Consider the following 56,980-nt stretch of genomic DNA (forward strand, 5'->3'; position numbering starts at 1 on the left):
AACGCGGTCGCCGCCAGCATCTCCTCCGCCGTCGAGCAGCAGAGCGCCGCCGTCAACGAGATCTCCAGCAATACTGCCGCCACCGTCCAGGGCGTGTCGGCGCTGGAATCGGAGATCGGCCGGGTACGTTCGGCCTCGGAGCAGACCCTCGATGTCGCCGACCGCAACCGGAAGGCTACCAGCGCGATCGGCGATCAGGTGCGCAGTCTCGGAGCCCAGGTACAGAACTTCCTGAACCGGGTGCGGGCGGCCTGAGCCTGACGGGCCGCCCGTGCGTGCATCGGTCGGTCAGGCTGCCTTCGGCAGCACCGTCCTGACCAGCTCGGCCCAGAAGCCGACACCGTAGGGAATGGCGTCGTCGTTGAAGTCGTATTGCGGCGTGTGCACCATCGCGCCGCCCTTCTCGCCTGGCATGCCGTTGCCGAGCCAGACATAGGCGCCGGGGCGCTTCTCCAGCATGTAGGAGAAGTCCTCCGCGCCCATCTTCGGGTCGGCGGCGGTGTTGACATTGGCCGCGCCAACGACCTGGCGCGCGACCGCCGCGGCGATCTCGGTCTCCTCCAACGTGTTCACCGTCGGCGGATAGTTGCGCATGAAGGCGATCTCGGCGGACGCGTCGAAGGCGGCCGCCACACCCGTGGCGATGCGCTTCAATTCGCTCTCGATCAGGTCGCGCACCTCGGGCAGGAAGCTGCGACAGGTTCCGCACAGCACCGCCTCCTCGGGAATCACATTGAAGGCGTCACCCGCATGGAACTGGGTCACCGAGACGACCGCGTCCTTGATCGGATCGACCCGGCGGCTGACGATCGACTGCAGCGCGGTGACGATCTGCGCGCCGATCAGCACCGGATCGCGCGAGACATGTGGCATCGCTCCGTGGCCGCCCCTGCCGCGAATGGTGATTCGGAATTCGTCGGCCGCTGCCATGCAGGGCCCCGGCCGCATCGAAATGGAGCCGAGCGGCATGCCGGGCATGTTATGCATGCCGAAGACCTGCTCGCAGGGGAAGCGGTCAAACAGACCTTCCTCGACCATAACCCGTCCGCCGGCCTTGCCTTCCTCGGCCGGCTGGAAGAACAGGTAGACCGTGCCGTCGAACTCGTCACGATGGTCGGCGAGATACCGCGCCGCGCCGAGCAGCATGGTGGTATGGCCGTCGTGACCGCAGGCATGCATCTTGCCGGCCTGGGTCGAGCGATGGGCGAACTCGTTCTTCTCGGCGATCGGTAGGGCGTCCATGTCGGCGCGCAACCCGACCGCCCGGTTCGAGCCGCCACCGCGGCCGCCGCCACCGCGCACGACACCGACCACGCCGGTCCGGGCGATGCCGGTGTGCACCTCGTCGACACCGTATTCCCTCAGCTTCTTGGCCACGATTCCAGCGGTGCGTGTCTCCTCGAAGCCGAGTTCGGGATGGGCGTGAAGGTCGCGGCGGATTGCCGTCAGTTCGTCCATGTAAGGCTTCACCCGGTCGGTGATCGACATTCCTGATGCTCCGTGCGTCGTGTCGTGGATCGATGTGCCTTGATGCGCCGGCGCGGCCCGGCCTGCAACCCGCCGGCGCCGTCCTCACTCCTGTCCCGCCGGCGCCGATCCGGGCAACACCGTCTCGACGAGCCGGGTCCAGTAGCCCGCGCCGATCGCCAGCGCGGCATCGTTGAAGTCGTAGCCCGGCGAATGCAGCATCGCTCCGCCCGGCTCGCCAACCCGGCCATTGCCGAGCCAGACATAGCAGCCGGGCCGCTGTTCCAGCATGTAGGAGAAATCCTCGGCCGCCATCATCGGCTCGCCGTCACTGTCAACGGCATCGGCGCCCACGGCCAGCACCGCGGCCGCGGCGGCGAGTTGCGTCTCCTCCGGGCTGTTCACCGTGGCCGGACAGCGCCGCCCGTATTCGACCTCGGCCTCGGCGCCGAAGGCATGCGCGATCCGGGGCACAAGCCGCAGAAGCTCGGCCTCGACGAGATCGCGCACCTCCGGCAGAAAGGTGCGGCAGGTGCCGCCGATCTCCGCTTCCTCGGAAATGACATTGAAGGCATCGCCCACATGGACGCGGGTCGCGGAAACCACCGCGGTCTTGAGCGGATCGACGCGCCGGCTGGTGATCGCCTGCAGCGCCGTCACCACATGGGCAGCGATCAGAACCGGGTCGCGTGTCAGATGCGGCATCGCGCCATGACCGCCCTTGCCGCGGATCGCAATGCGGAAGACGTCGGAGGCCGCCATGCACGGCCCGCCACGCAGCGCGATCCGCCCGAGCGGCAGGCCCGGGCGGTTGTGCATCCCATAGACCTGCTCGCAGGCGAATCGCTCGAACAGCCCCTCAGCGACCATCACCCGGCCACCGGCGATCTCCTCGGCCGGCTGGAAGATCAGGTAGACGGTGCCGTCGAAGGCCGCGCGGTTCGCCGCCAGCCACCGCGCCGCCCCGAGCAGCATCGTGGTGTGGCCGTCGTGGCCGCAGGCGTGCATCTTTCCTTCGTTGCGCGAAGCCCATGCCAGCCCCGTCGCCTCGCGGATCGGCAGCGCGTCCATGTCCGCCCTGAGGCCGATTGCGCGGTTCGAGCCGCCGCCCGGATGCCGTCCCCCGGTTCCGCGCACCACGCCGACGACCCCGGTGCCGGCGATGCCAGTATGCACCTCGTCGACGCCGTAGGCCGCCAGCCGCTCGGCGACAAGCGCGGCGGTGCGGTGCTCCTCGGAACCGAGTTCGGGATGGGCGTGCAGATCACGGCGCAGCGCGACAAGTTCATAGAGCCAGGGCGCGAAGCGGTCGGCCGACATCAGATGCGTCCCTCCTCGACGGCGTGGCAGGCGGCCAGATGGTCCGGGCCGCGTGCCGTCCGCAGGGCAGGCTCCTCGAGCCGGCAGCGCTCGAAGGCATGCGGACAGCGCGGATGGAATGCGCAGCCGCTCGGGGGGTCGATCGGATTGGGCACCTCGCCCTTGACCGGGGTGCGGGCGCGTCCGGTCATGTCGATGTCGGGCACCGCATCGAGCAGCATCCGCGTGTAGGGATGGCGCGGGTCGGAGAACAGCTCGCGCGAGGGGGCGTCCTCGACCAGCTTGCCGAGATACATCACCCCGATGCGCGTCGCCATGTGACGGACGACGGCAAGATTGTGGGAGATGAACAGGTAGGTCAGCCCGAACTCGTCCTGCAGGTCGCGCATCAGGTTGAGGATCTGGGCCTGCACCGAAACGTCGAGCGCCGAGGTCGGCTCGTCGCAGATGATGAACTCCGGCCGGTTGGCCAGTGCGCGGGCAATCGCGATGCGCTGGCGCTGGCCGCCCGAAAATTCGTGCGGGAACTTGGCGCCATCGGCAGGATCGAGCTTGACGAGCCTCAGCAGTTCGCCGACCCGATGGGCGATCTCGCCTGGATCCTTCGCCAGGCCGAAGGCGCGGATCGGCTCGGCGATGATCCTGTCGACCCGCCAGCGCGGATTGAGGCTGGCGAAGGGATCCTGAAAGATCATCTGGAAGCGCCGCCTCAGCCGGCGCTCCTCGGCGCTCGAGCGCACCTGCGAGCGGTCGATGCCATCGAACACCACGGTACCGGCGCTGGGCGGGATCAGTCCGGCGACCATGCGGGCAACGGTGGACTTGCCGCAACCGGACTCGCCCACCAGCGCGAAGGTTTCGCCCGCCCCGATCGAGAAGGAAACATCGTGGACCGCGCGCAGAAACTGCTTGCGGCCGCCCTCGATGAGACGGTTGAGCAGCGGCCTGGAGACGTCGAAGTAGCGGGTCAGGCCCTTGACCTCGACCAGCCCCCCGGACGCGGAGGCGATCTGCGGACGGGGGGCGGCGCCACTCATGCCGGCACCCCGCCGCGACGGGCCGCGACATCGCGAGCATGCAGCCAGCAGGCCGCCTCGGTGGCGCCGGCCGGCATCAGCTCGGGCCGCTCGCGGCGGCAGCGCTCGAACACCTCCGGGCAGCGCGGATTGAAGGCGCAGCCGCGCGGGATCGCGGTCAGACGCGGCATCGAGCCCTCGATCTGCTGCAGCCGGTCGGCCTCGTGGGTCAGCGAGGGAATCGAGGCCATCAGTCCCACGGTATAGGGATGGCGCGGGTGCTTGATGACCTCGCGCACCGGTCCGATCTCGGCGATGCGGCCGGCATACATCACCGCCACCCGGTCGGCGGTTTCGGCGATGACGCCCATGTCATGGGTAATCAGCATGACGGCAGCGCCGTGCTCGGCGCAGAGCTTCTTCAGCAGGAAGATGATCTGCGCCTGCACCGAGACGTCGAGCGCGGTTGTCGGCTCGTCGGCGATGACCAGCACCGGATTGGCGGCGAGCGCCAGCGCGATCACGACGCGCTGGCGCATGCCCCCGGAGAACTGGTGCGGATAGGCGTCGATGCGCGTCTCGGGCGCTGGGATGCCGACCTCGGTCAGCAGCTCGATCGCCCGCTTGCGCGCCTGCGACTCGCCGAGCGGCAGATGCGTGCGGATCGTTTCGACGAGCTGCCTGCCGACGGTATAGAGCGGGTTGAGGCTGGTCAGCGGGTCCTGGAACACCATGCCGATGCGGCGCCCCCGGATCCTGCGCAGCGCATCGGCGGAGAGGTTGTCGATGCGGCGTCCCTCGAGGATCACCTCGCCGCCGGCGATGCGGCCGGGCGGCTCGAGCAGGCCGATGATGGCGCTGCCGGTCAGCGACTTGCCCGCCCCGGATTCCCCGACCACCCCCAGCACCTCGCCCGGCGCGATGTCGAAGGACACGCCGTCGACCGCGACAAGGGTTCCCTTGCGGGTCGGAAACTCGACGCGCAGGTTCTTCACCTGAAGGAGGGGCTGCCTCATCGGCAGATCCCCCACATCCGCCTCATCCCGGCCGGGCGCGCATGGCGTGCGCGCGCCCGGATCGGGTCGCAGCACCCTGGCGGCGCCTTCCGATCCTCGCTCGTCGCGCCGCCGGCGCGCGGGCCGGGACGATGCGTCAGACATCGGAGAATCTGCCCCTGCCTGCCCAGCATCCCCATCACCTCAGCTTCGGATTGAGCGCATCGCGCAGCCAGTCGCCGAGCAGGTTGACGGCCAGCACGAGAATGGCGAGCGCGGCGCCGGGGAAGATGGTGATCCACCATTCGCCGGAGAACAGGAAATCCTGGCCGATGCGGATCAATGTCCCGAGGGAGGGCTGGGTGATCGGAATGCCGACGCCGAGGAAGGAGAGCGTCGCCTCGGTGATGATGGCGAGCGCCAGATTGATGGTGGCGATCACCAGCACCGGTCCCATGACGTTGGGCAGCACGTGGCGCAGCATGATCAGCGCCGGCGGGATGCCGATCAGACGAGCGGCCTGGACATATTCCTTGTTGCGCTCGACCAGCGTCGAGCCGCGCACGGTGCGGGCGTACTGCACCCAGAAGCTCAGCCCAATCGACAATGTCAGCACCCAGAATGCCGTCTTCTCGCGCGGCACGTTGCCGATGACCGCGTGAACCGAGCCGTCGATCAGCAGCGCGATCAGGATCGCCGGGAAGGTCAGCTGCACGTCGGCGATGCGCATGATGATCGAGTCGGTGCGGCCACCGACATAGCCGGCGACGAGGCCGAGCGTGATCCCGAGCGCGGCGGCGAGTGCGACGCTGGCGAAGCCGACCGCCAGCGAGATGCGTGATCCGTACATGATGGTCGACAGCAGGTCGCGGCCCTGATCGTCGGTACCGAGCAGGTAGTTCGGATCGCCGCCCGCCTCCCAGGCCGGCGGCAGCAGCGAATCGAGCAGGCTGATCTGCGACAGGTCGAACGGGTTATGCGGCGCGATCCATGGCGCGAACAGCGCGGCGAGAAAGAAGATCGCGGTGACGATGGCGGCCAGCACCGTCACCCTGGATCGTCGGAACGAATACCAGATGTCGGAGTCGAAGGCCCGTCTCAGCGGGCCGAGGCGCGGCGCCATCCACCGTCCGTCTTCGCCTGTCAACCGGGGCATGGCGTGACTCACGCGGCTGCCCGGCCGTCGACCCGCACCCGTGGATCGACCAGGGTGTAGAGGATATCGACCGCAAGGTTGATGACGACGAACAGGAAGGCGATCAGCATCAGATAGGCCGCCATGATCGGGATGTCGACGTTCTGCACGGCCTGCAGGAACAGAAGGCCCATGCCCGGCCACTGGAACACCGTCTCGGTGATGATGGCGAAGGCGATGATCGAGCCAAGCTGCAGCCCCGTGATGGTGATCACCGGAATCAGCGTGTTCTTGAGCGCATGACCGAAATAGATGGCGCGTCTGGTCAGGCCGCGGGCGCGAGCGAACTTGATGTAGTCAGTCCGGAGAACCTCCAGCATCTCGGAGCGAACAAGGCGCATGATCAGCGTCATCTGGAACAGGCCGAGCGTGATCGACGGCAGGATCAGCGCCTTCAGCCCCGAGGCGGTCAGCAGACCGGTGCGCCAGAAGCCGAACACCTCGACCACCTCGCCGCGTCCGAAGCTCGGCAGCCAGCGCAGGTTCACCGAGAAGATGAAGATCAGCAGGATGCCGATCAGGAAGGTCGGCAGCGAGATGCCGATCAGCGACACGGAGAGAAACAGCTTGGACAACCACGACTCGCGGTTGATGCCGGTATAGACGCCCATCGGAATGCCGACGAGCAGGGCCAAGATCGCCGAGCAGATCGACAATTCCAGAGTGGCCGGAAGCCGCGACAGGATCAATTCGCCGACCGGCTGCTTGAACTGATAGGCGATGCCGAAATCGAAATGCACGGCGTTCCACAGGAAGCGGCCGAACTGCACGATGACGGGATCGTTGAGGCCGAGCGCCTCGCGCAGCGCCGCGCGCTGCTCCGGCGTCGTCTCGACGCCGACCATCTGGTTCACCGGATCGCCGATGTAACGGAACATCATGAAGGCGATCAGGGCCACGGCAACCATGACCAGCACGGACTGTGCGAGTCGTCGGATGATGAAGGCGAGCATGACCCTCCGACTACTGAGCTGCGGCGCCTCGGCGCCTCGGGCTGGACCGGGCCGCGTCCGCGCGCATGAGCGCTGGGGCGGTCATGCGGCAGACAGGGACGCTCGGCCGGGGCACCCTTTCCTTGCGACCGCACCGGTCGGACCATGCGCGCCGTGGTCCGCCTCGCTCGGGTCACGCAGGCCGCCGGCCGGCGGCGACGGACACGGACACGGCTCCGGTCATGGCCTCAGGCTGCCCGATGGCCCCCCGGGCCCGATGACCGGCCGGCACCGGCCGATCATCCCTGGCAGGATATCGGCGATCGCCCGCCGATATCCTGCGCTGTCACAAGCGGCCCGTCAGTCGTTCATCGTCATCCACTTGAACAGCACCTGGTTGTCGGCGCGCTGGACAACGTCGAGCTTCTTCGACTTGCCCCAGGCGAGCGACTGCTGGTGCAGCGGAATGTGCGACACCTCCTCGTGCATGATCGTGAAGGCCTCGTGGATCAGCTGGTCGCGCTTGGTCGGGTCGTTCTCGCCCAGAATCTGCTTGGCGAGCGCGTCCACCTTCTCGTTGCACCAGCCGCCGAGGTTGAACGGACCGCCCTTGCCGGTCTCGTCACGGCAGCCGGCAAGGTTGGTGATGACGTTCCAGGAGTCGAACGAACCGGGCGTCCAGCCGAGCAGATAGAAGTCGGTGTCGTAGCCGCCGGTCGCCAGCACCTTGCCGAAATACTTCGACTTGGTCTGGGCATTGAGGTCGACCTTGACGCCGATGCGGGCGAGCATCGCGGCAACGGCCTGGCAGATCGCTTCGTCATTGACGTAGCGGTCGTTCGGGCAATCCATGCCGACGGTGAAGCCATCCGGATAGCCGGCGTCCGCGAGCAGCTTCTTCGCCGCCTCCGGGTCATAGGGATGGCGGGAAAACTCGCCGGAGCGGGAATAGAGTAGCGGCGAGATCAGCAGCGCGGAGTTCGTCGACAGGCCGCGCATCACCTTCTGATGGATCGCGTCGATGTCGATCGCCTGGTAGAAGGCCTTGCGCACCCTGGCGTCGCGGAACGGGTTCTTGCCCTTGACGTTGGAGGTCGGCAACTCGTCGCGGATCGAGTTGAAGCCGAGGAAGATGGTCCTGAGCTCCGGCCCGGTCAGGGCCTCGGCGTTGGCGCTGGCATTCACCCGGTCGATATCCTGAACCGGCACCGGATCGACGAGGTCGACCTCGCCCGACAGGAGCGCCGCGACGCGGGTGGCATCCTGGGCGATCGGGGTGAAGATCACCTCGTCGATATTGCCCTCGATCTTGTCCCACCAGCCCGGATTCGGCTTGAACACGGTCCGGACTCCCGGCTCGTGGCTCTCGATCACGTAGGGACCGGTGCCATTGGACATGAAGGCAGCCTTGCTCGACGCCGTATCGGAGGCCGAGACCACGTTCTCAAGTCCGACCTCTTCCGCCCACTCCTTGTCCATGATGTACCAGGTATCCCACTCGTAGTGCAGGATGGGATTGGGCGTGGACAGCACGAAGTCGACCGTGTAGTCGTCCACCTTCTCGACCTTGACGTCAGCCGGCAGACGGGTCTTCAGGTCGGAGTTCTGAGACAGGACGCGGTTCACCGAGAAGATCACATCATCGGCATTGAAGTCGTTGCCGTTGGCGAACTTCACGCCCTGGCGCAGATGGAATCGCCAGCGTGTCGGCTCGACGATCTCCCAGCTCTCGGCGAGCGCCGGTTCGATCTCGAGATTCTTGCCGCGCCTGGTGAGGCCTTCATAGACGTTGCCCAGCTGGCCGAGCGTGAAGGTCTCGTTCAGCGTGTAGGGATCGAGGGCTCCGAGCTGGCCCTGAAAGGCCCAGCGCAGCGTCTTGGCGTCGGCGCTGGCACCGAGCGCCAGTACCCCTGCGACGCCGGCAGCGACCGTGACGGTCCTGAGGGTCATCTGTACCTCCGTCTGGTTATCATTGGTCCACCTGCGGCGGACTTGGGATCGGAGCATATCGTCGCTTTCACGAGCTTGTCACCCGTGCACCTCGCCAGAATTGCATGCGGAGCGGAACAATTGCAGAACAAATCTATTAGTCGACTTGATTCCGTAGCGGAAGAACAGGTGCGGAAACTGCCTCAGGTCGCCGCCTTGTCCAGCCGCTTGCGCATCCTTATGGCGGGCGCCCCGTCCTCGTAATAGCCCGGGATCCGAGCATGCTCGACATAGCCGCGGCGGGAATAGAGGGCGATCGCCGCCATGTTGTCCGCGCGCACCTCCAGGCTGATCTCGGCGCGGCCCCTGTCACGTGCGGCCTGCTCGGCGGCCGCGAGGAGACGGCTGCCAAGTCCCCTGCCGCGGGCGCCGGCTGCGGTCGCGATGGAATAGAGACGGGCGCGCATCGAACCGGCCGGCAGCAGCACCAGGGCGTAGCCCAGGACGCGCCCGTGACCTTCGGCGACGATGAGAGATGCCGAGGGCGAGTGCAGCAAGCGGCGCAACGACCGCCGACTCAGCCGGTCGCCGGAGAAGGTCGTCTGTTCGAGCTCGCACAGCGCGTCGAGATCGGCTTGGGCGCCGGTCCTGACCCGCACCGGCACCTCGCCCTCGACGCCGTCGACCATGGATTTACCGTCTCCTCGGCGGAACCGCTGGCACTCCGGCGGGTTCTGCCGGAGCGCGGCGCTGCGCGGCGTCGCAACATACCCGCTTGTTCTGCGGTGTAAACGGCGTAGATATGCGGGCAATCGAGGGCCGCATCGGCAGCGGCCGTCCGCTCGACCAATGCCGCCCCCGGAAGGAGGGGCCCGACGCGTCAGCATGAAGAAGGCGCTCTATTCCGGCTGGGTGATCCTCGTCGATCAGGCGAAGGATTTCCCGAACGCCGACACCCCCCACAAGGTAATCACCACCCGCGACTATCTCGCCCGGCCGCAGCTGTTCGACGGCGGCCGGCCGAAAGTGGTCAACCTGTCACGCTCATACGCCTATCAGAGCCGCGGCTACTTCTGCTCGCTGCTGGCCGAGGCACGCGGCCACAGGGTGCTGCCGTCCGTCGAGGCAATGCTCGATCTGGCCGGCCGCGAGCTCTACGGTCACGCCATCCCGGAGCTCGAGCAGGAGCTCAACCGCTGTGCCCGGTCGGCCCGGCACACGCCGGAGCGGGAGACATCGTTCCAAGTCTGCATGGGGCTGGTCGCCGACGAGCGCTACGAACGCTTTGCGCGGCTTCTGTTCGACTGGTTCCGCTGCCCGATCATCGAGGTCACGGTGACACCGGGCGACTGGCTGACGATCCGGCGACTGCGACCGCGCGCGATCACCAAGCTGGACGACGCCGAACGCGCGTTCTTCCGGGAGGCCCTGCACCGCCACACGTTGCGCGACTGGCGCTCGCCGAGAACGCGGCCGACGCTGAAGTACTCGCTCGCCGTGCTGCATGATCCGAAGCAGGCGCTGGCGCCCTCGACGCTCGCCTCGATCCGCCATTTCGCGCGCATCGCCGAACGGCATGACATCGAGGTGGAGCCGATCACGCGCAAGCAGCTCGACCAGCTCGCCGAGTACGACGCGCTGTTCATCCGCGAGACCACCTCGATCGACAACCACACCTACCGCTTCGCGCGCCGCGCGGTGCAGGAGGGGATGCCGGTGATCGACGATCCGATCTCGATGATCCGCTGCACCAACAAGGTCTACCTGAAGGAGCTGCTGACCGCGAACGGCGTCCCGGTCCCGCCGACCGTCATCGTCGCATCGGCCGCCGACATCGCGGCCGCCGAGGAGCGGCTCGGCTATCCGCTGGTGGTGAAGATCCCGGACGGCTCGTTCAGCCGCGGCGTCCACAAGGTGGAGACGCCGGAAGCGTTTCGGAAACTGGCCGGCGACCTGTTCAAGGAAACGGATCTGCTGATCGCCCAGAAGTTCATGCAGACCGAGTTCGACTGGCGGCTCGGCGTGCTCGGCGGCGAGCCGCTGTTCGCATGCCAGTACCTGATGGCGCGGCGGCACTGGCAGATCGTCAAGCACCGGCCCGACGGCTCCGCCATCCAGGGCTCGTCCAGGGCCTTCGCCTTCGAGGACGTGCCGGAGGCGGTGATCGATGTCGGCGTGCGCGCCGCCCGGCTGATCGGCGACGGGCTCTACGGGGTCGACATCAAGCAGAACGCCGATGGCGTGTTCGTCATCGAGATCAATGACAATCCCAATGTCGACCACGGCTACGAGGATGCCGCGCTGAAGGACCAGGTCTGGTCGAAACTGGCGCGCTGGTTCTACGACCGGCTGGAGATGTGAAGGGGCGGGCCGTTCGATCTGGTCCCGAACGAGGTTTCATGCCATCCTGGACGATGGGCCCGGATGCGGTAGATTGCGTCTGTTTCACCCCCGTCGTCGCCAGGGATCCGGGCGCGCCGCGCCTGTTCATCGGCGATGCCTTCTTGCACGCGGACGCCCTCGCCGTCCTGCCGTGAACCGCCCCTCACCGGCCCATCATCTGGCGCGGCAGGAAGGTGGCGATGTCGGGGAATGCCACCAGCAGCGCCACCGCCAGCACCATGAGGACGAACATCGGCGCGGCAGCACGGGCGATGAAGGCCATGTCGCGGCCGGTCATGCCCTGCAGCACGAACAGGTTGAAGCCGACCGGCGGAGTGATCTGCGCCATCTCGACGACGACGACGAGATAGATGCCGAACCAGATCATGTCGAAGCCGGAGGAGCGCACCAGCGGCTCGATCACCGCCATGGTCAGCACCACCGCCGAAATCCCGTCCAGGAAGCAGCCGAGGACGATGTAGAACACCGTCAGTGCGACGATCAGCGCGATCGGCGAGAGCTCCCAGCCGGCAATCGTGGTGGCCAGCGCGCGCGGCAGGCCAGTGAAGCCCATTGCCAGCGACAGGAAGGCCGAACCGGCCAGGATCAGCGCGATCATCGAGGCGGTACGAGTCGCTCCCAGAAGGCTGTCCATGAAGGACTTGCGGGTGAGCGAGCCCTGCAGCGCCGACAGCGCCAGTGCGCCCGCCACGCCGAACACCGCCGCCTCGGTGGCAGTGGCAATGCCGGCGTAGATCGATCCGATGACGAAGACGATGAGCAGCAGCACCGGCGCAAGCTGCCAGAGGCCGCTGAGCTTCTCCTGCCAGCTGGCGCGCGTCTCCTCCAGCGCGCCGGCATTGCGGGTGAGAAGGCCCCAGATCGCCACATAGCCCATGAACAGGCCGGCCAGCATGATGCCGGGCAGGACACCGGCGATGAACAGCTGGGCAATCGATTCATTCACCGTGACCCCGTAGATGATCAGGATGATCGAGGGCGGGATGAGAAGACCGAGCGTTCCGGCGCCGGCCAGCGTGCCGACGATCATCCGCTCGGGATAGCGGCGTCGGCGCAGTTCCGGGATCGACATCTTGCCGACGGTGGCGACTGTGGCGGCCGACGAGCCGGAGATCGCCGCGAAGATTGCGCAACCGGCGACGTTGACATGCAGGAGACCACCCGGCAGCCGGCTCATCAGCGGCGTCAGCCCGCGGAACAGGTTTTCCGACAGCTTCGAGCGGAACAGGATCTCGCCCATCCAGATGAACAGCGGTAGGGCAGTCAGCGTCCAGGATGAGGACATGCCCCACACCGTGATCGCCATCGCATCACCGACCGGCCGGGGCGTGAACAGCGCCATGCCGAAGGCGGAGACGCCGATCAGGCTGAGCCCGATCCATACCCCGGTGCCGAGGAAGAGGAACAGGAGCCCGAGAAAGGCCGCCGTGAGCCAGACGCCGCTCATCCCGCGGCCTTATCGCCTGTCGCAGTCTCGCCGCCCTGTTCCTCGGGCTCGCTTATGCCGCTGCGGCCGAGCACGATCGCCTCGATCAACGAGTGGGCGAAGGCGACCGCCAGGATGACGGCCCCCACCGCGACCGGTGTCTGCGGGATCCACAGGAGTGTTGCGGCCGTGCCCTCGCTGCGGTCGCCGAACCGGTAGGAGGTCATGGCAAGGCGGACCATGTACCAGGCGAACCAGCAGGAGATCGCGGTTGCCGCCAAGAGGCACCAGAGCTGCACGACGCGCCGGGCCACGCCCTCAAGCCGCCCCAGCAGGATGCCGACGCGGATCTGCTCGCCGGAGCGCAGCGTATGGGCGAAGGCAAGGAAGCTGGCAGCAGCCATCGCGTAGCCGGCATATTCGCCGAGCCAACCGACATAGACCGACATCAGCCGGGTGACGACGCTCGCCAGGACCAGGCAGCCGAGGCCGGCGAGGCAGGCCGCCGCCAGATAGCCGGCCACCAGGTAGAGCCCGTCGAGTGCGCGGCCGAGCCGCCGGAACACTGCCATCCTGATGTCCCCCGTGATGGCACGATCTTCACAGCAACCGCTCGGACCGCCGATCCTCCGCGTCGGCGTGGCCGATGGTCGGTCGCTGTCGCGACAAGGAACCGGCGCGCACGTCTACGGCAACGACGCTGGCATGCAGCATCGACAGAACCGCCGTTCCAGCCTCACTTCCGGTAGGCGTCGATCACCGCCTTGCCATTCTGGCCGGCGGTCGCCAGCCATTCGGCGGTCATCGTCTCGCCGATCGCCGCAAAGCCGGCCTTGAGCTGCTCGGATGGCGGCTCGACAATCATGCCGTTCCTGGTGAGTTCCGCCTTGTACCAGTCGGAGAGTTCGCGGGCCCTGTCCCAGCCGGCCTTCTCGGCCTTGGCGGCTTCCTCGAGAATGATGGCCCGGGTCTTCTCGTCAAGGCCATTCCAGGTCTCGAGATTGACGATGACGATGTTCTTCGGCAGCCAGGCCTGGGTGTCGTACCAGTACTTCACGTACTCCCAGATCTTCATGTCGTAGCCGGTGGCGCCCGACGAGATCATGCTCTCGGCGACGCCGGTGGCGAAGGCCTGGCCGAGTTCCGCAGCCTCGATCTTGGTCGGCACCGCGCCCATCAGTTCGGCCAGCCGTTCGGTCGCCGCGTTGTAGGCGCGGAACTTGACGCCGGCCATGTCCTCGACACGGGCGATCGGCTTGACGGAATAGAGCCCCTGCGGCGGCCAGGCGACGGCGTAGAGCAGCTTGGTGCCCTTCTCTTCCAGCACCTTCTCCATGATCGGCTTCGAGGCCTGATAGAGCTTCCACGCCTCGTCGAAGGAGGTGGCGAGGAAGGGCAACGCGTCGACGCCGAACACCGGATCCTCGTTCGACATGGCCGAGACGAGGCGCTCGCCGATGGGCGCCTGCCCGGTGCGCACGGCGCGGAAGATCTCGTCGCCCTTGAACAGCGAGCCTCCCGGATGGGTGACGATCTCGATCTCGCCACCGGTTGCCTCGGTGACGGCCCTGGCGAACTCGGCGGCCGTCTCGGAATGGTAGTTGGTAGCCGGATAGGCGAGTGGCATGTCCCATCTCTGGGCAGCGACGGCGGTGCCGAGGGACAGAACGGTCAGGGCGGCGGCGCCTGCGAGGGCCCCCGAAATGGCAAATCTGGTCATTCACGTCTCCCACTGGTCAGCGAAGCGCCGGTTGGCCGACGTCTTCCGCAAGATTACCCTACCGACAACAAAATCAAAACATCGACGAATCATCCATGTTTTGTCTGTGTTTCATCATCTGCGCGCCGGTTGCACGTCGTCTCTCCCGATCACTCCCGCACCACCATGACCGACTGGCTCGCATGGCGGACGACGCGCGCCGCGTTCGGTCCGAGCAGATAGTCGGAGAGTTCCGGCCGATGTGCCGACATGACGATCAGGTCGGCCGCCAGCAGCTTCGCCACCCTCAGGATCTCCTGATAGATGCGCCCGTGCGCCACATGCCCCCTGGCCGTCACCCCCTCCGGCACTTCGGCTTCGAGAAACTGTTTCAGCCGCGATTTGATCTCGTCCAGTGCGCGGCGCTCATAGTCCCTGGGAAAGAAGCCGCCGACGATCGACATGCCGAGGTCCGGCACCACCGTGACGACGTGCAGCGTCGCCGAATAGTCGCGAGCAAGCTGCGCCGCCACCGAAAGCGCCCGCTTCGAGGCATCCGGCTCGGCGAGATCGACCGGCAGCAGGATCGAGGAATACATCGCATCATCCCCTTGCGCCGCACGACCTCAGAAGGCGGGAACCGTCTGCCGCCGGCGCTGCATGATCACCACCGCTGCCAGCAGCAGCAGCGCGGGAATGTAGAACCAGTCCTTGGCGAAGCGCGCCCGCTCGAGTTCGACCTTCGCGATCACCACCGGGGTGTCCGCATAGAAGTCGAAATCGCGCAGGCTCTCGAAGAACGGCGTGCCCTGGAACGGCTCCTCTAACGCCATCGCACCCTCCTCCGGCAGCACCGTCAGACCGGCGGCATCGAGCCGATCCAGGCCGTCGCCCTCGGGGCCGAGATCGGCGATCAGCGTGATCGTGCGGATCCGGTCCGGATTGCGGAAGTCCGGTCCGGCAACGGTGACGCGAAGGTCGGCGCCGGCCGGGGCGGAGCCGGCAATGTCGACGATCTCGGTGCCCGGCCGCGCGTCATAGGGCGGCTCCACCATGTCGAGCCAGAAGCCCGGCCGGAACAGCGTGAAGGCGACGAGCAGCAGCGCGACCGTCTCCCAGAGGCGGTTGCGTGTGAGGAAATAGCCCTGGGTCGCGGCGGCGAACAGCATCATCGCGACGGCCGCAACGCAGAACACGAAGACCGCCCTGGCGACCGTCACGTCGATCAGCAGCAATTCGGTGTTGAAGATGAACAGGAACGGCAGCAGCGCGGTGCGGATGTCGTAGGCAAAGCCCTGGAAGCCGGTACGGATGGGATCGCCGCCGGAGATCGCAGCGGCTGCGAAGGCGGCGAGCCCGACCGGCGGCGTGTCGTCGGCGAGGATGCCGAAGTAGAAGACGAACATGTGCACCGCGATCAGCGGCACGATCAGCCCCGAGGCGGCGCCGACCTCGACGATGACGGGGGCCATCAGCGAGGAGACGACGATGTAGTTCGCCGTCGTCGGCAGCCCCATGCCGAGGATCAGACTCATCACCGCGACCAGCAGGAGCATCGCCATCAGGCTGCCGCCCGACAGGTATTCGACGAACTCGCCGACCACCTGATGCGCACCGGTCAGCGAGATGGTGCCGACGATGATGCCGGCGGCCGCGGTGGCGACGCCGATGCCGATCATGTTGCGGGCCCCGGCGATCATGCCGCCGACGAAATCCGCCCCACCCTGGGAGAGCGCCCGGCCGAGCTCGCCCTCGCCCCGGAAAAGGGCCTTGAGCGGTCGCTGGGTGAAAACAATCAGGATCATCGACAGCGCCGCATAATAGGCCGACAGCGATGGCGACAGGCGCTCGACCAGGATGCACCAGATCAGGATGATGATCGGCAGGACGAAGTAGAGGCCGGTCACCGCCACCTCGCCCGGGCGCGGCAACTCGGTGAGCGGCGCATCGGGATCGTCCATCTCGAGGTCCGGCTTGCGGGCCGCCACCCAGACCAGCCCCACATAGGCGATCAGGAACAGCACGATCGCCGTCGCCAATGTCATGCCGGGGAAGGCGACCTTGATCCAGCCCAGCCCGTAGTAGACGGCCGTTGCCAGCACGCACATGGCGATGAAGCCGGTCAGCAGGCCGATCAGCTTCTGCATCGCGCCGACACGGGCCGGCGGCTTCGGCAGCCCCTTGAGGTCGAGTTTCAGGGCTTCCAGATGGACGATGTAGACGAGAGCGATGTAGGAGACGACCGCTGGCAGGAACGCGTGCTTGATGATCTCGGGGTAGCTGATGCCGGTGAACTCGGCGATCAGGAAGGCGGCCGCCCCCATCACCGGCGGAGTGAGCTGGCCGTTGGTCGAGGAGGCGACCTCCACGGCGCCCGCCTTTTCCGGCGAGAAGCCGGTGCGCTTCATCAGCGGGATGGTGAAGGTGCCGGTCGTCACGACATTGGCGATCGAAGAACCGGAATAGAGCCCGGACAGCGCCGAGGCGACGACCGCCGCCTTGGCCGGGCCGCCGCGCAGATGGCCGAGCACGGCGAAGGCGAACTTGATGAAGTAGTTGCCGGCGCCGGCTTTCTCGAGCAGCGAACCGAACAGCACGAACAGGAAGATCATCGAGGCGGAGACGCCGAGCGCGACGCCGAAGACGCCCTCGGTCTGCATCCAGTAGTGCCACATCGCCTTGCCGTACGAGGCGCCGCGCCACTGGATGGCGTCCGGCAGCCACGAGGCATGGCCGAAGAACACGTAAAAGACGAACACGCCGGCGACGATCACCAGCGGCAGGCCGAGCGCCCGGAAGACCGCGATCGCCAGCACGATCAGGCCGACCGTCGCGGCGATCAGGTCCCAGTCGGTCGGCAGTCCGGCGCGGGCGGCGATCTGCCGGTCGAACACGATCAGGTAGAGGCAGGCAGATACGCCGAGGATCGCCAGCAGCCAGTCGTAGAGCGGCACGCGGTCGCGCGGCGCGGCGCGGTAGAGCGGATAGGCGAGCGCGGCGAGCGCCAGCGCGAAGGAAAGATGGACGACGCGGATCTGAAAGCTGTCGAAGACGACATTGAGCCCGGTCAGCCCGGTCAGGATGAACGGCAGATCCGAGGCGACATAGAGCTGGAACAGCGACCAGACGAAGGCGACGCCGGCAATGAAGGTGCCGACCGGGCCGGCGACGGTCCGTGCCCCGGTATCGACCTGGGCGACGAGTTCATCGACGTCGATTTCGCGCTTGCTGACCTCGACCATGTCCCTCCCCCCATGCAAGCCCCGGCCGGCGAGACCAAAACGAGACGGGGCAGCCGTCAGGCCGCCCCGCGAGGCCGGATCACATCCAGCCGCGCTCCTTGTAGTATTTCTCGGCCCCCGGATGCAGCGGCGCGCTCAGGCCCTGGCTGATCATCTCTTCTTCCTTGAGGGCGGCGAAGGCCGGGTGGAGGCTCTTGAATTCCTCGAAGTTCTCGAAGACCGCCTTGACGACGATGTAGACGATGTCCTCGGGAACGTCGGCAGAGGTGACCAGCGTCGCGCCGACGCCGAAGGTGGCCACGTCGTTGTCCTGACCGGCATAGGTGCCGGCCGGGATCGTTGCCATGCGGTAGTATGGCTTGTCGGAGATGAATGCCTCGATCTTGTCGTCGGCGACGTCGGCGATCACGGCGTCGCAGCTCGACAGCGTCTCCTGGATCAGCGCGGAGGGATGGCCGACCGTGTAGAAGTAGGCGTCGATGTTGCCGTCGCACAGCGCCTGGCCGGTCTCCGCCGGCTTCAGTTCGGCGGCGAGCCGCAGCGCAGCGTTGTCGACCACGCCCGCCGCGGCCATTGCATCCCAGAGCGCCCGCTGGCCTGACCCGGGATTGCCGATGTTGACGGTCTTGCCGGCCAGATCGGTGTAGTTCCTGATCCCCGAATCAGCGCGCGCGACGAGTGTTGCCGGCTCGGCGTGCAGCGAGAACACCGAGCGCAGCTTCTCGAACGGCTTGCCCTCCCACTGTGCGAGCCCGTTGTAGGCGTTCGACTGCACGTCCGACTGGGCAACGCCGAACTCCAGCTCGCCGGCCTGGATGGTGTTGACGTTGTAGACCGAGCCGCCGGTCGATTCCGCCGAGCAGCGGATGCCATGCTCCTTGCGGTCCTTGTTCACCAACCGGCAGATCGCGCCGCCGGTCGGATAATAGACCCCGGTGATGCCGCCGGTTCCGATCGAGATGAACTGCTGCTGAGCCGAGGCCGAACCCGCGCCCAGCGCGAGGCTGGCGGCAATGGCTCCAAGGACGATCTTGCGCATGTCTTCTCCTTCCGACTGTGTCGGGCGCCGCAAGCCGGCGCCTGTTCATGTATTCGGGAGCTCCGACGCGGACTTGAGCCCGCTACCTGCGCCCATGCAGACACTGTCGCCGAAAAGGGAATGTCGACTCAACCCTCGATTCAGGAATCGCATTGCCGAATAATGCTGCGTCGCAGCATCCGTTGCTGCTCGGAATGCCGGGAGACCCCCCGATTAATTCGACAGGCGGGTCGGATCGAACTGATGCAGATCCTTGAGAAGCGCGATCAGGCGCGACACCTGATGGGCGGCGAGCGCTCGGCCCTTGGCCTCGCTCCCGGCCTGCGCATTGCCGCAGGCGCCACTGGCCTGAAGATCGGCGGTGAGCCAGGCAAATGCCGTCCGCCCGGCGCCGCGCAGCACCTCGAACTCGTGCTCCATGGCGACCGAGGCCGGTACGAAGTCGGCGCAACGATCCTGCCGGACCGCATCGGGACGCAGATGGAGCATCAGCGAGGTCTCGACCTCGCCGGCATGGAAGCCGTGCGCGAGCTCGACGTCGGCGAACAGGCCGTCGGGGCAGCCGAGCCGCATCCAGCTCGTCGCGACGACCAGCATGCGGTGGCGGATCCTGAGATCGCGGGCGGCAAGCCCCATCACGTCGTTGTTGCCGCCGTGCGAGCTGATGATCACGAGCTTGCGCAGCCCGGCACGCGCCACCGACTCGCCCAGTGCGATCAGCATGTCGAGCAGAAGATGGGCGCCGACTGTGAGCGTGCCGGGAAATCCGTGGTGCTCGTCCGACTTGCCGACCGCGAGCGTCGGCAGGATCAGTGCCGGCAGCGCGTCCGGCATCTGCGCCACCGCTTCGGCAATCAGCCCGTCGGCGATGAAGGTATCGACGCCGGTCGGCAGGTGTGGTCCGTGCTGTTCCGTCGCGGCGATCGGCAGCACGCCGATCCACGCCGAGGTGTCGGTGTCGAAGTCGGTCGTCGTGAGGTCGTGCCAGAAGCGGCGCGGTGGAAGGGTCACGACACTCTCCGGAGCACACTGTCCGCCTGACGGCCTGTTGTAGCCGCCGATCGGCGGTCGGTCGAGGACGGGCGGGCCGCGGATGCGCGGGTCACGCCCGTGCCGGGCGCCATCGGCACAGGCTCAAGCCACCCTGAACAACCAGCAACGCCGTCGTTGCGGACGGCCGGAGGCTTATCCGGGATCGCAAGCGCACCGCGGCTGCATGGACGCGGTCCGATCCCGCCTACCCGCGTCGCTCCGGCCGGGCTGCCCTGCCGGACGACAGCGGGCACAGGGTCTGATCCGAACATCCGCGACTTGCCGATCGCCGCGACCGGATATCGGCTACTTCCATGGCAGGGGCGCATGCGGAAGCTGCCATCGCTGCCACCTAGATCCCCTCGAGGAAACGCTTCGATGCCTCGCCGTGCTCGCGGCGCAGCCGGGCAACATCGACGCCGACCGGCATGCCGTCGACGACTTTCCATGCGCCGGCGATCATGACCCGGTCGGCCCTGTAGGCTCCGCACAGGACAAGTGCGGCGAGCGGATCGCCGGCGCCGGAAAACCGCAATTCGTCGAGATCGAAGAAGGCGAGGTCGGCCTGCTTGCCGACCGCGATGGCGCCGATGTCGTCGCGGCCGAGGCAGCGGGCGGACCCCTCGCTCGCCCAGCGCAATACATCGTGATGGGTTACCGCACCGGCACCATAGGTCAGGCGGTTGATCATCAGCGCGTGGCGGACTCCCTCGATCAGGTTGGAATTGTCGTTGGAGGCCGAGCCATCAACGCCAAGCCCGACCGCTACGCCGGCCGCTTCCAGCTCCTTCGTCCGGCACTGTCCCGACGCCAGCACCATGTTCGAGGTCGGGCAGTGGCAGACGCCCATGCGGTGGCGGCCGAGCCGCTCGATCTCGGAATCGGTGAAGTGGATTCCGTGCGCGAGCCAGACCCGCGCATCGAGCCAGCCGAGATCCTCCAGATAATCGACAGGCCGGCAGCCATAATGCGCGAGGCAATAGGCGTCCTCGTCACGGGTCTCGCCGAGATGAGTGTGGAGCCGGCAATCGAAGCGCTCGGCGAGAGCCAGCGACTCCCGCATCAGCCGTCGGGTTACCGTGAACGGTGCGCAGGGCGCCAGCGCAACGCGGATCAGGCTGCCGTCCGAGGTATCGTGATACCTCGATAGTACCCGCTCGCAGTCGGCGAGGATGGTGTCCTCGTCCTGGACGACGCTGTCGGGCGGCAGGCCGCCATCCTTGACCGACAGGTTCATCGAGCCGCGCGTCACCGTCATGCGGATGCCGAGGCTCCGCGCCTCCTCGACCTGAATGTCGATCGCCCCCTCGAGACCCGAGGGGAACAGGTAGTGATGATCGGACGCTGCCGTGCAGCCCGACATTATCAGCTCGGTCAGCGCAAGCCGCGTCGCCAGCCGGAACGCCTCGGGGGTGAGTCGACTCCAGATCGGGTAGAGCGCCTCGAGCCAGGCAAACAGCTCCTTGTTGATCGCGGCGGGATGGGCGCGGGTCAGCGTCTGAAAGAAGTGGTGGTGGGTGTTCACGAGCCCGGGCAGCACCACGTGGCGGCCGGCATCGAAGGTTGCGTCGACCGGGCCGGCCGGCGTCCGACCGGCGCCGACGAGCTCGACGATTCGGCCGCCCTCGATGACGATGCCGCGTTGTGCCCCCTCGGCGAGAATGGCCACCGGGTCCCGGATCCAGAGCCTCGACATCTCAGTCCACCTTCGCCGCGATGACCTCGACCTCGACCTTGAATTCCGGGCGGGCGAAGCCGGACACCACCATCAGGGTCGAAGCCGGCGGCGGATTGCCGACAAAGCGGTCGCGCACCGCCATGTACGGCTTGAGATACTCCCGATCCGACACGAAGGCGTTGATGCGCACGATATCGGTGAGCGCCATGCCGGCCTCGGCGAGGATCACCCTGATGGTCTCGAAGCACAGCCGTGCCTGCTCGCCCGCATCGTCGGGCACGGCGCCATCGACGCCGATGCCGAGTTGGCCGGAGCAGACCATCCAGCGCGCGCCCGGCGGCACCACGACGCCGTGGCTGTAGGCGGCGAACGGAGGGTGGATGCCTGGGGGTGTGTGATGCGATAGCATGCGGCGCCCGCCTGTGACGTTCTGATCCGGAGACGCTAATGACCGGCCCCCGCCGCTGGCAAGACCTGACCACCGTGGATTTCGAGACGCTCGATCCCGAACGTACCGTCGCCGTGCTGCCGGTGGGCGCGATCGAGCAGCACGGACCGCACCTGCCGCTGGCCACCGACGTGCTGATCGCCGAACGGATCGCCGCAGCCGCGGTGGAGCGGGCCGATGGTCTGCCGGTGCTGCTGATGCCGACCATGCCGGTCGGCAAGTCGAACGAGCACATCGACTTTCCCGGCACGCTGACGCTTCCGGTCGAGACGTTGATCGGGCTGTGGCGCGAGATCGGCCGCAGCGTGGCGCGCTCCGGCCTGAGGAAGCTTCTCTTCATCAACTCCCACGGCGGCCAGCCGCAGGTCATGGAGATCGTCGGACGCGACTTGCGCATTGGCGAGGAGATGCTGTGCGTCACCTCGAGCTGGTGGCACATGGGCCTGCCCGACGGGCTGATCCCGGAGACCGAGCGGCGGCACGGCATCCATGGCGGCACGGTGGAGACCTCGCTGATGCTGCACCTCGCCCCAGACCTCGTGCGGATGGACCGGGCCGATGACTTCACGCCGGTGATGGCCGACATCGCCGACGAGACCGAACGGCTGACCTATGTGGGCGGTGTCGGCATCGGCTGGCAGGCGCAGGACATCCATCCCGCCGGCGTCGCCGGCAATGCCCGCGCGGCAACGGCGGCGATCGGAGCGGCGATCTTCGAGCATGTGGTCGCCGGCTATGCGACGCTGCTGCGCGAGGTGTCCGCCTTCCCGCTGGCGCGGCTCAAGCGGCGCTGAGCCGATGCTGACGCCGGGCTGTGCAGACGCAAATCCGCTGCCCGATTCTTGGGCAGCCGTCGCCGACATGCTATCGACGTGCAACGGTGCGACATCGGAAATGCCGACGCTGGCATGTCGCTTGCTGCGTCGGCAATTTCGCGGGCGGGCCAGCGGCGGTCAGCGGGCCCGACGCATCGTGAGGACCCGGACGGTTTCGAGGGGAAGCCGTCCGCCGATCAACGGGAGGACTGGCAACATGGCCAAGTTTGCATTGCAGGCGGCAGCCGCCGCCGTTCTGGCCGGTCTGGGACTGGCCCAGCCGGCGTGGTCGCTCGACGAGGTCACCTTCGGCACCAACTGGCTCGCCCAGGCCGAGCATGGCGGCTTCTACCAGGCGGTCGCCGATGGCACTTACGAGAAATATGGGCTCAAGGTCACCATCCGTCAGGGTGGCCCGCAGGCGGGCAACCAGGCGCTGCTGATCGCCGGCCAGATCCAGTTCTACATGCAGGGCAACATGCTCTCGCCCCTCCATGCGGCCGAGCAGGACATCCCGGTTGTCGAGGTGGCGGCGATCTTCCAGAAGGAGCCGCAGGTGCTGCTGGCGCATCCTGACCAGGGTCTGGAAACGCTGGCGGATCTGGCCAAGCTGCCGACGCTGTTCCTGTCCAAGGACGGCTACTCCTCCTATTTCCAGTGGATGAAGACGGCCTTCCCGGGCTTCCGCGACGAACAGTACAAGCCCTACACCTTCAATCCGGCACCGTTCATCGCCGACAAGCAGTCCGCGCAGCAGGGCTACATCACCTCCGAACCCTTCGCGATCCAGAAGGAAGCCGGCTGGATGCCGAAGATATTCCTGCTCGCCGACTACGGTTTCGACACCTATTCGACGCTGATCGAGACGACGCCGGCCTACCTGGAAGCCAATCCGGACATCGTGAAGCGCTTCGTCGAGGCCTCGATCATCGGCTGGTACAACTACCTCTATGGCGACAATGCCGCCGCCAACGAGCTCATCAAGAAGGACAATCCGGAGATGACCGACGAGCAGATCGCGTTCTCGATCAAGACGATGAAGGAGTACGGGATCGTCGATTCCGGCGATACCGAGACGCTCGGCATCGGCTGCATGAGCGACGAGCGGCAGAAGAGCTTCTATGACAAGATGGTCGCGGCGGGCGTGATCAAGGCAGGAATCGACTACACCAAGACCTACACCACCGAATTCGTCTGCAAGGGCCTCGGGCTGGAGCTGAAGAAGTAGGAGCGGCATCGGCGGCGCTGCGATCGGGAGCGCGCGGGTCGGGCTGGCTGCCGAAGCAGGCGATGCCCGCTCGTCATCCCGGCCGAGCGAACCGAAGACCCGGGGTCGGGAGTCTCCGATGGTCCGGGCGCCCGGACCCCGGATCGGCCTGAAGACCGTCCGGGATGACCGGAAGGGTCGGGACGCGAATCCGCGGCGGCACCGGCGCCGCTGAAGTCCTTGGGCGCCGCCTGCCTGCCGGGAATGGGGCGGCCTGCGCGGAACCCTTCCGATGCACGGCCTCCCCCAGTCCGCCGCGGACGACATGACGTGAATGGAACCGAACACCTGATGACTTCCTCCAACGCCGCTCCGCCGATCGTGTCGCTTCAGGGCGTCAACAAGGTCTTCTCCAACGGCACCGTCGCGTTGAAGGACATGACGTTGGACATCCGGATGGGCGAATTCCTCAGCCTGCTCGGGCCTTCGGGCTGCGGCAAGTCGACGGTGCTGCGGCTGATCGCAGGGCTCGGCGAGCCATCGTCGGGCCGGATCGTCTGGCCGGCACCGGACGATCACGAGATCGGCTTCGTGTTCCAGGAGCCGACACTGATGCCGTGGGCGACCGTGTTCAGCAATGTCTGGCTGCCGCTCAGGCTCAAGGGCGTGTCGAAGGCGGCGGCGCGGGGGCAGGTGATGCAGGCACTCGAGATGGTCGGCCTCGACGGATTCGCGCAGGCCTATCCGCGCGAGCTGTCGGGCGGCATGAAGATGCGTGTCTCGATCGCCCGCGCGCTGGTCACCCGGCCGAAGCTCCTGCTGATGGACGAGCCGTTCGCCGCCCTCGACGAGATCACCCGGTTCAAGCTCAACAACGATCTGCTGCACCTGTGGGAGACATTCGGCTGGACGGTGGTGTTCGTCACCCACTCGGTATTCGAATCGGTCTACCTGTCGAGTCGGATCGTGGTGATGGCGGCGCGTCCCGGCCGCGTCGTCGAGGATCTGGCCATCGACGCCCCCTATCCGCGCGACGACGATTTCCGTACCTCGACCCTCTACAACGATCATTGCCGAACCGTGTCGCATGCCCTGCACCGGGCAATGGAGGCGAGGGTGGTGGCATGAGCGCGGTCGACTCGAAGCCTGCTCACTCCGGTCTCGACACGGCGGCCGGACGGCCCGAAGCCGATCGCCGGATGCTCGGCGAGCGGCTGCTGCGCATTCTCGTGCCCGTCGCGATGCTCGGGCTCCTGGTGCTCATCTGGGCCTGGTACGTCACGGCCTACAACGTCCCGCACTACATCCTGCCGAGCCCGAAGCGGGTCGCGCAGGCGATGATCGAGGACCGGGCACTGCTGTTCACGGCGCTGCTGGTGACGCTGAAGATCACCTTCACCGCGCTGGCGCTGGCGCTGATCGGCGGCGTGGCGCTCGCGGTGCTTCTGGTCCAGTCGCGCTGGATCGAGCTGGCGCTCTACCCCTATGCGGTGATCCTGCAGGTGACGCCGATCGTCGCGATTGCCCCGCTGATCCTGATCTATGCACCTTCCACCCAGGTGGCGCTGCTGATCTGCGCCTGGATCGTCGCGTTCTTTCCGATCCTGTCGAACACCGCGCAGGGGCTCAAGAGCGTCGACCACAACCTCCTCAACCTGTTCGAGCTGTATGGGGCGAGCCGCTGGCAGATGCTGTACCTGCTGCGGCTGCCGGCCGCCCTGCCCTATTTCCTGACGGGGCTGCGGATCGGGGGTGGGCTGGCGCTGATCGCCGCCGTCGTCGCCGAGTTCGCCGCCGGGTCGGCCGGCGCCGGTTCCGGGCTTGCCTTCCGGTTGCTCGAATCGCAGTTCCGGCTGAACATCCCGCGCCTGTTCGCGGCGCTGATCCTGCTGTCGCTGACGGGCGTGCTGATCTTCTTCGCGACCACCTTCATCTCGCACATGCTGCTCAGAAAGTGGCACGAGAGCGCGCTGAAGCGGGAGAACTGAACGCATGGCCACGGGCTTCGCCACGGTGCCGGCCGGCCGGCGCTACCGGATCGCGGGCGCGGTCGTGCCGAGCGCGCTGGTCGAGACGTCGGCGCGACTTCCCGCCGCCGGCGACGGGCTGGTGCGGGCCGACATCGACATCGACGGCGCGACGATCACGTCGATCCATGCGCCGGGCACGGGGGCGCCGGCAGCCGAGGTGTTCGACATCCGCTCGGGCATGGTCTGGCCGGGCTTCGTCGACATGCACACCCATATCGACAAGGGCCACATCTGGCCGCGCCGGGCCAATCCGGACGGAACCTTCATGGGCGCGCTGATGGCCGTCCAGGCGGATCGGGAGGCCAATTGGACGGCGGCCGACGTGGCGCGCCGCATGGATTTCTCGCTGCGCTGCGCCTATGCGCACGGCACGGTGCTGCTGCGGACCCATCTGGACTCGCTGCCGCCGCAGGATGCAATCTCCTGGCCGGTTTTCTCGCAGATGCGCGAGCGCTGGGCGGGACGGATCGACCTGCAGGCGGTATCGCTCGTGCCGATCGACTTCGTTCAGGACCGCGCCGCGTACGAGGCGCTTGCCGACCGGGTGAAACTGCATGGCGGCGTGCTCGGTGCCGTCACCTTCATGTATCCCGGTCTCGACGACCTGCTCGACACGGTGTTCCGCACCGCGATGGACCGCGGGCTCGACCTCGACTTCCATACCGACGAATCGCAGGATCCGGACGAGCGGTCGCTGGCGCATGTGGCGGAAGCGGCGCTGCGCAACCGGTTCACCGGGCGGATCACCTGCGGCCATTGCTGCTCCCTCGCCCGCCAGGACGAGGACGAGGCAAGCCGCACCATCGGCCGCGTCGCCGAGGCGGGCATTGCCATCGTCTCGCTGCCGATGTGCAACATGTACCTGCAGGACCGCCATGCCGGCCGCACGCCGCGTTCGCGCGGGGTGACGATGCTGCATGAACTGGCGCGCGCCGGCGTCGCGGTGGCGGTCGCCAGCGACAACACCCGCGATCCCTTCTACGCCTATGGCGATCTCGACATGGCGGAGGTGTTCCGCGAAGCGGTCAGGACAGCGCATTTCGACCACCCGGTCGGACCATGGCCGGCAACCGTGGCGGCGACTCCCGGACAGATCCTGCGGCGGCCGGACAGGGGCATGCTGCGGACAGGCGGCCCCGCTGATCTCGTTCTGTTCTCCGCGCGCGACTGGTCGGAACTGCTGTCGCGCCCGCAGACGGACCGGACAGTCATCCGCGGTGGACAGCCGATCGACACGACGCCACCGGATTACCGCGAACTCGACGACCTGTTTGCCGCCCTGCACGAGGATTGAGCATGAGGGATATCGCCGCACTGAAGACGGCGCTCGAAGGCCTGAAGATCGAGGACAATCCGGCGCTGGTGAAGCAGAAGAGCCGCGACTTCTTCTGGTACAGCCCGGTGCTGAAGCGCGAACTGGATCACGTCACCGCCGATCTGGTCGTCTCCCCGCGCAGCGAGGCGGAGATTCTGCGGGTGCTCGAGACCTGCTACCGGCACGACGTCCCCGTCACGGTGCGCGGCACCGGCACCGGCAATTACGGTCAGGCGATGCCGCTCGCCGGAGGTGTGGTGATGAATCTGGCCGAGATGAACCGGGTGCTGAAGATCTCGCCCGGCCGGCTGGTGGCGGAGCCCGGCGCAATTCTCCATGACATCGACGTCGCGGCCCGTGCCAGCAGCGGCCAGGAAATGCGGATGCATCCCTCGACGCTGAAGACCGCCTCGATCGGCGGATTCATCGGCGGCGGATCGGGCGGCGTCGGCTCGATCCGGTGGGGCGGTCTGCGCGACATCGGCAACGTGCTGCGCCTCAAGGTTGCCACCATGGAGGAGCGCCCGCGCCTCCTCGAACTCGACGGCTGGGACCTGCAGAAGGTCTGTCATGCCTACGGAACCAACGGCGTCATCACCGAGGTCGAGATCCCGCTGACGGCAGCCTATGACTGGATCGACGTGATCGTCGGGTTCGACTCGTTCGAGCGGGCGGCTGCCTATGGCGACGATATCGGCAACCGCGACGGCCTCTTGCTGAAGCTCGTCTCGCCGATCGCCGCACCGATCCCGCAGGACTATTTCCTGCGCCACCGCCGATTCATCCCAGACGGCCGGCACATCTGCCTGGTGATGGTCGCGGCCCATGCGCTCGGCCCGCTGCTGGCGGTGACGCGGCGGCTCGGCGGCGAGGTGCTGTTCCGCTCGGATACGGCGGAGGACACCAAGGGCCTGCCGCCGGCCTACGAACTGTCGTGGAACCACACCACGCTCAGGGGACTCAGGGTCGATCCGGGCATCACCTACCTGCAGGTGCTCTACCCCTATCCGAACCATCTCGATCTGGTCTCGCGCGTGCATGCCCATTTCGGCGACGAGGTGCTGGCGCATCTGGAATTCGTCCGCTTCGACGGCAACATCACCTGCTTCGGGCTGCCGATCGTGCGCTTCACCACCGAGGAGCGGCTCGACGAGATCATGCGCATCCACGAGGACATGGGGTGCGTCATCTTCAATCCGCACCGCTACACGCTCGAGGAAGGCGGGATGAAGCAGACCGACGAGGTGCAGCTCGCCTTCAAGCGCGAGGCCGATCCGAAGGGGCTGCTCAACCCCGGCAAGATGATCGGCTGGGAGAAGCCCGACTTCGATTTCGGCTCACGCCGCAACTACCTGTTCCCCGGCCTGCAGCCGGCCAGCTGATCCCCGCCATGCGGGTTCTCGTGGTCTACGCGCATCCGGTCGAGACCAGCTTCTGCGCCGCCCTGCACCGCTGCGTGGTCTCGACACTGGCCGACGGCGGCAACGCGGTCGATGATTGCGATCTCTACGCCGAGGGGTTCGACCCGGTGCTGTCGCGCGCCGAACGGATCGGCTATCACGACGTGCCGGGCAACCGCGCGGCCGTTGCCGCCCATGTCGAGCGGCTCATCGCGGCCGAGGCGCTGGTGCTGGTGTTTCCGGTCTGGAACTTCGGCTTCCCGGCGATCCTCAAGGGCTGGTTCGACCGGGTGTTCCTGCCCGGCGTCTCCTTCGTCATGCGGGACGGCAAGGTTGTGCCGAACCTTTTCCACCTGAAGCGGATCGTCGCCGTCACCACCTACGGCGGCTCGCGCCTGCGGGCGATCCTGGCGGGCGATCCGCCGCGGCGGATCGTCATGCGGGTGCTGCGCGCCACCGCACCGCGCGCGCGGATCCGCCATCATGCACTCTACGACATGAGCCGGGCCGACCAGGCGAGGCGCTCGGCCTTTCTGGAGAGGACAAGAATGTTGATGGAGACGATCCGGTGAGGGTTCTGCTCGTCTATTGCCACCCGTGCGAAGAGAGCTTCAACCGGGCGATCCGCGACCGCGCCCTGGCGACGCTGGCGGAACGAGACCATGAGATCGAACTCGTCGACCTCTATGCCGAGGGCTTCGATCCGGTGATGTCGGGCGAGGAGCGGCGCGGCTACCACACGCCCGGCGACAACGAGGTGCCGGTCGCGCACCATATCGCCCTGCTGCGCTGGGCCGAGGTGCTGGTGTTCGTCTATCCGACCTGGTGGTTCGGGTTGCCCGCCATGCTCAAGGGCTGGCTCGACCGGGTGTTCGTGCCCCATGCGACCTTCTCGATGCCGACCGAGACCACGTCGATGGGGCCGGTGCTGACCAACATCCGGCGGATCGTCGTGATCACCACCTGCGGCGCCTCGTGGCTCATGTCGAAGCTTGTCGGCGAGCCCGGCCGGCGCACCATCCTGCGTGGATTGCGGCTTCTCTGCCATCCGCGCTGCCGTACCACCTATCTGGCCCATTACCGGATGGATTCCTCGACGCCACAGAGCAGAACGGCCTATCTGGCGCGCGTCGAACAGACATTACGGCGGCTTTGAAATACTTGACTCTTGCAATATGGTTTGTGGCGGGGTCTGATCTGGGTCATCATCGGTCATCCAAGGGAGTTTTTGGGGGACTCTCTCGATGAAGAAGTGGTACGAGGATTCGGTCGGTCTGCACCTGACACGGGCGGCCCGGCTCCATAGGGCGCGAGCCCATTCCATGCTCGGGGAGATCGGTGTCCACCCCGGACAGGAGAATGTCCTGCTCGTCCTGCTCGAGGACGACGGTCAGGCCATGACCAAGCTCGCCGCAGCATTGAAGGTCAAGCCACCGACCGTCACCAAGATGGTTGCGCGGATGGCCGCGCAGGGACTGGTGCGTCGCATCGCCTCGCAGACCGACGCGCGCAGCGCCAATGTCTTCCTCACCGACGAGGGCCGCGCCCGCGGCACCGAGCTGAAGACTCGTTGGAAGCGGCTCGAGGACATGACGGTACGCCTCATTCCGGAGAAGGATCGGCGCCGACTGACCAAGCTCCTGATGGCGATCGAGGAGTCGCTCGGCGAAGGGGCCGAGACCGACGCGGATACCGTCATCAGCGTCGCGTTCGACGAGGCCGACGAATCGGCGGCCTGAGCACGTTTTCCCCGCCCGTCCGATTTGCGGTTTGCCTGCGCCGGGAGGATGGCGCTAGGGTCTGCCGCACATTGCCGAGGCGGGAGGAACAATCGTGCTGAAGTCAGTCGCCGCGTTCGAGCGGATCGGCGAGGAGAATGCGTTTGCCGTGCTGGCACGGGCAACCGAGCTGGCGGCGCGCGGCCGCGACATCATCAATCTGGGGATCGGTCAGCCCGACTTCCGCACGCCCGACCATATCGTCGAGGCGGCGGTCAAGGCGCTGCGCGACGGCCATCACGGCTACACGCCGGCGACCGGCATCCTGGCGCTGCGCGAGGCGGTCGCGGCGGACCTCGACCGCCGCTTCCGCGTCACGGTCGATCCTGGCCTCGTGATGATCGTGCCGGGCGGCAAGGTCACCATGTTCATGGCGATCCTGATGTTCGGTGAGCCCGGCGCAGAGATCCTCTATCCGGATCCCGGCTTCCCCATCTACCGGTCGATGATCGAGTTCACCGGCGCCACGCCGGTGCCGGTGCCGATCCGCGAGGAGAACGGCTTTGCCTTCTCGGCCGCCGAGACGCTGTCGCTGATCACGCCGCGGACAAGGCTGCTGATCCTCAACAGCCCGGCCAACCCGACCGGTGGCGTCACACCCAAACCGGAAATCGACGCGCTGGTGGCCGGCCTTGCCGCCCATCCCGATGTCGCCATCCTGTCCGACGAGATCTACGGGCAGATGACCTTCGACGGGCTCGCCCACCAGACCCTGCTCGCCTATCCGGAGATCCGAGACCGGCTGATCCTGCTCGATGGTTGGTCGAAGACCTACGCGATGACCGGCTGGCGGCTGGGCTATTCGATCTGGCCGAAGCGGCTCCATGATCTCGCCCGCAAGCTGGCGGTGAACTCCTACTCCTGCGTCAATGCCGCCGCCCAGTATGCCGGCATCGCCGCGCTGGAGGGGCCTCAGGATGCGGTCCGCGACATGGTGGCCGAGTTCGACCGGCGCCGCGCCGTGGTGGTGGAGGGCCTGAACGCCCTGCCGGGCATCTCCTGCGCTACGCCGAAGGGCGCCTTCTATGCCTTCCCGAATGTCAGCCGGACGGGATGGAAGGCGAAGGCGCTCGCCTCGGCCCTGCTGGAGGAGGCCGGCGTGGCCGTCATCGGCGGGCCGGATTTCGGAGTCCACGGCGAGGGCTACATCCGCCTGTCCTACGCCAACTCGACCGAGAACATCCGCCGGGCGCTCGAGCGGATGGGCGAGTTCCTCACCGCAAAGGCGGCCTGATGCGGCCGGGTCGGTCGGGGCCGGCCGGCACCATCAGGTGGATGCCTTCCGCGAGCAGCAACACAGAGACCTCGACGCCTGGCTCGAGCCGCTCGCGCCGCGCCACGTGAAGCGGCGCAAGGACATGCAGCCGGTGGCCGGTGCCGGCCACCCTGAGCACCACCTGGATCGCCTGTCCGACCTGCAGCACCTCGGCGGCCGTCCCGCGCACAAGGGTTCCGTCGGCACGGCGGGCATGGCCGTCGTCTCCGACCAGCACGACGAAGCCTTCGGGAATGACCCAGCTCGCACGGTCCCCGACTGCAAGATCGCTGCGCAGCGGCGTCGCCAGCCTGATACCCGACCAGTCGACGAACGTGCGGCCCTCCGCGGGCCGGTGCTCGAGGACCGTCGCCTCGAACAGGTTGCGCAGGTCTACGAGCCCGGCAATCGCCGGGCTGGCCGGTCGGGTCGTAATCTCCGCGACGGAGCCGGTCTGCAAGATGCGGCCGCGATCGAGAACGGCAATCCGATCCGCCAGTCTCACCGCCTCGTCGAGATCGTGCGTGACCAGCACCGTCGGCATCGCCAGCAGGTGTCTCAGTTCGGCGATCTCGCGATACAGGCGCTTGCGGGTCACCCGGTCGACGGCGGAGAACGGTTCGTCGAGGAGCAGAACCTTCGGGTCGCGGGCGAGCGCCCGGGCCACGGCGACGCGCTGCTGCTGGCCGCCGGACAATTCCGCCGGGCGGCGCGACTCAAGCCCGTCGAGGTGGACCGTTGCGAGCAGCTGGCGCGCCCGCCCCGCCGGATCGGCAATGCCCGGCCCAAGCGCCGCGGCGACATTGTCGAGCGCGCTCATGTGCGGGAACAGCGCGTAGGACTGGAAGACCAGCCCGACGCGGCGGCGATGCGGCGCGATGCGGATGCGCCGCGCCGGATCGAACCAGGTTTCGCCGTCCACCGCGATGCGGCCGCGCGCGGGATGATACAGCCCGGCGATCGAGCGCAGGATCGTCGACTTGCCGCTTCCTGACGGCCCGACCAATGCCAGCACCTCGCCGGGCGCGACGGCAAACCGCGCATCGAGGGGGATCGGCGCGTCCTGCGCGAGCTCGACGTGAAGCCCGCCAGCCGCCGTCATCCGAACCGCCTGCCGATGCGCCGCGAGACGGCGAAGGTGAGAGCGATCGCAGTCAGCGACAGCGCCAGCAGCAGCGCCGACATCTGCGCCGCCGCGGCATCGTCGAATGCCTGCACGCGATCGTAGATCGAGATGGCAATGGTCTTGGTCTCGCCGGGTATGGAGCCGCCGACCATCAGCACGATGCCGAATTCGCCGAGCGTGTGGGCGAAGGACAGGATCATCGCGGTCACGATGCCGGGCCAGGCGAGCGGCAGTTCGACCCGCAGGATGGCGCGCCAGGGCGGCATGCCGCAGCAGGCGGCCGCCTCGCGGACCTCGCGCGGAATCGCCTCGAAGCCGCGCTGCATGGGCTGGATGGCAAACGGCAAGTTGAAGATCACCGAGGCGACCAGCAGCCCCTCGAAGGTGAAGACGAGCTGATGACCGAAGACGGCCTGCCAGACCTGTCCGATCGGCGAGGCGGCCCCGAAGGCGACCAGCAGGTAGTAACCGAAGACCGTCGGCGGAAGCACCAGCGGCAATGCGATCACCGCCTCTGCAACGCCCTTGCCGGTGAAGTCGCGATAGGCGAGCCAGCGGCCGAGGACGATACCGAGCGGCAACAGGATGCAGACCGTCAGCGCCGCCAGCCTGAGCGACAGCCAGAGGGCGGTCCAGTCCATCGTTCGATCGCCGCGCCGGCCCGGGCCTGTCCCGCCCGGATCCTCAGTTGATCGGCTCCTCCCCCGGCAGCACGAAGCCGTAGCGGCGGAACACCGTGCGCGCCGCTGGCTGCTGCACATAGGCGTAGAAGCGTTCGGCGACCGGCCCGGCGCCCTTCAGCAGCACCATCCGCTGCAGGAGCGGCGAATGCCACTCCTCCGGAACGAGTGCATAGGTGCCGAGCGCGGAAACCTTCGGCGACAGCGCCAGCGAGTAGGCGATCAGGCCGCCCTGAGCATTGGCCGAGGTGGCGAACTGGGCGGCCTGGCTGACATTCTCGCCCAGCACCAGCCTGCTCTCGATGGCCTCCCAGATGCCCTTGTGTCGCAACGCCTCCTCGGCGCGCTTGCCGTAGGGCGCGTGCTCGGGATTGGCGATGGCGAAGCGGGTCAAGCGGCCGTCCTCGAGGGCGGCTGCAAGATCATCGAGCAAGCCGTCCGCCTGCAGCGGCGAGCCGTGCGGCACGATCAGCACGATGCGCCCGATGGCGTAGAGATCGCCGTCGCCCCGGGTGAAGCCGTCGCGGGCGAGCTCTAGAACATAGGTCTCGTCGGCCGACAGGAACATCTCGAACGGGGCCCCCTGGCGGATCTGCCGTGCGAAATTGCCGGACGAGCCGAAGGACAGCTTCACGTCCTGGCCGGTATCGGTTCTGAACCTCGCGGCGATCTCCTCGAGCGCGAATTGCAGGTCCGATGCGGCGGCGATGACCGGTACCTCAGCGGTCGCGCGTCCAGCCCCTGCCGCAAGGGCCAGCAGCAGGATCGCCACACCAAGCCCGACCGTCAGCCAACGCCGCCCCGTTGCAACCATGGGAATGCCCATCCTGCCGATCCCCCGATATGTTTCAACGACTATATCGAGGGATTACATGCAGTGCAACCGCTATGTCCCGTCGGACATATCGCCCTGGCAGGTCAGAGCGGCCCTGAGCTCCGCGATATCGCCGGCGGCGCCGGCGGCGGCCGAGGCCTCCATCCGCCGGTAGGCGGCGAGCACGGCCTCGCCGCGGCCGGTGAGCCGGGCCCCCCCTCCCTGTGCGCCGCCCTTCTCGGATTCGACCAGGGGATCGGGGAACCAGCGGTTCATCGAATCGACCAATGTCCAGGCGCGCTTGTAGCTCATCTTCATGCGCCGGCCTGCCGCCGAGATCGAGCCGGTGTCGCGGATGCCCTCGAGCAGGTCGGCCTTGCCCGGTCCTATGGCGATGCCCGGCGCCAGCACGACGCGCAGGCGGATGCCCGTGGTGATGTTGCTCGTTCGCATGGTGTGATCATCCGCTGCCCGACGCAGCTTGCCAAGCCTCGCCCGTGTCTACGCACGCCGGCGGCGCGCCACGGCCTTCTCGGCCTCGACGATGAGGAACATGGCCGCCGCTGCCGCACCGATCCACAGCCAGTCTGCGATGTCGAGCGGCACCGTCGCGAACACCGTCTGCAGCGGTGGCAGATAGGTGAAGGCGATCTGCAGAAGCGCGACCAGCGCGACCGCGACCACCGCCGGAACGCTCCCGGTGAAGGTCCGCCAGGTCAGGGATGGCGCCACGAGCTGGCGGGTATTGAACAGATAGAGCGCCTCGCAGGCGACGATCGCGTTGACCGCGAGCGTCCGGGCCCGGTCGAGACTGCCATCCTCGTCGGCTGCCATCGCGAACAGCCCGGCCGCGGCCGCCGTCATCAGCAGCGAGACCAGCACGATGCGCCAGATCAGGAACGGCGACAGGATCGGGGCATCGGGCCGCCGCGGCGGACGCGCCATCGTCCCCGGCTCGGCGGGCTCGAAGGCGAAGGCGAGCGCCAGCGTCACCGTGGTCACCATGTTCACCCAAAGGATCTGCAACGGGGTCACCGGCAGGGCGAGACCCAGCAGGATCGCACCGATCACGATCAGCGCCTGACCGCCATTGGTCGGCAGGATGAAGACGATCGCCTTCTTCAGATTCTGATAGACCGTGCGGCCCTCCTCGACCGCATGGGCGATCGAGGCAAAGTTGTCGTCGGCGAGCACGATCTGCGCGGCTTCCCTGGCCGCCTCGGATCCCTTGATGCCCATGGCGACACCGACGTCGGCGCGCTTGAGCGCCGGGGCGTCGTTGACGCCGTCGCCGGTCATCGCCACCACCTCGCCGCAGGACTGCAACGCCTCGACCAGCCGCAGCTTGTGCTCCGGCGCGGTGCGGGCGAAGACGTCCACCTCGCGCGCCATCCGCGCGAGCGCCGGCAAGTCGAGCGTCTCGAAATCGCGTCCGGTGACGACCCGGTCCGCCGCCATGCCGAAGCGAACGGCGATGGCGCGGGCGGTGGCGCCGTGGTCGCCAGTGATCATCTTGACGCGGATGCCGGCCGCGCGACAGCGCCGGACAGCCTCGATCGCCTCTTCGCGGGGCGGATCGGCGATGCCGAGAAGCCCGAGCATCGTCAGGCCAGCCTCGAGGTCGGCGTCGGTGATCTCCGCCTTGTCCGGTGCGGTCCGCCGGAACGCGACGGCCAGCACGCGCTGGCCTTCGGCGGCCATCTCCTCGAGCCTGTCGTGCCACCAGGCGATGTCGAGGTCGCTCTCGCCGGCGGGATCGGCCTGCCGGTCGCACAGCCCGAGCAGCACCTCCGGCGCTCCCTTGGCATAGATCACCCCGCCGCTGTCGTCGCGGTGCAGCGTCGCCATCATCCGCCGTGTCGTCTCGAACGGCAGCGTGTCGATGCGCGGCAGCGGCGCGCAGTCGCGTGCAGGCTCGATCCCCGCCTTGTGGGCGAGCACCACCAGCGCGCCCTCCATCGGGTCACCCTCGACACGCCAGCCGCCGCCGGCCTGGCGAAGCTGCGCGTCGGAGCACAGGCAGGCGCCGCGGACAAGCTCGCGCAGTCGGGCGCGCCTCGCCTCGGCCCCCGCCGCGCCATCGCGGTCCCGGATGTCTCCCTCCGGCAGGTAGCCGCTGCCCTCGACATCGAACACGGTGCCGGCGACGGCAACGGTCTCCACCGTCATCTCGTTGCGGGTGAGCGTCCCGGTCTTGTCGGAACAGATCACCGTCACCGAGCCCAGCGTCTCGACCGCCGGGAGGTGGCGGACGATGGCGTTGCGATGCGCCATGCGCTCGACGCCGATCGCCATGGTGATGGTCAGGATCGCCGGCAGCCCTTCCGGGATCGCCGCAACCGCGAGACCCACCACGGCAAGGAAAAGTTCGCCGACATCGTACCCGCGCACCAGGACACCAAAGGCGAAGATCGCCGCCGAGACCGCAAGGATGGTGAATGTCAGCCAGTGGGCGAACCGGTTCATCTGGCGCAGCAGCGGCGTGGTGATCCGCCCCACCGAGCCGACCAGATGGCCGATCCGGCCGATCTCGGTGGCTTCCCCGGTCGCAACGACGAGGCCGGAGGCGGTGCCGCGCGTCAGCAGCGTGCCGAAATAGGCCATGTCGGTGCGATCGGCGAGCAGGGTCTCCGGCGGAACCTCGGCGGTCGATTTCGCCACCGGCAGCGATTCGCCGGTCAGCGGCGCCTCGTCCACCTCGACCGACTTGGCATGGAGCAGCCTCAGATCGGCCGGAACGCGATCTCCCGCTTCCAGCACCACCACATCACCGGGCACGAGGTCGGCCGCGTCCACCGTCATCCTGTGGCCGTCGCGCAGAACCAGCGCCTTGGGCGCCAGCATGGCGCGGATGGCGCCCATCGCCTGCTCCGCCCGTCCTTCCTGAACGAAGCCGACGATCGCATTGATCACCACGACAGCGAGGATGACAGCCGAATCGACGACGTGGCCGATCGCCGCCGTGACCACCGCCGCGGCCAGCAGCACATAGATCAGCACGCTGTGGAACTGCAGCAGGAAGCGGATCACCGGATGGCGCGGCGGCATCTCCGGCAGGCGGTTGGGGCCGTGGATCCGCAACCGCCGCGCCGCCTCCTCGGCCGACAGTCCGTTGTGATGGGCGTCGAGCGCTGCGATGACCTCGTGGACGGACATGGCGTGCCAGGCCCGTGACTCTCGGTCCGGGAACTTCGCAGCGGAGGGTGTCGTCATGAACGCTCGGAACCGTCGGGCTTGCGGACAGGCGCTGTGCGGGCCGTTGCCCGCTGTCGGATTATCAGGTTAGGCCCCCTTGCCGAGCGACTCCTTGACATAGCGCAGGTTGACCGCGCCATCGGCCGCCGCGACGTTCGCGAACCGGTCGCGCAGGGGTTCGTGCAGCCCGGAAGGGGCGTGGAACGGCACTGCCACGCAGGGCTGGTGCCCGGTGTGATGGAGGATGGTTCAGGCGATGTCGCGCTCGACGCGCGTCGAGCGCGTCGCACGGGTATCGGCGACGGGATTGCCGACGACGCCGCGCCGGCGCCACATGCCGCTGCCGTGCACCAATCGCCGGCGGCCGATGTGGCAACCCGTCGGCATCATCTGGCCGCGGCGGCGGTCGCCTCGAGATGCGCGACGAGATCCGGTGCCAGCCGCAGACGTTCGGCGAAGGTGCGCAGGAAGGCCGCCTCCTCGGCCGTGTCGGGATCGATCGTCAGCCGCGCGGCGAGCCACATCTCGGCGGCGAGCTCCGGCGTCGTCGCCTGGCGGGCGATGTCGTCGAGGTCGTCCGGCTGTCCCAGCGCCTCGATCAGGAATGTCCTGGCGCCGTCCGCCAGACCGGCCTGGGCAAGCGCCTGCTCGACCTTGCGGGTCTCCTCGGCATCGATGCGTCCGTCGGCCCGGGCGGCGGCGATCATCGCCCGGATGACGGCTCTGGCAAGGACGTTCTGGCCCTCGGGAGTAGCTGGCACAGCGAAGCCGCTCGATTCGGGCGGCGGCAGCGGCGCCGGAGGCTGCTGTTGCTGAGCAGGGACACCGGTGCGACCGGCCTGCCAGTCGCTGTAGGCCTTGTAGGCGAGACCGCCGAGCAGGGCGAGGCCGCCCACTTTGATGGCGGTGCTGCCGAGCTTGCGGCCGGCCTTGGTGCCGAGCAGCAGGGCCGTGATCCCGCCGGCCAGCGCGCCGCCGGCAAGTCCCGAACCACCAAGGCCCTTGCCGAGCGCTCCGGTCAGACCGCCGAGTGCCTGTTGCGCGCCGGTCAGGACGTCCGTGCCCTTGGCCCCGGTGGTCGCAGGAGGTTCGCCCTGTCCGCCTGTCTGAAGCTGCGTCAGGGTCTCGAGCAGGCGGCGTGTATCCAGCATCGTCCGGTCATCCCGTTGCGTTGGTCCAGCACCGCAGATAGGTAGCCGAACGCCCTTCGGGAAGGGCGATCAGCCCACCGCGAGCGCGATGCCAGCGATCACCACGAGCCCACCCAGCGCGCGCAGGGCAATGGCAGAAACGCCGACACGGGCGATTCCGACACAGAGCGCGATGCCAATACCGTGCAGCAGGGCGGTGGCAAGGGCGAACCCGATCAGATACTCGAGCCCGCCGACGGTCTCCGGCACCTCGGTGCCGTGGGCATGGCCATGGAACAGGGCGAAGAAGCCGACGATCACCGCGCCCAGCCACACCGGCGCACGCAGCGCCATCGCGATCGCCAGACCGAGCACGATGACCGAGGCGAGGATGCCCGGTTCGACGAAGGGCAGCGGCACGCCGGCCATGCCGAGCACGCCGGCAAGCACCATCATGCCGACGAAGGCGGCCGGCCACGCCCACATCGCCCGGGCTCCGACCATCCCCGCCCACAGGCCGACGGCAACCATCGCCAGCACATGATCGGGTCCGAGGATCGGATGCATGAAACCCGAGGCGAAGCCGGATGTGGCGCCGGCGCCGACATGGGCCAGGACGGGCGTCGCGGTGAGGGCGGCGAGGATCGCGGCAGGCGCGGCAATCGTCTTCGACATGACGGTCTCCGGAGTGGCAGATCGGATCAGGGGGCGGCGGACGGGGCAAGCCCCCCGGCCCGTTCGAGGAAGGCGATGATCGTGTCGAGACCCTCGCGGGTCTTCATGTTGGTGAACACGTAGGGCCGATCGCCGCGCATGCGGCGGGTGTCCTGGTCCATCACCTCCAGCGAGGCGCCGACCAGCGGCGCAAGATCGATCTTGTTGATGACAAGAAGATCGGAGCGGGTGATGCCGGGCCCACCCTTGCGCGGGATCTTCTCGCCGGCCGCGACGTCGATGACATAGATCGTCAGGTCGGCAAGCTCCGGCGAGAACGTGGCAGCAAGATTGTCGCCGCCCGATTCGACCAGCACCAGATCGAGATCGGGGAAGCGGGCGCGCATCTGCGCGATCGCGGCGAGATTGATCGAGGCGTCCTCGCGGATCGCCGTGTGCGGACAGCCGCCGGTCTCCACTCCCATGATCCGCTCGGTCGGCAGGGCGCCCACCCGATTGAGGATCAGCGCGTCCTCCTTGGTGTAGATGTCGTTGGTGATCGCGGCGATGTCGTAGGTATCGCGCAAGGCCTTGCACAAGGCCTCCATCAGCGCAGTCTTGCCGGAGCCGACCGGCCCGCCGATGCCGACCCGGAGGGGTCCGTTGGGTGATGACGTCATGCCTGCCCTCCCGGAATGACCGACCGAGCCGCGCTTCCGCGGTCGTCATCCGGGACGGCCGCCAGCCCGATCCCGGATCGACACCGGGGCAGTGGCATCCGGAATGACGGAAGCGCTTGCGGGACGGATGTCGCGCTCATGTCCTGAACAACCTCGTGTACTGGGTCTCATGCCGCATGGACGCGATGTCGGCGAGGAGCGCACAGCCGCCGATCACCTCGAGATCCGCCGCCATGGCCTCGGCGGCGACGGCGGCGACCACCGGTTCGAGCCGCGCGATGGCGCGCTGACCGTCGGTCTGACCGAGCGGAACAAGCCGAACCCCGGCCGACACGAGGTTGGCGGCGAAGGCATGCAGGTAGGCCACCAGCGCAGGTTCGAGCGCAATCCCATGGCGCGCTGCAGCGAGGCCGACCGCGACCGGATAGGCGAGGTCGGCCGGATCCTCGCCGACGCCCGCCGGCCACGCGGCCTCTGTGGCGAGCGCGAAGGCGCGGCCCTGCGACAAGGTCTCGGTGCGCCGCTCCCGGGACGGCGAGAGCGCGGCGGCGAGTTCGGCGATCATTGCCAGTCCGGCCGCATCGCCGCCGCGGATCGCCCGCCAGGTTGCCGCCAGCAGGATCGCGTCCTGGCGGCCGCCACCATGGCGGAGAATGTCGCCGATCCAGCGGGACAGCCCCTGCGCATCGCAAACATTACCAGCCTCGACCTCCCATTCGAGGCCATGGCTATGGCTGAAGGCGCCGACGGGATAGGCCGGCGACAGCCACGCCATCAGCCGGTACAGAGCGGCTGCGTCAGCGCCTCGAGACGCTCCGGACCCGGCCATCCCCGCCTCAGCCATCGCCGTCCCCGTCATGATCGCGGTACATCCGGTCGTGATGATGGGCGTAGGCACCACCCTCGGGCAGGAACTGGGCGCGCACGTCGCGCACGCTGGCGCCCAGTCCGACCAGCATCTCTGCGATCACATGGTCAGGGCGGATCAGGATGCGGTCCGGCTGGATCTCGGCCGGGATGTGCCGGTTGCCGATGTGCCAGGCGAGCTTGAGAAGCTGATGTGGCGTCGCCGCCGTGATCTCGGTGAGCGTCTCCTCGGCGGCGCTCACAATGACCACACGCCCGTCCTCGAGCTCGAGCCCGTCGCCGTTGCCGATGACGGCCGCCTCGGGCAGGTCGAGCAGGAATTCGGTGCCCTTGTCGCCTTTCAGCGCGATCCGGCGGCGGTAGCGTGCCTCGGCATCCAGCGTGATCGAATCGACCGCCGTCTGGAACGTTCCCCTCGGCAAGACCTTCAGCGCGCGCAGCATAGCCCCTGCTCCCCCGTTGCAACGTCCAATTCGCAGCCGCGTCCGTCGTCCGCGGTCGGTGCTCTGGCGGGTCTCATCGTTCGCCTCAGAACATGAAGTAGCGCTGCGCCATCGGCAATTCTCGCGCCGGCTCGCAGGTCAGCAATTCGCCGTCGGCGCGCACCTCGTAGGTTTCCGGATCGACCTCGACATGCGGAGTCGCCGAATTGTGCACCATGCTTGCCTTGGAGATGCCGCTGCGGGTGTTCTCCACCGCCACCAGCGTCTTGGCGACCCCGAGACGGCCGGCGAGGCCGGCGTCGAGCGATGCCTTGGAGACGAAGGTGACGGACGACCCGGACAGAGCCTTGCCGTAGCTGCCGAACATCGGCCGGTAGTGGACCGGCTCCGGCGTTGGAATCGAGGCGTTCGGATCGCCCATCGGCGCGGCCGCGATCATGCCACCGAGCAGCACCAGTTCGGGCTTGACCCCGAAGAAGGCCGGCGACCACAGCACCAGATCGGCCCGCTTGCCGACCTCGACCGAGCCGATATGGGCCGAGATGCCGTGCGCGATCGCCGGATTGATCGTGTACTTGGCGACATAGCGCTTGACCCTGACATTGTCGTTGTCGCCGGACTCCTCGCGCAGCCGGCCGCGCTGCACCTTCATCTTGTGGGCGGTCTGCCAGGTGCGGATCACCACCTCGCCGACCCGCCCCATCGCCTGGCTGTCGGAGGCGATGATCGAGAATGCGCCGATGTCGTGCAGGATGTCCTCGGCGGCGATCGTCTCCTTGCGGATGCGGCTCTCGGCGAAGGCGACGTCCTCCGGAATCGACGGATCGAGGTGATGGCAGACCATCAGCATGTCGAGATGCTCGTCGACCGTGTTGGCGGTGTAGGGCCTCGTCGGATTGGTCGAGGACGGGATCACATTGGCCAGCCCGCAGACCTTGATGATGTCGGGCGCGTGGCCGCCGCCGGCACCCTCCGTATGGAAGGCATGAATCGTCCGCCCGCCGATCGCCTTCACCGTGTTCTCGACGAAGCCCGATTCGTTCAGCGTATCGGTGTGGATCATCACCTGCACGTCGAGATCGTCGGCAACCGAGAGGCAGCAGTCGATGGCGGCGGGCGTCGTGCCCCAGTCCTCGTGAAGCTTCAGCGCACACGCGCCGGCCAGCACCTGTTCGACGAGGGCGTCGGGGCGTGAGGCGTTGCCCTTCCCCGACCAGCCGATGTTCATCGGCAATCCGTCGGACGCCTCGATCATGCGCGCGATGTGCCAGGGTCCGGGCGTGCAGGTCGTCGCCAGCGTGCCGTGCGCCGGACCGGTGCCGCCGCCGAGCATCGTGGTGATGCCCGACATCAGCGCCTCTTCCACCTGCTGGGGGCAGATGAAGTGGATGTGGGCGTCGAATCCACCGGCGGTGAGGATCCTGCCCTCGGCCGCGATCGCCTCGGTACCGGGGCCGACAATGATGTCGACGCCGGGCTGGATGTCGGGATTGCCGGCCTTGCCTATGCCCACGATCAGGCCGTCCTTCAGACCGACATCGGCCTTGACGATCCCCCAGTGGTCGAGGATCAGCGCATTGGTGATCACGGTGTCCACCGCGCCGGCGGCGCGCGTCACCTGGCTCTGCCCCATACCGTCGCGGATCACCTTGCCACCGCCGAACTTCACCTCCTCGCCATAGGTCGTGAAGTCCTTCTCGACCTCGATCCAGAGATCGGTGTCGGCGAGCCGGACACGGTCGCCCACCGTGGGACCGAACATGTGGGCATAGGCGGCGCGCTTCATCCTGGCCATCTGCAATCCGTCCTTCCTGACCGTCCAGCCGGGCCGAGGCCGGCGGGCGGCCATCCTTCAGTTGCCCATGCCGTAAACGAGACCTTCGAGATCCTCGACCCTCTGGCGGGTCAGACGCTCGAGGCAACCATAGACGATCAGCGCCATCATGCTGCCGCCGCTGACCAGATAGCCTTCCGCCTCGCAGGCCTTGTCGCGGAACGGGATCCAGGCGCGCTGCGCCGCCCTGAGCGACTCGACCGCACCCCGCCGGCCGGGCTCGAGACGGGAATCGATCTGACGCATCGCCTCGATCGCCTGGGGGTAGATCTCGTTCAGATCCGCATCGGCGGCGAGATAGTCGCGCTCGGCGCAATAGTTCAGTTCCATCTGCGTCCCGGCGTTGTTGCAGTCGACGTGCGGCTCGGCGCCGGCGTCACCGGTCAGGGCGACCAGCAGCGCGAGCGCCGCAACGACCGCCAGTGCGCGGCCGGCGAAACGCCACCCTTCCATCACAGCTCCCCCATGACCTTGCTGTTGAACCCATACACGGTCCGCGTTCCCGACAGTGCGACCAGCCTCACCTCGCGCGTCTGGCCGGGCTCGAAGCGCACGGCGGTGCCGGCGGGAATGTCGAGCCGGAAGCCGCGCGCCTTCTCGCGATCGAAGGCAAGCGCCTCGTTGGTCTCGAAGAAATGGTAGTGGCTGCCGACCTGCACCGGCCGGTCGCCGGTGTTGGAGACCTGCAGCGTCACCGTCTGGCGCCCGGCGTTGAGCTCGATGTCGCCAGCGGCGGTGGCGATCTCGCCCGGCACGATGCCGGCGGGGGTGCCGCCCCGGATCGGCTGGTGCACCGTCACCAGCTTGGTGCCGTCGGGAAATGTCGCCTCGACCTGCACCTCGGTGATCATCGCGGCGATGCCCGGCATCACCTGATCGGCGGTGACCACATGGGCAGCGGCCTCCATCAGGTCGGCGACGGATCGGCCGTCGCGCGCTCCCTCGACGACATAATCGGTGATCAGCGCGATCGTCTCGGGATAGTTCAGCTTCACGCCGCGGGCGAGCCGGCGGCGGGCGACATCGGCGGCAAGAGCCACCAGCAGCTTGTCCTTCTCCCTTGGCGTCAGCTTCACGGTTCCCCCCTTCAGATCATCCAGGACCGCGGCGCGGCCCAGCCGGTCGCAGCGAACAGTCTGCACAGCGCCTGCCGCAGTCCCGCCCCGTCGCCGGCGACGACGCGGGCCGACAGGAGACCATCCCAGGCGCTGGCGCCGGCCCGGACGCCGGCACCGTCCAGCGCGCTGCGCGCCCGGTCAAGTCGGGACCCGGCATCCCCCGCCACCAGCAGCAGGCTAGCGAATGCCCGACCGCCCGCAAGGGTCGCCGGACCGGCCAGGTGCTCCCAAGCGGCCCCGTCGATCCTCAAATCGTCGGCATAGACCAGCCGGTCGCCGCGGCGGATGCGCCAGCGGTCCGTCAGCCTGCCCTGCCTCACGCGCTCACCGGACGCGGTACGGCCGAGCACGACCGCCTCGCACAGCAGCGCCTCGGCACATCCGTCACACGAGAGGGTGAGGGTGCGGGCGAGCCTCGCCCCGTCGAACAGGATCGTTTCCTGCGGAAGCCAGCCCAGCCGGGCCCCCGACGCCGCAACCAGCGTAACGTCGATCCGGGCCTCGCCGCCCGTCGAGCGGTAGGCCTTTTCCGCGGCCTGCGTCGTCAGCACCGCGGCACTCCTCTCGCCCGCTTCGGCGCTGATGCGGAACCGGTCGCCGCCGGTGACGCCGCCGGCCGTGTTGAGCAGCACCGCCTCGATCATGCCGTCAGCCTCGTAGTTGCGCGGGAACCGAACCTTCGCCGAGCCCTGCTGATAGGCCTCGCGGACGCCGCCGCCGGCGCCCGCGAAGGCGAGGCGGATCTCGCCGTCCGCCCGCTGCAGGCGGCCGGATGGGCAACCGGTGGAGGCGACGGGGCCAGCATCAGACCGTGAGGCGACGTCGTACATCCTCCTCCACCATCTCGTCGCGCGTGCCGGCGAGCACGATCTCGCCGCGATCCATGACGGCGAAACTATCCGCCAGGTCACGGGCGAAATCGAAATACTGCTCGACGAGCAGGATCGCCATGGTTCCCTTGTCGCGAAGATAGGCGATGGCTCGGCCGATGTCCTTGATAATCGAGGGCTGGATGCCCTCGGTCGGCTCGTCGAGGACGAGCAGGCGCGGCCGGGTGACGAGCGCCCGGCCGATGGCGAGCTGCTGCTGCTGGCCGCCGGACAGGTCGCCGCCGCGGCGCCGCCGCATGGTGGCAAGCACGGGAAACAGCTCGAACACCTCGTCGGGAACTGTGCGCCGGACGCCCCGGGGCAGCGCCGCGAAGCCGGTCTGCAGGTTCTCCTCGACGCTGAGCAGCGGGAAGATCTCCCTGCCCTGCGGCACATAGGCGATCCCGCAGCGGGCCCGATCGTACGGCCTCAGGTCCGCCAGGTCGCGCCCTTCCCAGACGATCCTGCCGGCGGAGACCGCGTGCTGGCCGACAATGGCCTTCAGCAGCGAGGTCTTGCCGACGCCGTTGCGGCCCATCAGGCAGGTGACCTTGCCGGGCTCGGCGGCGAGCGAGACACGCCACAGCGCCTGCGCCGCGCCGTAGTGGAGATCGACAGCCTCGACGCTCAGCATCCTTCAGCGCCCCAGATAGACCTCGACCACGCGCGGGTCGGCAGAGACGTGGTCGAGCGAGCCTTCGGCAAGCACCGAGCCCTCGTGCAGCACGGTGACCTTGACCCCGAGATCGCGCACGAATTCCATGTCGTGCTCGACGACCACGACGGACCGGGTCTTGGCGATCTCCTTGAGCAGGATCGCGGTCTCGGCGGTCTCGGCGTCGGTCATGCCCGCCGCCGGCTCGTCGACGAGCAGCAGTTTCGGCGACTGGGCGAGCAGCATGCCGATCTCGAGCCACTGCTTCTGGCCGTGGCTGAGATTGGCGGCGAGCTCGTTGCGCTTGTCGGCCAGACGGATGGTCGTCAGGATTGCGTCGATGCGGGCGCGCTCTGCATCGTCGGTGCGGTGGAACAGCGCCGCGAACGGACCGCGCGGGGCCTTCAGCGCAAGCTCGAGATTGTCCCAGACGGTGTGGCTCTCGAACACTGTCGGCCGCTGGAACTTGCGTCCGATGCCAAGTTCGGCGATGGCGGCCTCGTCGAGGCGGGTGAGATCGGTCGCCCCCTCGAACAGGATCGTGCCTTCGTCGGGCCGGGTCTTGCCGGTGATGCAGTCCATCATGGTGGTCTTGCCGGCCCCGTTCGGGCCGATGATGGCGCGCATCTCGCCGGGCTCGATGACCAGCGACAGGCCGTTCAACGCCCGGAAGCCGTCGAAGGAGACCGAAACGTTGTCGAGATAGAGAAGGGTATTGGTCAGCCTGTCGTCCATGCCTGCCCCCTCATTCCGCCGCCTGCGGCTTGCTGACGACGATGCCCGCCTTGGCTTCAGCGCAGCCTGCTCGGTCGGCGGCGGGCTGCAGCGCAGAACGGCGGCGGGATCGCAACGCAGCGATGGTGCCGACGATGCCCTTCGGCAGGAACAGCGTCACCGCGATGAACAGGCCGCCCAGCGCGAACAGCCAGATGTCCGGCAGCGCGGCGGTGAAATAGGTCTTGGCGTAGTTGACCAGCACCGCGCCGATGACCGGCCCGACCAGCGTGCCCCGGCCTCCGACGGCGACCCAGACGACGACCTCGATCGAGTTGGCCGGCGCGAACTCGCCCGGGTTGATGATGCCGACCTGCGGCACGTAGAGCGCGCCGGCGATGCCCGCCAGCATCGCCGACAGAACCCAGACGAACAGCTTGTAGTGCTCGACCCGGTAGCCGAGGAAGCGGGTGCGGCTTTCGGCGTCGCGGACCGCGACCAGCACCTTGCCGAGCTTGGAGGTGACCACCATGCGGCAAAGGACGAACCCCGCCGCAAGCGCGAGCGCGGTCGCAGCGAACAGCGCGGCGCGGGTCTCGGCCGCCTGGATGCTGAAGCCGAGGATGTCCTTGAAATCGGTCAGCCCGTTGTTGCCGCCGAACCCCATGTCGTTGCGGAAGAAGGCCAGCATCAGCGCGAAGGTCATCGCCTGGGTGATGATCGACAGGTAGACGCCGGTCACCCGCGAGCGGAAGGCGAACCAGCCGAACACGAAGGCGAGCAGGCCGGGTGCCAGCACGACCATCAGCACGGCGAACCAGAACTGGTCGAACCCGTACCAGTACCAGGGCAGTTCCTGCCAGTTGAGGAACACCATGAAGTCCGGCAGGTCGGGATTGCCGTAGACGCCGCGGCTGCCGATCTGGCGCATCAGATACATGCCCATGGCGTAGCCGCCGAGCGCGAAGAAGGCACCGTGGCCGAGCGACAGGATGCCGGCAAAGCCCCAGATCAGATCGACCGACAGCGCCAGCAGCGCGAAGGCGAGGTACTTGCCGATCAGCGAGACGAAGTAGCTGGAGACATGCAGCGGGTGATTCACCGGCAGGAGCAGGTTGAGCGCCGGCACGACGAGGGCAACGGCGAGAAGGAGTGCGACGAAGATCGATGCCTTGTCGCCGAGCGCGCGCAGGATCATGGCCGGATCTCCCGCGCGGCCCGGCGGATCGCAGCGCGGCCTCCCACCTGGACAGCGTCATTCCGGATGGCCGAAGGCCGAGCCGGGGCCGGGACCTCGCGACGGCCGACGCGTTCCGATTCCGGATCGCCGACGGAGCGACATCCGGGATGACGGAGACATTGCATCGGGAACGGCCCGCGGCTCGTCGCCAAGTGGCACGCGGTGCGGCAGCCGGAGCGGCGGGAATACCGGGTCATCACGCCTCCACAGCCCGGCCCTTCAGCGCGAACAGTCCGCGCGGGCGCTTCTGGATGAACAGGATGATGAACACCAGCACCAGGATCTTGCCGAGCACGGCGCCGGCATAAGGCTCGAGGAACTTGTTGACGATGCCGAGCGTCATCGCGCCGACCAGCGTGCCCCACAGATTGCCGACCCCGCCGAACACCACGACCATGAAGGAATCGATGATGTAGCCCTGACCGAGATTGGGGCTGACATTGTCGATCTGGCTGAGCGCCACGCCGGCAATGCCGGCGATGCCGGAACCGAGGCCGAAGGTCATCGCGTCGACCCAAGATGTGCGGATGCCCATCGAGCCGGCCATGCGGCGGTTCTGGGTGACGGCGCGCATCCTCAGGCCGAAGGCGGTGTATTTCAGCGCCGCCACGAGCAGCAGCAAGACGGTGAGGGCGAACAGCACGATGACCAGCCGGTTGTAGGTGATCGCCATCCCTCCGAGTTCGAAGGCGCCCGACATCCAGGACGGAGCGCCGACCTGGCGGTTGGTCGGCCCGAACATGGTGCGCACCGCCTGCTGCAGGATCAGCGACAGGCCCCAGGTGGCGAGCAGCGTTTCCAGCGGCCGGCCGTACAGGAAGCGGATGATGCCGCGCTCGATCGCCACCCCGATCGCGCCCGCCACCAGGAAGGCGAGCGGCAGGGCGACAACGACCGAGGCGTCGAACAGGCCGGGCGCGTGGGCGCGGACGATCTCCTGCACGACGAAGGTCGTGTAGGCGCCGATCATCACCATCTCGCCATGTGCCATGTTGATGACGCCCATCACGCCGAAGGTGATGGCAAGCCCGATCGCGGCGAGCAGCAGCACCGCGCCGAGCGAGATGCCGTACCAGACGTTCTGCGCGGCGTTCCACATCGCGCGCTGCTGCTCGAGGCGCGACACGGCGGCCTCGGCGGCGGCCCGGACCTCGCCGTCGCTGGCCGCCGCGACCGCCGAGAGCATCGCCAGCGCCTCCTGATCGCCGCGCGCGGCGACCGTCGCGATCGCCGCGATGCGATCGGCATCGCCGGCATCGGAGGTGACGACGATTGCCGCGCGCGCCTGCTGCATCGCCCGGCGCACGCCCGCGTCTTCCTCCTCGGCGATGGCGTGATCCAGTACCTTGATCATCTCGGGATCCGGCGTACGGAACAGCGTTCGGGCTGCGGCAAGCCTGACCGAGGCGTCGGGGCTGTTGAGCGTCAGGCCGGCCAGGGCGCTGCGCACCGCGCGCCGCAGGCTGTTGTTGACGCGGATCTTGTCGACGGCGGCGCGACCGGCTGTTCCGGCATCCTCGCCGGTCAGCGGATCGGTCAGCGCGAAGTCGGCGCCGTCGCGGCGGGCGAAGAACACCTTGCCGTCGCTCTTGCGGACATAGAGATCGCCGGCGGCGAGCGTCTCGAGGATCGGGGCGACGGCGGGATTGCCGGTCGCGCCCAGCGCCGCGACCGCGGCCTCGGTTCCGGCAAAACCGCCGATGGCGAGGCCATCGACGAGGCGTCCGAGATCGGGCGCGGCATCCTGGGCCTCGGCCCTGCCCGCAGCGAGCACGGCGGCAAGAAGGATCGCGGCAAACAGTCGGGCGAGAAGCAGGTACATCGGCAGATCGGCCCGTCGGCAACGGTTTGGTGGAAGGGGCGAGGATTCGCCGCCGGACCGGCAACCCAGTGCGGTCGCATCGTCCGGCGGCGTCCCCCTCTGGTTAAGCTCCGGCGCTCAGGAGCCCTGGCCGCCGCACTTGCCGGTGACGACGTTGAAGTTTCCGCAGCTGAGCGGCGCCCGCCAGTCGGAGATCAGGTCCTTGGAGCCCTCGAGATAATCCGACCACTCGTCGCCGACGACGAGGCCGGGCGTCTCGTAGACAATCTCGAACTGGCCGTCGTCCTGGATCTCGCCGATCAGCACCGGCTTGGTGATGTGGTGGTTCGGCATCATCGCCGAGTAGCCGCCGGACAGGTTCGGCACAGTGACGCCGATCATCGCGTCGATCACCGCGTCGGGATCGGTCGTGCCGGCCTTCTCGACCGCCTTAACCCACATGTTGAAGCCGATGTAGTGGGCTTCCATCGGATCGTTGGTGACACGCTCGGGATCCTTGATGAACTCCTGCCAGGCGGCGATGAACTCCTCATTCTCCGGCGTGTCGACACTCATGAAGTAGTTCCAGGCGGCGAGATGGCCGACCAGCGGTGCCGTGTCGAGCCCGGCGAGCTCCTCCTCGCCGACCGAGAAGGCGACGACGGGAATGTCCTCGGCCTTGATGCCCTGGTTGCCGAGCTCCTTGTAGAATGGCACGTTGGCATCGCCGTTGATGGTGGATACCACCGCCGTCTTCTTGCCGGCGGATCCGAAGGCCTTGATCTCCGAGACGATCGACTGCCAGTCGGAATGCCCGAACGGCGTGTAGTTGATCATGATGTCTTGCTCGGCGACGCCCTTCGACTTCAGGTAGGCCTCGAGGATCTTGTTGGTGGTGCGCGGATAGACGTAGTCGGTGCCGGCCAGCACCCAGCGCTCGACGCCCTCGTTCTCCATCAGGTAGTCGACGGCGGGAATGGCCTGCTGGTTCGGGGCAGCGCCGGTGTAGAAGACGTTGCGGGAGGATTCCTCGCCCTCGTACTGAACGGGATAGAATAGGATGCCATTCAGTTCCTCGAAGACGGGCAGGACCGACTTGCGGCTGACCGAGGTCCAGCAGCCGAACACCGCGGCGACCTTGTCCTGGGCAAGCAGCTCGCGCGCCTTCTCCGCGAACAGCGGCCAGTCGGAGGCCGGATCGACAACGACCGCCTCGAGCTGCTTGCCGAGCAGGCCGCCCTTCTTGTTCTGCTCCTCGATGAGCATCAGCATGACGTCCTTGAGCGTCGTCTCGGAGATCGCCATCGTCCCCGAAAGCGAATGCAGGATGCCGACCTTGATCGTCTCCTGCGCCGCAGCGGGCGCGGCTGCGGTCGCCAGCGCCAACCCCGCCGCGCCGATGCCCGCCAGAAGCCCCTTCCAACATCTGGTCATTCGACTCTCCCCTCGTTGATCGGTGGCCGTGCGGCCACCCGACGTGTCACGCAAGAGCCGGGCCAATCGGCCGAGATCGTCGACGGGGGCAGTCAAACGTCTGGAGAATGGAGGGTTTCCGACGGCTGGCGGTCTCTGTCAGGGAAATGGTGCACCGCAAAAAGAATTGGCGCACTCTCCAGCATATGCCCAACACTTGGGCACATGTGAGAGTGGCTCAATTCTGAGCACAAGCCGCGAAAGGCGGCGACTGCAGGCTCGGTTCGCCCGCCGGCGCTCTCAGCGCGCGCCGGGCGCGGGCGGTGCGGCGCCGATCTCCGCCAGCGCCTTCTCCTCCGCGGCGAGCTTCTCGCGATGGCCGGCCCGGTCCGAGGCGAGGAAGGTATAGATCACCGGCAGCACGAACAGGGTGAAGAGGGTGCCGATCAGCAGACCGGCGACGATCGGCACCGCGATGGCGAAACGGCTTGCCGCGCCCGCCCCGCCCGCGAACAGCAGCGGCGACAGGCCGGCGACCATGGCGGCGGTGGTCATCAGGATCGGCCGCAGGCGCAGTTCCGCTGCATGCGCGACGGCTTCGGCGCGCGACAGGCCATGCTGCTCCTGCTGCTCGCGCGCCACCTCGCAGATCAGGATGCCATGCTTGGTGATGAGACCGATCAGCGTCACCAGCCCGATCTGGCTGTAGATGTTCATCGAGGTGAGCCCCAGCGCCAGCGGGATCAGCGCGCCGACGATCGACAGCGGCACCGAGACGAGGATGACCAGCGGGTCGCGCAGGCTTTCGTACTGGGCAGCGAGCACCAGATAGATCACCACGATCGCGAAGACGAACACGAGATAGAGCGCGCTGCCCTCCTGGACGAATTGCCGCGAGCTGCCGGCATAGTCGATCGAGAACCCCTCGGGCAGGCTGCGCGCCGCCTCCTGCTGCAGGAAGGCAAGCGCGTCGCCGGGGGTCAGGCCGATCATCGGCACGCCGTTGATGGTCGCCGCGTTGAGCTGGTTGAAGCGGTTGAGGCTCGCCGGCATCACCACCTGCCGGATGGTGATCAGGCTCGACAGCGGCACCATGTCGCCGCTGGCCGTCTTTACGTAGTAGCTGCCGAGCTGAGCGGGGTCGAGCCGGTCGGCGCGCGGCACCTGCGGGATCACCTGGTAGGACCGGCCGCCGAGATTGATCAGGTTGACGTAGTTGCCGCCGGTCATCGCCGCGAAGGTCGTGCCGATGTCGCGCATGGTGATGCCGAGCGCACCCGCCTTGTCGCGATCGATCTCGATCACCGTCTGCGGAGTGTCGAACTTCAGGTCGGAATCGATGAACAGGAACTGGCCACTGGCCTGCGCGGCCTGCAGGATCTGCTCGGTGACCTGGGCGAGCTGCTCGTAGTCGGCGGTGGTCTGGACCACGAAGGAGACCGGGAAGCCGGCCCCCGATGTCGGCAGCGGCGGCGGCGAGAACACCGATCCCTTGATGCCCGGTATCGCGTTGATCCGGCTCTGCACCTCCTGGCTCATTTCCTTGGCCGAGCGCGTGCGCTCCGACCACGGCACGAAGGTGCCAATGCCGAGCGCCGCACTGGGCGTGCCGTCGAAGCCGGTGATGGTGAAGCCGAGATCGGTCTCCGGCATGGCCGTGAATGCTGCCGCAACGTCATCGGCATAGAGGTTCATGTAGTCGATATTGGCATAGCTCGGGCCGTTGTAGATGGTGAATAGCGCGCCCTGATCCTCCTCGGGCGCCATTTCCTGCCGGATCTGCGGGAACAGCAGGCCGATCATGCCGACCACGATCAGGGCGAAGGCGACCGTGCTCGCCCGCTCGCGCAGCGACCCGCGCAGCGCCCGCGCATAGCCGCGCTGCAGGGCGCCGAAGACTCGATCGACGCGCGCGGCGAAGCCGCCGGCGCGGGTATGGCGCAGCAGCTTCGAGCTCATCATCGGCGATAGCGTCAGCGCGACGATTCCCGACACGATGACGGCGCCGGCAAGCGTCAGCGCGAATTCGCGGAACAGCGTCCCGGTGAGTCCGCCGGTCAGCGCGATCGGCGCGTAGACCGCCGCCAGCGTGATGGTCATCGAGATCACCGGGGTGGCGATCTCGCGTGTGCCGCGGATCGCCGCCTGGAACGGTGTCAATCCTTCCTCGATGTGGCGGTGGATGTTCTCGAGCACGACGATCGCGTCGTCGACGACGAGGCCGATCGCCAGCACCATCGCCAGCAGCGTCAACAGGTTGATCGAGAACCCGAGCGCCCACAGCGCGGTCATCACGCCGATCAGTGACAGCGGGATCGTCACCATCGGAATGATGGTGGCGCGCACCGAGCCGAGAAACAGGAAGATCACGACGATCACGATCGCAGCGGCCTCGCCGACGGTCTTCAGCACCTCGTAGATCGATTCCTGGATGAACTCGGTGGCGTCGTAGACGATTTCGAGCTCGAGCCCTTCCGGCAGCTCGGCGGCAATCTGCGGCAACACCTCGCGCACGTCGCGCACGACGGTGATCGCGTTGGCATCGGAGGCGACCTTGATGCCGAGGAACACCGCCGACTTGCCGCTCACCACCACCGCCGAGTCCTGGTTCTGGGAGCCCAGTTCGATCGTCGCGACATCGCCGAGCCGGACGATGTCGGTGCCGCTGTTGCGCACCACCAGCTTGCGGAATTCCTCGACCGAGGTCGAATCGGTCATGGCGCGGTTGGTAATGACGTCGTAGTAGCCCTTGGTCGCGCCCGCAGCAGCGGAGAAGTTGTTGGCCTGCAGCGCGGCGACAACCTCGGCCGCGGTCAGCCCGAACTGGGCGAGCTTCAGCGGGTCGATCCACACGCGCATCGCGAAGGTGCGCGAACCGAGGATGTCCGGGGAGGCGACTCCCGGCACCACCGACAGGCGCGGCTGCACGACGCGGGTCAGGTATTCGGTGATCTGCTCCTCGGTCAGGACCGGCGAGGTGAAGGCGATGTACATCGACGCGAATGTGTCGCCGGTTGCCTTGACCAGTACCGGGTCGTTGATGTCGGAAGGCAGCTGCGCACGGACCTGGTTCACCTTGGCGGTGACGTCGGTCATGGCGGCGTTGGCGTCATAGTTCAGGCGCACGAAGACCTGGATGACGCTGGCGCTCTGGGCGCTCCTCGAGGTGATGTAGTCGATGCCGTCGGCGCTGGCGACGGCCTTCTCGATCGGCTCGGTGACGAACCCCTGCATCAGGTTGGCGTCCGCCCCGGGATAGGTGGTGGTGATGGTGATGACGGTGTTCTGCATCTCCGGGTACTGGCGAACCTGGAGATTGGCGGCCGAGTTGAGACCGACCACGAAGATCAGCAGGCTGACGACCACCGCCAGCACCGGGCGCCTGATGAAGATGTCGAACACGGGATCTGCTCCCCTCGGCTCTGGCCGGGACGCGCCGTAAGGTCCGGTCTAATAGGGTTGGGCGGTGACGTCGGGCTGCGGCATCGGCTCCTCCGACACCGAGATCTGCATCCCCGGCGAAAGCTTGAGCTGGCCGGCGGTAACCACGATGTCGCCGGCGGCCACCCCTTCCTCGATCACGACCCTGTTGCCGCGCCGGTCGCCGACGCGCACCACGACGCGCTTCACGGTGGGATGCTCGGCACCCTCGGCGGCAGGTTCGACGACGTAGACGAAGTCGCCATAGAGATTGTAGCTGATCGCCGAGGAGGGCACGACGACCACCTCGCGTTCGTCCGCAAGCTCGACCGAAACGTTGGCGAACATGCCGGGACGCAGCGCCCTGTCGGGGTTGGGGATGGTTCCCTCGACCCGGATCAGCCCCGTGGCCGGATCGACGCGCGGCTCGAGCGACGTGATCGTGCCGTCGAAGACCTTGCCCGGAGCGGCGTCGCTGGTCACGCGGATCGCCCGGCCGGGGACGATCTGGTTGAGATCTCGCTGGCCGACGCTGAATTCGACGAGCAGGGTGTCGAGGTTCTGCAGGTTGACGATCGGAGTGCCGGGTTGGATGTACTGGCCGAGATCGACCTGACGGATGCCGAGCACGCCGTCGAAGGGCGCGGTGACCGTCTTCTTGTCAATCTGGGCCTGCAGCGCGGCGACCTGGGCGCGCTGGGATTCCATCTGGTAGAGCCGTTCGTCGATGTTGGCCTGCGAGACGGTCGCGCCCGGCGCCAGCGAGGCGATGCGCTTGTAATTGGCCTCGGACAGCAGGAAATTGGCCTCGGCAGCGCGCAGATTGGCTTCCTCGATCTCGGAATCGAGCTTCACCAGCACATCGCCGGCTTTCACGGTGTCACCCGAGTTGAAGCTGATCGACTGCACCACGCCGCCGACGGACGGCGTCACATCGACGCCGTTGACGGCACGCAGCGTGCCGATCGCCGGGACGGTGGTGTGCCAGCGGTCGGTGGTGGCCGTCGCCGTCGAGACGCTGATCACCGGCTTCGGCATGTTGGCGAAGTACTCGGCGATCATCTTGTTCCTGAACATGATGAAGCCGTAGACGCCGCCGAAGATCACACCGGCGATCACGAGCATCACCAACATCCTTACCCAGCGCATGGGACATTCCTCGTCCAGAGTGCAGCCGCGATCCGTAACGGCGCGTGATCGTCAGGAATTCAGGCTCGACGCGGCGGGGGCGGCGGTGGATGTGTCGTCGTCCACGAGCGAGCGCATATAGGCGCAGATCTGCGCACGGCCAGCATCGTCGAGCGGAGAAATGCCGAGCAGTTCCCAGAACATCAGACCGTCGGAGGCGAGCCAGACCAGGAGCGCCAGGCGGGGATCGGGCGAATCCTGCTCGAGCTCGCGCAGCGTTTCTTCAAGTTCGACGCGCAGCGGCGCCAGCAGATCCGGATTCTCGGCCACGCCGGCCAGGACCGCGAGCTTTGCGCCGCGATCGAGCGGGATGTCCCGCTTGGCGGCGAGCAGGTTGCGCACCGCTGCGTTCGGGCGGGCGCCATCCTGTTCGCGCAACTCGGCAAGATAGGCGCGGTGGCGGTCGCAGAAGCTTTGCAACATCCCCTCGATCAGCGACTGCTTGGAGGGGAAGTTGTAGAGCAGGCCACCCTTGCTCAACCCTGCCTCCGCCGCGACGGCGTCGAGGGTCAGGTTGGCCGGCCCCCGCTTCGCGACCACGCGCTCGGCAGCCTCGAGGATCCTCGCCTTCGACTTCGGATTGCGGATGCGCTCGCGACCAGCCATTACGGCAGCTCCTTGTACCGTCCGGACGGTGCAGATAAACCGGTCGCAGGGAACGGTCAAGCAGATGCTGCGCTGCAGCGACAGGTGCCGCGATACCGGCAAGTCAGGAACGCTGCAGATGACCGGCAGGCCCCTCGGCCCGGGACCTGCCGCTCCGCCGCGGGGAGGGAATGCGGGGATCAGCCGCCGGCGGTGACGGCGACGAGCACCGACGTCGCGGCCGCCATCGACCTGACAAGGCGCTTCACGGCTGGGCTCGCCACAACCTCGCCCTTGTTGGCGTAGGCCTCGTGATTGCGTTCGATCTGCCTCGGATCATAGAGATAATTGACCATCAGGCCATAGGATTCGGCGATGCCCTTGGGCGAGGGATCGCCAAGGAAGTCGAGCCGCTCGAGCCGTGCGCCGTTGCCGAGATGGAACCGGGCGACCGGATCGGGCGGCGTTCCGCGGGAGGTCTTGGCAAGCAGGAAGTAGCGTGCGGCGAGCGCCATCAGCTCCGGCCTGACACGTTCGGCCCGCTCGTCGGCCCACCAGCCCTCGCTGTCCAGGATGTCCAGCACCTTCGGGTCGATACCGGGGATGCCGCCCGCGTCGGCGCGCTGCGCCTCGACCCAGGCGCGGAAGCCCGGAACCGGCGAGAGGGTGACGAAGGTCTTGAGGCCCGGCAGCGTGCGGGCCAGCTCCTCGACCACCTGCTTGATCAGGAAGTTGCCGAACGAGATGCCCTTCAGACCGGCCTGGCAGTTGGAGATCGAGTAGAACACTGCCGTGGTCGCCTGCTGCGGGTCGATCGGCTTGCGGCCCTCGGCCAGGATCGGTCCGATCGCCTCGGGAATCGAAGGGGTCAGCGCCACCTCGACGAAGATCACCGGCTCGTCGACCAGGGCGGGGTGAAAGAAGGCGTAGAGG

Annotated in this window: 53 protein-coding genes (2 of these 53 only partly in view); 12 read left to right on the forward strand and 41 right to left on the reverse strand. The window is 67.5% G+C overall.

Annotated elements, in window-relative coordinates:
• Window positions 1-255, forward strand: partial view of a methyl-accepting chemotaxis protein gene (locus EDC22_RS12065; RefSeq protein WP_132806921.1) — the 3' portion only. It extends 1,203 nt beyond the left edge of the window; only the last 255 of its 1,458 coding nucleotides appear in the window; its start codon lies off the left edge, out of view; its stop codon occupies window positions 253-255.
• Window positions 256-288: 33 nt separating this feature from the next.
• Here the strand turns inward: EDC22_RS12065 and EDC22_RS12070 are convergent, their stop codons facing one another.
• From EDC22_RS12070 to EDC22_RS12105, 8 genes are all read right to left on the reverse strand, one after another.
• Window positions 289-1,488, reverse strand: coding sequence for a M20 aminoacylase family protein (locus tag EDC22_RS12070; RefSeq protein WP_132806922.1), 1,200 nt, complete (start codon window positions 1,486-1,488; stop codon window positions 289-291).
• An 84-nt stretch (window positions 1,489-1,572) separates the two neighbouring features.
• Complete coding sequence (locus tag EDC22_RS12075) at window positions 1,573-2,787, reverse strand: M20 aminoacylase family protein (protein WP_132806923.1); 1,215 nt, start codon at window positions 2,785-2,787, stop codon at window positions 1,573-1,575.
• Window positions 2,787-3,824 (reverse strand): ABC transporter ATP-binding protein, encoded by a 1,038-nt coding sequence (locus EDC22_RS12080; RefSeq protein ID WP_132806924.1) that lies wholly within the window; start codon window positions 3,822-3,824, stop codon window positions 2,787-2,789. The genes EDC22_RS12075 and EDC22_RS12080 overlap by 1 nt, the downstream gene beginning before the upstream one ends.
• A complete protein-coding gene (locus EDC22_RS12085) occupies window positions 3,821-4,819 on the reverse strand; it encodes an ABC transporter ATP-binding protein (protein ID WP_132806925.1) in 999 nt (332 codons plus the stop codon). Before EDC22_RS12085 ends, EDC22_RS12080 begins: the two co-directional genes overlap by 4 nt.
• Window positions 4,820-4,997: 178 nt before the next feature.
• On the reverse strand, window positions 4,998-5,954 hold the full coding sequence (locus EDC22_RS12090) for an ABC transporter permease (RefSeq protein ID WP_132806926.1): 957 nt from the start codon (window positions 5,952-5,954) through the stop codon (window positions 4,998-5,000).
• 8 nt (window positions 5,955-5,962) lie between these two features.
• Entirely contained in the window at window positions 5,963-6,946 is a 984-nt protein-coding gene (locus tag EDC22_RS12095; protein ID WP_132806927.1) for an ABC transporter permease, read from the reverse strand.
• Between the two features lie 339 nt (window positions 6,947-7,285).
• The gene (locus EDC22_RS12100) at window positions 7,286-8,875 is read right to left on the reverse strand and encodes an ABC transporter substrate-binding protein (protein WP_132806928.1); all 1,590 of its coding nucleotides are present in this window, start codon (window positions 8,873-8,875) and stop codon (window positions 7,286-7,288) included.
• 182 nt (window positions 8,876-9,057) lie between these two features.
• On the reverse strand, window positions 9,058-9,543 hold the full coding sequence (locus EDC22_RS12105) for a GNAT family N-acetyltransferase (protein ID WP_132806929.1): 486 nt from the start codon (window positions 9,541-9,543) through the stop codon (window positions 9,058-9,060).
• Window positions 9,544-9,739: 196 nt separating this feature from the next.
• Between EDC22_RS12105 and EDC22_RS12110 the strand changes: the two genes are divergently transcribed.
• The gene (locus tag EDC22_RS12110) at window positions 9,740-11,215 is read left to right on the forward strand and encodes a RimK family protein (protein WP_132806930.1); all 1,476 of its coding nucleotides are present in this window, start codon (window positions 9,740-9,742) and stop codon (window positions 11,213-11,215) included.
• Between the two features lie 184 nt (window positions 11,216-11,399).
• Here EDC22_RS12110 and EDC22_RS12115 read toward each other — a convergent pair whose 3' ends face one another.
• From EDC22_RS12115 to EDC22_RS12155, 9 genes are all read right to left on the reverse strand, one after another.
• The gene (locus EDC22_RS12115; protein ID WP_132806931.1) at window positions 11,400-12,704 is read right to left on the reverse strand and encodes a TRAP transporter large permease; all 1,305 of its coding nucleotides are present in this window, start codon (window positions 12,702-12,704) and stop codon (window positions 11,400-11,402) included.
• Window positions 12,701-13,255 carry a TRAP transporter small permease gene (locus EDC22_RS12120; protein ID WP_132806932.1) on the reverse strand — a complete coding sequence of 185 codons (555 nt, stop codon included), beginning with the start codon at window positions 13,253-13,255 and terminating at the stop codon, window positions 12,701-12,703. The genes EDC22_RS12115 and EDC22_RS12120 overlap by 4 nt, the downstream gene beginning before the upstream one ends.
• A gap of 164 nt (window positions 13,256-13,419) precedes the next feature.
• On the reverse strand, window positions 13,420-14,403 hold the full coding sequence (locus EDC22_RS12125; protein ID WP_132806933.1) for a TRAP transporter substrate-binding protein: 984 nt from the start codon (window positions 14,401-14,403) through the stop codon (window positions 13,420-13,422).
• 149 nt (window positions 14,404-14,552) lie between these two features.
• On the reverse strand, window positions 14,553-14,981 hold the full coding sequence (locus EDC22_RS12130; RefSeq protein ID WP_132806934.1) for a universal stress protein: 429 nt from the start codon (window positions 14,979-14,981) through the stop codon (window positions 14,553-14,555).
• 27 nt (window positions 14,982-15,008) lie between these two features.
• Window positions 15,009-17,624: a TRAP transporter permease gene (locus EDC22_RS12135; protein WP_132806935.1), complete on the reverse strand. Its 2,616-nt coding sequence runs from the start codon at window positions 17,622-17,624 to the stop codon at window positions 15,009-15,011.
• A gap of 79 nt (window positions 17,625-17,703) precedes the next feature.
• Window positions 17,704-18,663, reverse strand: a complete 960-nt coding sequence (locus EDC22_RS12140) for a TAXI family TRAP transporter solute-binding subunit (RefSeq protein ID WP_132806936.1) — start codon at window positions 18,661-18,663, stop codon at window positions 17,704-17,706.
• 213 nt (window positions 18,664-18,876) lie between these two features.
• Window positions 18,877-19,674 carry a creatininase family protein gene (locus tag EDC22_RS12145; protein ID WP_132806937.1) on the reverse strand — a complete coding sequence of 266 codons (798 nt, stop codon included), beginning with the start codon at window positions 19,672-19,674 and terminating at the stop codon, window positions 18,877-18,879.
• Between the two features lie 373 nt (window positions 19,675-20,047).
• Window positions 20,048-21,391 carry an 8-oxoguanine deaminase gene (locus tag EDC22_RS12150; protein WP_132806938.1) on the reverse strand — a complete coding sequence of 448 codons (1,344 nt, stop codon included), beginning with the start codon at window positions 21,389-21,391 and terminating at the stop codon, window positions 20,048-20,050.
• Window position 21,392: 1 nt separating this feature from the next.
• Complete coding sequence (locus EDC22_RS12155) at window positions 21,393-21,782, reverse strand: RidA family protein (RefSeq protein ID WP_132806939.1); 390 nt, start codon at window positions 21,780-21,782, stop codon at window positions 21,393-21,395.
• 38 nt (window positions 21,783-21,820) lie between these two features.
• Between EDC22_RS12155 and EDC22_RS12160 the strand changes: the two genes are divergently transcribed.
• The 10 genes from EDC22_RS12160 (at window position 21,821) to EDC22_RS12205 (ending at window position 31,600) form a co-directional block, all read left to right on the forward strand.
• Complete coding sequence (locus tag EDC22_RS12160; RefSeq protein WP_132806940.1) at window positions 21,821-22,615, forward strand: creatininase family protein; 795 nt, start codon at window positions 21,821-21,823, stop codon at window positions 22,613-22,615.
• Window positions 22,616-22,853: 238 nt separating this feature from the next.
• On the forward strand, window positions 22,854-23,864 hold the full coding sequence (locus EDC22_RS12165) for an ABC transporter substrate-binding protein (RefSeq protein WP_132806941.1): 1,011 nt from the start codon (window positions 22,854-22,856) through the stop codon (window positions 23,862-23,864).
• A gap of 330 nt (window positions 23,865-24,194) precedes the next feature.
• Window positions 24,195-24,971, forward strand: coding sequence for an ABC transporter ATP-binding protein (locus EDC22_RS12170; protein ID WP_132806942.1), 777 nt, complete (start codon window positions 24,195-24,197; stop codon window positions 24,969-24,971).
• A complete protein-coding gene (locus EDC22_RS12175) occupies window positions 24,968-25,831 on the forward strand; it encodes an ABC transporter permease (RefSeq protein WP_132806943.1) in 864 nt (287 codons plus the stop codon). Before EDC22_RS12170 ends, EDC22_RS12175 begins: the two co-directional genes overlap by 4 nt.
• A 4-nt stretch (window positions 25,832-25,835) precedes the next feature.
• Window positions 25,836-27,167, forward strand: a complete 1,332-nt coding sequence (locus EDC22_RS12180; RefSeq protein ID WP_132806944.1) for a cytosine deaminase — start codon at window positions 25,836-25,838, stop codon at window positions 27,165-27,167.
• 2 nt (window positions 27,168-27,169) lie between these two features.
• Entirely contained in the window at window positions 27,170-28,570 is a 1,401-nt protein-coding gene (locus tag EDC22_RS12185) for an FAD-binding oxidoreductase (RefSeq protein WP_132806945.1), read from the forward strand.
• A gap of 8 nt (window positions 28,571-28,578) precedes the next feature.
• Complete coding sequence (locus EDC22_RS12190; RefSeq protein ID WP_132806946.1) at window positions 28,579-29,160, forward strand: NAD(P)H-dependent oxidoreductase; 582 nt, start codon at window positions 28,579-28,581, stop codon at window positions 29,158-29,160.
• Entirely contained in the window at window positions 29,157-29,744 is a 588-nt protein-coding gene (locus EDC22_RS12195) for an NAD(P)H-dependent oxidoreductase (RefSeq protein ID WP_132806947.1), read from the forward strand. The genes EDC22_RS12190 and EDC22_RS12195 overlap by 4 nt, the downstream gene beginning before the upstream one ends.
• A gap of 88 nt (window positions 29,745-29,832) precedes the next feature.
• Window positions 29,833-30,327 (forward strand): MarR family winged helix-turn-helix transcriptional regulator, encoded by a 495-nt coding sequence (locus EDC22_RS12200; protein ID WP_132806948.1) that lies wholly within the window; start codon window positions 29,833-29,835, stop codon window positions 30,325-30,327.
• Between the two features lie 94 nt (window positions 30,328-30,421).
• Window positions 30,422-31,600, forward strand: coding sequence for a pyridoxal phosphate-dependent aminotransferase (locus EDC22_RS12205; RefSeq protein WP_132806949.1), 1,179 nt, complete (start codon window positions 30,422-30,424; stop codon window positions 31,598-31,600).
• On the opposite strand, the gene EDC22_RS12210 is transcribed toward EDC22_RS12205, so the two are convergent.
• From EDC22_RS12210 to EDC22_RS12320, 24 genes are all read right to left on the reverse strand, one after another.
• A complete protein-coding gene (locus EDC22_RS12210; RefSeq protein ID WP_132806950.1) occupies window positions 31,581-32,723 on the reverse strand; it encodes an ABC transporter ATP-binding protein in 1,143 nt (380 codons plus the stop codon). The two genes, EDC22_RS12205 and EDC22_RS12210, sit on opposite strands and share 20 nt — an antisense overlap.
• The gene (gene modB / locus EDC22_RS12215) at window positions 32,720-33,388 is read right to left on the reverse strand and encodes a molybdate ABC transporter permease subunit (protein WP_132806951.1); all 669 of its coding nucleotides are present in this window, start codon (window positions 33,386-33,388) and stop codon (window positions 32,720-32,722) included. Before modB ends, EDC22_RS12210 begins: the two co-directional genes overlap by 4 nt.
• Before the next feature lie 43 nt (window positions 33,389-33,431).
• Complete coding sequence (gene modA / locus EDC22_RS12220; protein WP_245499742.1) at window positions 33,432-34,253, reverse strand: molybdate ABC transporter substrate-binding protein; 822 nt, start codon at window positions 34,251-34,253, stop codon at window positions 33,432-33,434.
• A gap of 60 nt (window positions 34,254-34,313) precedes the next feature.
• Window positions 34,314-34,694 (reverse strand): winged helix-turn-helix domain-containing protein, encoded by a 381-nt coding sequence (locus tag EDC22_RS12225; RefSeq protein ID WP_132806952.1) that lies wholly within the window; start codon window positions 34,692-34,694, stop codon window positions 34,314-34,316.
• A 48-nt stretch (window positions 34,695-34,742) separates the two neighbouring features.
• A complete protein-coding gene (locus EDC22_RS12230) occupies window positions 34,743-37,454 on the reverse strand; it encodes a cation-transporting P-type ATPase (protein ID WP_132806953.1) in 2,712 nt (903 codons plus the stop codon).
• A 69-nt stretch (window positions 37,455-37,523) separates the two neighbouring features.
• Window positions 37,524-37,652 carry a hypothetical protein gene (locus tag EDC22_RS18225; RefSeq protein ID WP_281048289.1) on the reverse strand — a complete coding sequence of 43 codons (129 nt, stop codon included), beginning with the start codon at window positions 37,650-37,652 and terminating at the stop codon, window positions 37,524-37,526.
• A gap of 170 nt (window positions 37,653-37,822) precedes the next feature.
• The gene (locus EDC22_RS12235; protein WP_132806954.1) at window positions 37,823-38,587 is read right to left on the reverse strand and encodes a tellurite resistance TerB family protein; all 765 of its coding nucleotides are present in this window, start codon (window positions 38,585-38,587) and stop codon (window positions 37,823-37,825) included.
• Between the two features lie 69 nt (window positions 38,588-38,656).
• Window positions 38,657-39,241: a HupE/UreJ family protein gene (locus tag EDC22_RS12240; protein ID WP_132806955.1), complete on the reverse strand. Its 585-nt coding sequence runs from the start codon at window positions 39,239-39,241 to the stop codon at window positions 38,657-38,659.
• 26 nt (window positions 39,242-39,267) lie between these two features.
• Window positions 39,268-39,900 (reverse strand): urease accessory protein UreG, encoded by a 633-nt coding sequence (gene ureG / locus EDC22_RS12245; protein WP_132806956.1) that lies wholly within the window; start codon window positions 39,898-39,900, stop codon window positions 39,268-39,270.
• Window positions 39,901-40,036: 136 nt separating this feature from the next.
• Window positions 40,037-40,759 (reverse strand): urease accessory protein UreF, encoded by a 723-nt coding sequence (locus EDC22_RS12250; protein ID WP_425385531.1) that lies wholly within the window; start codon window positions 40,757-40,759, stop codon window positions 40,037-40,039.
• The gene (locus tag EDC22_RS12255) at window positions 40,737-41,210 is read right to left on the reverse strand and encodes an urease accessory protein UreE (protein WP_132806957.1); all 474 of its coding nucleotides are present in this window, start codon (window positions 41,208-41,210) and stop codon (window positions 40,737-40,739) included. Before EDC22_RS12255 ends, EDC22_RS12250 begins: the two co-directional genes overlap by 23 nt.
• A gap of 85 nt (window positions 41,211-41,295) precedes the next feature.
• Window positions 41,296-43,005, reverse strand: a complete 1,710-nt coding sequence (gene ureC / locus EDC22_RS12260) for an urease subunit alpha (RefSeq protein ID WP_132806958.1) — start codon at window positions 43,003-43,005, stop codon at window positions 41,296-41,298.
• A gap of 57 nt (window positions 43,006-43,062) precedes the next feature.
• On the reverse strand, window positions 43,063-43,497 hold the full coding sequence (locus tag EDC22_RS12265) for a lysozyme inhibitor LprI family protein (RefSeq protein WP_132806959.1): 435 nt from the start codon (window positions 43,495-43,497) through the stop codon (window positions 43,063-43,065).
• Window positions 43,497-44,120: an urease subunit beta gene (locus EDC22_RS12270; protein ID WP_132806960.1), complete on the reverse strand. Its 624-nt coding sequence runs from the start codon at window positions 44,118-44,120 to the stop codon at window positions 43,497-43,499. Before EDC22_RS12270 ends, EDC22_RS12265 begins: the two co-directional genes overlap by 1 nt.
• Before the next feature lie 11 nt (window positions 44,121-44,131).
• Window positions 44,132-44,992 (reverse strand): urease accessory protein UreD, encoded by an 861-nt coding sequence (locus EDC22_RS12275; protein ID WP_132806961.1) that lies wholly within the window; start codon window positions 44,990-44,992, stop codon window positions 44,132-44,134.
• Window positions 44,967-45,665 carry an urea ABC transporter ATP-binding subunit UrtE gene (urtE, locus tag EDC22_RS12280; protein WP_132806962.1) on the reverse strand — a complete coding sequence of 233 codons (699 nt, stop codon included), beginning with the start codon at window positions 45,663-45,665 and terminating at the stop codon, window positions 44,967-44,969. Before urtE ends, EDC22_RS12275 begins: the two co-directional genes overlap by 26 nt.
• Before the next feature lie 3 nt (window positions 45,666-45,668).
• Complete coding sequence (urtD, locus tag EDC22_RS12285) at window positions 45,669-46,421, reverse strand: urea ABC transporter ATP-binding protein UrtD (RefSeq protein ID WP_132806963.1); 753 nt, start codon at window positions 46,419-46,421, stop codon at window positions 45,669-45,671.
• A gap of 10 nt (window positions 46,422-46,431) precedes the next feature.
• Complete coding sequence (gene urtC, locus EDC22_RS12290; protein WP_132806964.1) at window positions 46,432-47,598, reverse strand: urea ABC transporter permease subunit UrtC; 1,167 nt, start codon at window positions 47,596-47,598, stop codon at window positions 46,432-46,434.
• A gap of 238 nt (window positions 47,599-47,836) precedes the next feature.
• Window positions 47,837-49,462: an urea ABC transporter permease subunit UrtB gene (gene urtB / locus EDC22_RS12295; protein ID WP_132806965.1), complete on the reverse strand. Its 1,626-nt coding sequence runs from the start codon at window positions 49,460-49,462 to the stop codon at window positions 47,837-47,839.
• A 117-nt stretch (window positions 49,463-49,579) separates the two neighbouring features.
• Entirely contained in the window at window positions 49,580-50,875 is a 1,296-nt protein-coding gene (gene urtA, locus EDC22_RS12300) for an urea ABC transporter substrate-binding protein (RefSeq protein ID WP_132806966.1), read from the reverse strand.
• A gap of 279 nt (window positions 50,876-51,154) precedes the next feature.
• Window positions 51,155-54,256 (reverse strand): efflux RND transporter permease subunit, encoded by a 3,102-nt coding sequence (locus tag EDC22_RS12305; RefSeq protein WP_132806967.1) that lies wholly within the window; start codon window positions 54,254-54,256, stop codon window positions 51,155-51,157.
• A gap of 48 nt (window positions 54,257-54,304) precedes the next feature.
• A complete protein-coding gene (locus tag EDC22_RS12310; protein ID WP_165926890.1) occupies window positions 54,305-55,399 on the reverse strand; it encodes an efflux RND transporter periplasmic adaptor subunit in 1,095 nt (364 codons plus the stop codon).
• Between the two features lie 75 nt (window positions 55,400-55,474).
• Window positions 55,475-56,068, reverse strand: coding sequence for a TetR/AcrR family transcriptional regulator (locus tag EDC22_RS12315; RefSeq protein WP_132806969.1), 594 nt, complete (start codon window positions 56,066-56,068; stop codon window positions 55,475-55,477).
• A 179-nt stretch (window positions 56,069-56,247) separates the two neighbouring features.
• A protein-coding gene (locus EDC22_RS12320) for a malonyl-CoA decarboxylase (protein ID WP_132806970.1) crosses the window boundary here: on the reverse strand, window positions 56,248-56,980 show its 3' portion. Its footprint extends 626 nt past the window's final position; only the last 733 of its 1,359 coding nucleotides appear in the window; its start codon lies off the right edge, out of view — the gene reads right to left on this strand; the stop codon is at window positions 56,248-56,250.

It is taken from the genome of Tepidamorphus gemmatus (assembly GCF_004346195.1).
GTDB classification, from domain to species: domain Bacteria; phylum Pseudomonadota; class Alphaproteobacteria; order Rhizobiales; family Tepidamorphaceae; genus Tepidamorphus; species Tepidamorphus gemmatus.

What these genes read in the sequence shown, in the direction of transcription:
- EDC22_RS12070 (WP_132806922.1), bottom strand. Translation starts at nt 1,488, where the DNA reads ATGTCGATCACCGACCGGGTGAAGCCTTACATGGACGAACTGACGGCA.
- EDC22_RS12075 (WP_132806923.1), bottom strand. Translation starts at nt 2,787, where the DNA reads ATGTCGGCCGACCGCTTCGCGCCCTGGCTCTATGAACTTGTCGCGCTG.
- EDC22_RS12080 (WP_132806924.1), bottom strand. Translation starts at nt 3,824, where the DNA reads ATGAGTGGCGCCGCCCCCCGTCCGCAGATCGCCTCCGCGTCCGGGGGG.
- EDC22_RS12085 (WP_132806925.1), bottom strand. Translation starts at nt 4,819, where the DNA reads ATGAGGCAGCCCCTCCTTCAGGTGAAGAACCTGCGCGTCGAGTTTCCG.
- EDC22_RS12090 (WP_132806926.1), bottom strand. Translation starts at nt 5,954, where the DNA reads ATGCCCCGGTTGACAGGCGAAGACGGACGGTGGATGGCGCCGCGCCTC.
- EDC22_RS12095 (WP_132806927.1), bottom strand. Translation starts at nt 6,946, where the DNA reads ATGCTCGCCTTCATCATCCGACGACTCGCACAGTCCGTGCTGGTCATG.
- EDC22_RS12100 (WP_132806928.1), bottom strand. Translation starts at nt 8,875, where the DNA reads ATGACCCTCAGGACCGTCACGGTCGCTGCCGGCGTCGCAGGGGTACTG.
- EDC22_RS12105 (WP_132806929.1), bottom strand. Translation starts at nt 9,543, where the DNA reads ATGGTCGACGGCGTCGAGGGCGAGGTGCCGGTGCGGGTCAGGACCGGC.
- EDC22_RS12110 (WP_132806930.1), top strand. Translation starts at nt 9,740, where the DNA reads ATGAAGAAGGCGCTCTATTCCGGCTGGGTGATCCTCGTCGATCAGGCG.
- EDC22_RS12115 (WP_132806931.1), bottom strand. Translation starts at nt 12,704, where the DNA reads ATGAGCGGCGTCTGGCTCACGGCGGCCTTTCTCGGGCTCCTGTTCCTC.
- EDC22_RS12120 (WP_132806932.1), bottom strand. Translation starts at nt 13,255, where the DNA reads ATGGCAGTGTTCCGGCGGCTCGGCCGCGCACTCGACGGGCTCTACCTG.
- EDC22_RS12125 (WP_132806933.1), bottom strand. Translation starts at nt 14,403, where the DNA reads ATGACCAGATTTGCCATTTCGGGGGCCCTCGCAGGCGCCGCCGCCCTG.
- EDC22_RS12130 (WP_132806934.1), bottom strand. Translation starts at nt 14,981, where the DNA reads ATGTATTCCTCGATCCTGCTGCCGGTCGATCTCGCCGAGCCGGATGCC.
- EDC22_RS12135 (WP_132806935.1), bottom strand. Translation starts at nt 17,624, where the DNA reads ATGGTCGAGGTCAGCAAGCGCGAAATCGACGTCGATGAACTCGTCGCC.
- EDC22_RS12140 (WP_132806936.1), bottom strand. Translation starts at nt 18,663, where the DNA reads ATGCGCAAGATCGTCCTTGGAGCCATTGCCGCCAGCCTCGCGCTGGGC.
- EDC22_RS12150 (WP_132806938.1), bottom strand. Translation starts at nt 21,391, where the DNA reads ATGTCGAGGCTCTGGATCCGGGACCCGGTGGCCATTCTCGCCGAGGGG.
- EDC22_RS12155 (WP_132806939.1), bottom strand. Translation starts at nt 21,782, where the DNA reads ATGCTATCGCATCACACACCCCCAGGCATCCACCCTCCGTTCGCCGCC.
- EDC22_RS12160 (WP_132806940.1), top strand. Translation starts at nt 21,821, where the DNA reads ATGACCGGCCCCCGCCGCTGGCAAGACCTGACCACCGTGGATTTCGAG.
- EDC22_RS12165 (WP_132806941.1), top strand. Translation starts at nt 22,854, where the DNA reads ATGGCCAAGTTTGCATTGCAGGCGGCAGCCGCCGCCGTTCTGGCCGGT.
- EDC22_RS12170 (WP_132806942.1), top strand. Translation starts at nt 24,195, where the DNA reads ATGACTTCCTCCAACGCCGCTCCGCCGATCGTGTCGCTTCAGGGCGTC.
- EDC22_RS12175 (WP_132806943.1), top strand. Translation starts at nt 24,968, where the DNA reads ATGAGCGCGGTCGACTCGAAGCCTGCTCACTCCGGTCTCGACACGGCG.
- EDC22_RS12180 (WP_132806944.1), top strand. Translation starts at nt 25,836, where the DNA reads ATGGCCACGGGCTTCGCCACGGTGCCGGCCGGCCGGCGCTACCGGATC.
- EDC22_RS12185 (WP_132806945.1), top strand. Translation starts at nt 27,170, where the DNA reads ATGAGGGATATCGCCGCACTGAAGACGGCGCTCGAAGGCCTGAAGATC.
- EDC22_RS12190 (WP_132806946.1), top strand. Translation starts at nt 28,579, where the DNA reads ATGCGGGTTCTCGTGGTCTACGCGCATCCGGTCGAGACCAGCTTCTGC.
- EDC22_RS12200 (WP_132806948.1), top strand. Translation starts at nt 29,833, where the DNA reads ATGAAGAAGTGGTACGAGGATTCGGTCGGTCTGCACCTGACACGGGCG.
- EDC22_RS12210 (WP_132806950.1), bottom strand. Translation starts at nt 32,723, where the DNA reads ATGACGGCGGCTGGCGGGCTTCACGTCGAGCTCGCGCAGGACGCGCCG.
- modB (WP_132806951.1), bottom strand. Translation starts at nt 33,388, where the DNA reads ATGGACTGGACCGCCCTCTGGCTGTCGCTCAGGCTGGCGGCGCTGACG.
- modA (WP_245499742.1), bottom strand. Translation starts at nt 34,253, where the DNA reads ATGGGCATTCCCATGGTTGCAACGGGGCGGCGTTGGCTGACGGTCGGG.
- EDC22_RS12225 (WP_132806952.1), bottom strand. Translation starts at nt 34,694, where the DNA reads ATGCGAACGAGCAACATCACCACGGGCATCCGCCTGCGCGTCGTGCTG.
- EDC22_RS12230 (WP_132806953.1), bottom strand. Translation starts at nt 37,454, where the DNA reads ATGACGACACCCTCCGCTGCGAAGTTCCCGGACCGAGAGTCACGGGCC.
- EDC22_RS12235 (WP_132806954.1), bottom strand. Translation starts at nt 38,587, where the DNA reads ATGCTGGATACACGCCGCCTGCTCGAGACCCTGACGCAGCTTCAGACA.
- EDC22_RS12240 (WP_132806955.1), bottom strand. Translation starts at nt 39,241, where the DNA reads ATGTCGAAGACGATTGCCGCGCCTGCCGCGATCCTCGCCGCCCTCACC.
- ureG (WP_132806956.1), bottom strand. Translation starts at nt 39,900, where the DNA reads ATGACGTCATCACCCAACGGACCCCTCCGGGTCGGCATCGGCGGGCCG.
- EDC22_RS12250 (WP_425385531.1), bottom strand. Translation starts at nt 40,759, where the DNA reads ATGACGGGGACGGCGATGGCTGAGGCGGGGATGGCCGGGTCCGGAGCG.
- EDC22_RS12255 (WP_132806957.1), bottom strand. Translation starts at nt 41,210, where the DNA reads ATGCTGCGCGCGCTGAAGGTCTTGCCGAGGGGAACGTTCCAGACGGCG.
- ureC (WP_132806958.1), bottom strand. Translation starts at nt 43,005, where the DNA reads ATGGCCAGGATGAAGCGCGCCGCCTATGCCCACATGTTCGGTCCCACG.
- EDC22_RS12265 (WP_132806959.1), bottom strand. Translation starts at nt 43,497, where the DNA reads ATGGAAGGGTGGCGTTTCGCCGGCCGCGCACTGGCGGTCGTTGCGGCG.
- EDC22_RS12275 (WP_132806961.1), bottom strand. Translation starts at nt 44,992, where the DNA reads ATGTACGACGTCGCCTCACGGTCTGATGCTGGCCCCGTCGCCTCCACC.
- urtE (WP_132806962.1), bottom strand. Translation starts at nt 45,665, where the DNA reads ATGCTGAGCGTCGAGGCTGTCGATCTCCACTACGGCGCGGCGCAGGCG.
- urtD (WP_132806963.1), bottom strand. Translation starts at nt 46,421, where the DNA reads ATGGACGACAGGCTGACCAATACCCTTCTCTATCTCGACAACGTTTCG.
- urtC (WP_132806964.1), bottom strand. Translation starts at nt 47,598, where the DNA reads ATGATCCTGCGCGCGCTCGGCGACAAGGCATCGATCTTCGTCGCACTC.
- urtB (WP_132806965.1), bottom strand. Translation starts at nt 49,462, where the DNA reads ATGTACCTGCTTCTCGCCCGACTGTTTGCCGCGATCCTTCTTGCCGCC.
- urtA (WP_132806966.1), bottom strand. Translation starts at nt 50,875, where the DNA reads ATGACCAGATGTTGGAAGGGGCTTCTGGCGGGCATCGGCGCGGCGGGG.
- EDC22_RS12310 (WP_165926890.1), bottom strand. Translation starts at nt 55,399, where the DNA reads ATGCTCGTGATCGCCGGTGTGATCTTCGGCGGCGTCTACGGCTTCATC.
- EDC22_RS12315 (WP_132806969.1), bottom strand. Translation starts at nt 56,068, where the DNA reads ATGGCTGGTCGCGAGCGCATCCGCAATCCGAAGTCGAAGGCGAGGATC.